The sequence below is a fragment of the Acetobacter okinawensis genome (assembly GCF_002153655.1).
Taxonomy (GTDB): Bacteria; Pseudomonadota; Alphaproteobacteria; order Acetobacterales; family Acetobacteraceae; genus Acetobacter; species Acetobacter okinawensis_A.
In genome coordinates this window covers 1-55,634 of record NZ_JOPJ01000016.1, presented here as the reverse complement: position 1 = coordinate 55,634, position 55,634 = coordinate 1, and the positions used below count along the sequence as shown (strand labels likewise).

54 protein-coding genes (1 of these 54 running past the window's edge) are annotated in these 55,634 nt (G+C 61.7%); 25 read left to right on the top strand and 29 right to left on the bottom strand.

What is annotated here, in order from left to right; genetic code table 11:
* Positions 1-627, top strand: the 3' portion of a protein-coding gene (locus tag HK26_RS08475; RefSeq protein WP_086639390.1) for a hemolysin family protein. 675 nt of this gene lie to the left of the window's left edge; only the last 627 of its 1,302 coding nucleotides appear in the window; the start codon falls outside the window, past its left edge; it ends in the stop codon at positions 625-627.
* Between the two features lie 221 nt (positions 628-848).
* On the opposite strand, the gene HK26_RS08470 is transcribed toward HK26_RS08475, so the two are convergent.
* On the bottom strand, positions 849-2,789 hold the full coding sequence (locus HK26_RS08470) for a transglycosylase SLT domain-containing protein (protein WP_086639378.1): 1,941 nt from the start codon (positions 2,787-2,789) through the stop codon (positions 849-851).
* 211 nt (positions 2,790-3,000) lie between these two features.
* Positions 3,001-3,870, bottom strand: coding sequence for a uracil-DNA glycosylase (locus HK26_RS08465; protein WP_257640931.1), 870 nt, complete (start codon positions 3,868-3,870; stop codon positions 3,001-3,003).
* Between the two features lie 199 nt (positions 3,871-4,069).
* Here HK26_RS08465 and HK26_RS08460 point away from each other — a divergent pair, with 199 nt between their 5' ends.
* The 3 genes from HK26_RS08460 (at position 4,070) to HK26_RS08450 (ending at position 8,792) form a co-directional block, all read left to right on the top strand.
* Positions 4,070-5,896, top strand: coding sequence for a tetratricopeptide repeat protein (locus tag HK26_RS08460; RefSeq protein WP_257640930.1), 1,827 nt, complete (start codon positions 4,070-4,072; stop codon positions 5,894-5,896).
* Positions 5,893-6,798, top strand: a complete 906-nt coding sequence (locus tag HK26_RS08455) for a 4-(cytidine 5'-diphospho)-2-C-methyl-D-erythritol kinase (RefSeq protein ID WP_086639375.1) — start codon at positions 5,893-5,895, stop codon at positions 6,796-6,798. Before HK26_RS08460 ends, HK26_RS08455 begins: the two co-directional genes overlap by 4 nt.
* A gap of 119 nt (positions 6,799-6,917) precedes the next feature.
* Entirely contained in the window at positions 6,918-8,792 is a 1,875-nt protein-coding gene (locus HK26_RS08450) for a Hint domain-containing protein (RefSeq protein ID WP_086639374.1), read from the top strand.
* A gap of 79 nt (positions 8,793-8,871) precedes the next feature.
* Here the strand turns inward: HK26_RS08450 and HK26_RS08445 are convergent, their stop codons facing one another.
* The 4 genes from HK26_RS08445 to HK26_RS08430 all read right to left on the bottom strand — a co-directional run bounded on the left by HK26_RS08445 (position 8,872) and on the right by HK26_RS08430 (position 12,331).
* Positions 8,872-9,879, bottom strand: coding sequence for an SDR family oxidoreductase (locus HK26_RS08445; RefSeq protein ID WP_086639373.1), 1,008 nt, complete (start codon positions 9,877-9,879; stop codon positions 8,872-8,874).
* Between the two features lie 168 nt (positions 9,880-10,047).
* The gene (locus tag HK26_RS08440) at positions 10,048-10,626 is read right to left on the bottom strand and encodes a YqaA family protein (RefSeq protein ID WP_025828432.1); all 579 of its coding nucleotides are present in this window, start codon (positions 10,624-10,626) and stop codon (positions 10,048-10,050) included.
* Between the two features lie 9 nt (positions 10,627-10,635).
* The gene (locus HK26_RS08435; protein WP_086639372.1) at positions 10,636-10,845 is read right to left on the bottom strand and encodes a hypothetical protein; all 210 of its coding nucleotides are present in this window, start codon (positions 10,843-10,845) and stop codon (positions 10,636-10,638) included.
* A gap of 22 nt (positions 10,846-10,867) precedes the next feature.
* The gene (locus tag HK26_RS08430) at positions 10,868-12,331 is read right to left on the bottom strand and encodes an MATE family efflux transporter (RefSeq protein ID WP_086639371.1); all 1,464 of its coding nucleotides are present in this window, start codon (positions 12,329-12,331) and stop codon (positions 10,868-10,870) included.
* A gap of 670 nt (positions 12,332-13,001) precedes the next feature.
* Here HK26_RS08430 and HK26_RS08420 point away from each other — a divergent pair.
* Complete coding sequence (locus tag HK26_RS08420) at positions 13,002-13,934, top strand: ribose-phosphate pyrophosphokinase (protein ID WP_025828429.1); 933 nt, start codon at positions 13,002-13,004, stop codon at positions 13,932-13,934.
* 7 nt (positions 13,935-13,941) lie between these two features.
* Positions 13,942-14,538 carry a histidine phosphatase family protein gene (locus tag HK26_RS08415; protein ID WP_086639369.1) on the top strand — a complete coding sequence of 199 codons (597 nt, stop codon included), beginning with the start codon at positions 13,942-13,944 and terminating at the stop codon, positions 14,536-14,538.
* 80 nt (positions 14,539-14,618) lie between these two features.
* Here the strand turns inward: HK26_RS08415 and HK26_RS08410 are convergent, their stop codons facing one another.
* Positions 14,619-15,017, bottom strand: a complete 399-nt coding sequence (locus HK26_RS08410) for a hypothetical protein (RefSeq protein WP_086639368.1) — start codon at positions 15,015-15,017, stop codon at positions 14,619-14,621.
* Positions 15,018-15,218: 201 nt separating this feature from the next.
* Here HK26_RS08410 and HK26_RS08405 point away from each other — a divergent pair, with 201 nt between their 5' ends.
* Together HK26_RS08405 and HK26_RS08395 are read left to right on the top strand one after the other, a co-directional pair.
* Positions 15,219-15,758 (top strand): DUF1269 domain-containing protein, encoded by a 540-nt coding sequence (locus HK26_RS08405; protein WP_086639367.1) that lies wholly within the window; start codon positions 15,219-15,221, stop codon positions 15,756-15,758.
* 202 nt (positions 15,759-15,960) lie between these two features.
* Positions 15,961-17,103 (top strand): MFS transporter, encoded by a 1,143-nt coding sequence (locus HK26_RS08395; protein ID WP_086639365.1) that lies wholly within the window; start codon positions 15,961-15,963, stop codon positions 17,101-17,103.
* A gap of 40 nt (positions 17,104-17,143) precedes the next feature.
* On the opposite strand, the gene HK26_RS08390 is transcribed toward HK26_RS08395, so the two are convergent.
* Positions 17,144-19,471, bottom strand: a complete 2,328-nt coding sequence (locus HK26_RS08390; RefSeq protein ID WP_180539448.1) for a TonB-dependent receptor — start codon at positions 19,469-19,471, stop codon at positions 17,144-17,146.
* A 238-nt stretch (positions 19,472-19,709) separates the two neighbouring features.
* Positions 19,710-20,483, bottom strand: a complete 774-nt coding sequence (locus tag HK26_RS08380) for an SDR family oxidoreductase (protein WP_086639364.1) — start codon at positions 20,481-20,483, stop codon at positions 19,710-19,712.
* A gap of 164 nt (positions 20,484-20,647) precedes the next feature.
* On the opposite strand from HK26_RS08380, the gene HK26_RS08375 reads away from it, so the two are divergent.
* Complete coding sequence (locus tag HK26_RS08375) at positions 20,648-21,559, top strand: LysR family transcriptional regulator (protein ID WP_086639363.1); 912 nt, start codon at positions 20,648-20,650, stop codon at positions 21,557-21,559.
* 25 nt (positions 21,560-21,584) lie between these two features.
* On the opposite strand, the gene HK26_RS08370 is transcribed toward HK26_RS08375, so the two are convergent.
* Positions 21,585-22,082, bottom strand: coding sequence for a hypothetical protein (locus HK26_RS08370; protein ID WP_086639362.1), 498 nt, complete (start codon positions 22,080-22,082; stop codon positions 21,585-21,587).
* Between the two features lie 494 nt (positions 22,083-22,576).
* On the opposite strand from HK26_RS08370, the gene HK26_RS08365 reads away from it, so the two are divergent.
* Positions 22,577-23,128 (top strand): DUF4142 domain-containing protein, encoded by a 552-nt coding sequence (locus tag HK26_RS08365; protein ID WP_086639361.1) that lies wholly within the window; start codon positions 22,577-22,579, stop codon positions 23,126-23,128.
* A gap of 112 nt (positions 23,129-23,240) precedes the next feature.
* Positions 23,241-24,938 (top strand): Na+/H+ antiporter, encoded by a 1,698-nt coding sequence (locus HK26_RS08360; protein ID WP_086639360.1) that lies wholly within the window; start codon positions 23,241-23,243, stop codon positions 24,936-24,938.
* Positions 24,939-24,992: 54 nt separating this feature from the next.
* On the opposite strand, the gene HK26_RS08355 is transcribed toward HK26_RS08360, so the two are convergent.
* The 4 genes from HK26_RS08355 to HK26_RS08340 are packed head-to-tail and all read right to left on the bottom strand — an operon-like array spanning position 24,993 to position 30,713.
* Positions 24,993-27,260 carry a beta-N-acetylhexosaminidase gene (locus tag HK26_RS08355; protein ID WP_257640929.1) on the bottom strand — a complete coding sequence of 756 codons (2,268 nt, stop codon included), beginning with the start codon at positions 27,258-27,260 and terminating at the stop codon, positions 24,993-24,995.
* A complete protein-coding gene (locus HK26_RS08350) occupies positions 27,257-28,249 on the bottom strand; it encodes an N-acetylglucosamine kinase (RefSeq protein WP_086639359.1) in 993 nt (330 codons plus the stop codon). Before HK26_RS08350 ends, HK26_RS08355 begins: the two co-directional genes overlap by 4 nt.
* Positions 28,249-29,220, bottom strand: coding sequence for an N-acetylmuramic acid 6-phosphate etherase (locus HK26_RS08345; protein ID WP_086639358.1), 972 nt, complete (start codon positions 29,218-29,220; stop codon positions 28,249-28,251). Before HK26_RS08345 ends, HK26_RS08350 begins: the two co-directional genes overlap by 1 nt.
* Positions 29,217-30,713, bottom strand: a complete 1,497-nt coding sequence (locus HK26_RS08340; RefSeq protein WP_086639388.1) for a sodium:solute symporter — start codon at positions 30,711-30,713, stop codon at positions 29,217-29,219. Before HK26_RS08340 ends, HK26_RS08345 begins: the two co-directional genes overlap by 4 nt.
* Before the next feature lie 354 nt (positions 30,714-31,067).
* Here HK26_RS08340 and msrB point away from each other — a divergent pair, with 354 nt between their 5' ends.
* Entirely contained in the window at positions 31,068-31,475 is a 408-nt protein-coding gene (gene msrB / locus HK26_RS08335; protein WP_086639387.1) for a peptide-methionine (R)-S-oxide reductase MsrB, read from the top strand.
* A gap of 90 nt (positions 31,476-31,565) precedes the next feature.
* On the opposite strand, the gene HK26_RS08330 is transcribed toward msrB, so the two are convergent.
* Positions 31,566-32,315: a TetR/AcrR family transcriptional regulator gene (locus HK26_RS08330; RefSeq protein ID WP_086639357.1), complete on the bottom strand. Its 750-nt coding sequence runs from the start codon at positions 32,313-32,315 to the stop codon at positions 31,566-31,568.
* Positions 32,316-32,557: 242 nt separating this feature from the next.
* On the opposite strand from HK26_RS08330, the gene HK26_RS08325 reads away from it, so the two are divergent.
* Both HK26_RS08325 and HK26_RS08320 read left to right on the top strand, forming a co-directional pair.
* The gene (locus tag HK26_RS08325; RefSeq protein WP_086639386.1) at positions 32,558-33,739 is read left to right on the top strand and encodes an AI-2E family transporter; all 1,182 of its coding nucleotides are present in this window, start codon (positions 32,558-32,560) and stop codon (positions 33,737-33,739) included.
* A 134-nt stretch (positions 33,740-33,873) separates the two neighbouring features.
* Positions 33,874-35,505: a bifunctional aspartate transaminase/aspartate 4-decarboxylase gene (locus tag HK26_RS08320; RefSeq protein WP_086639356.1), complete on the top strand. Its 1,632-nt coding sequence runs from the start codon at positions 33,874-33,876 to the stop codon at positions 35,503-35,505.
* Between the two features lie 81 nt (positions 35,506-35,586).
* Here HK26_RS08320 and HK26_RS08315 read toward each other — a convergent pair whose 3' ends face one another.
* The 3 genes from HK26_RS08315 to HK26_RS08305 form a co-directional block, all read right to left on the bottom strand.
* Positions 35,587-36,549, bottom strand: a complete 963-nt coding sequence (locus HK26_RS08315; protein ID WP_086639385.1) for an NAD(P)H-dependent glycerol-3-phosphate dehydrogenase — start codon at positions 36,547-36,549, stop codon at positions 35,587-35,589.
* A gap of 72 nt (positions 36,550-36,621) precedes the next feature.
* Entirely contained in the window at positions 36,622-36,858 is a 237-nt protein-coding gene (locus tag HK26_RS08310; RefSeq protein ID WP_025827717.1) for a (2Fe-2S)-binding protein, read from the bottom strand.
* 132 nt (positions 36,859-36,990) lie between these two features.
* A complete protein-coding gene (locus HK26_RS08305; RefSeq protein ID WP_086639355.1) occupies positions 36,991-37,503 on the bottom strand; it encodes a PACE efflux transporter in 513 nt (170 codons plus the stop codon).
* Between the two features lie 61 nt (positions 37,504-37,564).
* On the opposite strand from HK26_RS08305, the gene HK26_RS08300 reads away from it, so the two are divergent.
* The 10 genes from HK26_RS08300 to aldA all read left to right on the top strand — a co-directional run bounded on the left by HK26_RS08300 (position 37,565) and on the right by aldA (position 47,139).
* Positions 37,565-38,452, top strand: a complete 888-nt coding sequence (locus HK26_RS08300) for a LysR family transcriptional regulator (protein ID WP_086639354.1) — start codon at positions 37,565-37,567, stop codon at positions 38,450-38,452.
* 139 nt (positions 38,453-38,591) lie between these two features.
* Positions 38,592-39,791: an amine dehydrogenase large subunit gene (locus HK26_RS08295; RefSeq protein ID WP_086639353.1), complete on the top strand. Its 1,200-nt coding sequence runs from the start codon at positions 38,592-38,594 to the stop codon at positions 39,789-39,791.
* Entirely contained in the window at positions 39,788-40,372 is a 585-nt protein-coding gene (locus tag HK26_RS08290) for a MauE/DoxX family redox-associated membrane protein (RefSeq protein ID WP_086639352.1), read from the top strand. The genes HK26_RS08295 and HK26_RS08290 overlap by 4 nt, the downstream gene beginning before the upstream one ends.
* Positions 40,372-40,983 (top strand): thioredoxin domain-containing protein, encoded by a 612-nt coding sequence (locus HK26_RS08285; RefSeq protein WP_180539450.1) that lies wholly within the window; start codon positions 40,372-40,374, stop codon positions 40,981-40,983. The genes HK26_RS08290 and HK26_RS08285 overlap by 1 nt, the downstream gene beginning before the upstream one ends.
* Positions 40,970-41,566: a methylamine dehydrogenase (amicyanin) small subunit gene (mauA, locus tag HK26_RS08280; protein WP_086639350.1), complete on the top strand. Its 597-nt coding sequence runs from the start codon at positions 40,970-40,972 to the stop codon at positions 41,564-41,566. Before HK26_RS08285 ends, mauA begins: the two co-directional genes overlap by 14 nt.
* Positions 41,567-41,568: 2 nt before the next feature.
* Positions 41,569-42,108 (top strand): cytochrome c family protein, encoded by a 540-nt coding sequence (locus HK26_RS08275; protein WP_257640927.1) that lies wholly within the window; start codon positions 41,569-41,571, stop codon positions 42,106-42,108.
* A 175-nt stretch (positions 42,109-42,283) separates the two neighbouring features.
* The gene (locus tag HK26_RS08270; protein ID WP_086639349.1) at positions 42,284-43,645 is read left to right on the top strand and encodes an outer membrane beta-barrel protein; all 1,362 of its coding nucleotides are present in this window, start codon (positions 42,284-42,286) and stop codon (positions 43,643-43,645) included.
* Positions 43,646-43,690: 45 nt separating this feature from the next.
* Positions 43,691-44,290 (top strand): thioredoxin domain-containing protein, encoded by a 600-nt coding sequence (locus HK26_RS08265; RefSeq protein WP_086639383.1) that lies wholly within the window; start codon positions 43,691-43,693, stop codon positions 44,288-44,290.
* A gap of 175 nt (positions 44,291-44,465) precedes the next feature.
* On the top strand, positions 44,466-45,302 hold the full coding sequence (locus tag HK26_RS08260; protein ID WP_086639382.1) for an aldo/keto reductase: 837 nt from the start codon (positions 44,466-44,468) through the stop codon (positions 45,300-45,302).
* Positions 45,303-45,693: 391 nt separating this feature from the next.
* Complete coding sequence (aldA, locus tag HK26_RS08255) at positions 45,694-47,139, top strand: aldehyde dehydrogenase (protein WP_086639348.1); 1,446 nt, start codon at positions 45,694-45,696, stop codon at positions 47,137-47,139.
* 60 nt (positions 47,140-47,199) lie between these two features.
* Here the strand turns inward: aldA and HK26_RS08250 are convergent, their stop codons facing one another.
* From HK26_RS08250 to HK26_RS08240, 3 genes are read right to left on the bottom strand one after another with little or no spacing between them, the layout of a single operon-like run.
* Positions 47,200-48,492: a c-type cytochrome gene (locus tag HK26_RS08250; RefSeq protein WP_180539446.1), complete on the bottom strand. Its 1,293-nt coding sequence runs from the start codon at positions 48,490-48,492 to the stop codon at positions 47,200-47,202.
* On the bottom strand, positions 48,492-50,723 hold the full coding sequence (locus HK26_RS08245) for a xanthine dehydrogenase family protein molybdopterin-binding subunit (protein ID WP_086639347.1): 2,232 nt from the start codon (positions 50,721-50,723) through the stop codon (positions 48,492-48,494). The genes HK26_RS08250 and HK26_RS08245 overlap by 1 nt, the downstream gene beginning before the upstream one ends.
* The gene (locus HK26_RS08240) at positions 50,720-51,181 is read right to left on the bottom strand and encodes a (2Fe-2S)-binding protein (protein WP_086639346.1); all 462 of its coding nucleotides are present in this window, start codon (positions 51,179-51,181) and stop codon (positions 50,720-50,722) included. The genes HK26_RS08245 and HK26_RS08240 overlap by 4 nt, the downstream gene beginning before the upstream one ends.
* Before the next feature lie 150 nt (positions 51,182-51,331).
* Here HK26_RS08240 and HK26_RS13475 point away from each other — a divergent pair, with 150 nt between their 5' ends.
* A complete protein-coding gene (locus tag HK26_RS13475; protein WP_180539444.1) occupies positions 51,332-51,508 on the top strand; it encodes a hypothetical protein in 177 nt (58 codons plus the stop codon).
* A 203-nt stretch (positions 51,509-51,711) separates the two neighbouring features.
* Here the strand turns inward: HK26_RS13475 and HK26_RS08235 are convergent, their stop codons facing one another.
* The 8 genes from HK26_RS08235 to HK26_RS08205 all read right to left on the bottom strand — a co-directional run bounded on the left by HK26_RS08235 (position 51,712) and on the right by HK26_RS08205 (position 55,610).
* Entirely contained in the window at positions 51,712-52,137 is a 426-nt protein-coding gene (locus HK26_RS08235; protein ID WP_086639345.1) for a hypothetical protein, read from the bottom strand.
* A complete protein-coding gene (locus HK26_RS13875; protein WP_257640925.1) occupies positions 52,134-52,256 on the bottom strand; it encodes a hypothetical protein in 123 nt (40 codons plus the stop codon). Before HK26_RS13875 ends, HK26_RS08235 begins: the two co-directional genes overlap by 4 nt.
* Entirely contained in the window at positions 52,253-52,477 is a 225-nt protein-coding gene (locus HK26_RS08230) for a hypothetical protein (protein WP_086639344.1), read from the bottom strand. Before HK26_RS08230 ends, HK26_RS13875 begins: the two co-directional genes overlap by 4 nt.
* On the bottom strand, positions 52,474-53,229 hold the full coding sequence (locus tag HK26_RS13870) for a hypothetical protein (RefSeq protein ID WP_257640924.1): 756 nt from the start codon (positions 53,227-53,229) through the stop codon (positions 52,474-52,476). Before HK26_RS13870 ends, HK26_RS08230 begins: the two co-directional genes overlap by 4 nt.
* Before the next feature lie 52 nt (positions 53,230-53,281).
* The gene (locus tag HK26_RS08220; RefSeq protein WP_086639343.1) at positions 53,282-53,746 is read right to left on the bottom strand and encodes a lysozyme; all 465 of its coding nucleotides are present in this window, start codon (positions 53,744-53,746) and stop codon (positions 53,282-53,284) included.
* A gap of 91 nt (positions 53,747-53,837) precedes the next feature.
* Positions 53,838-54,122, bottom strand: coding sequence for a hypothetical protein (locus tag HK26_RS08215; RefSeq protein ID WP_086639342.1), 285 nt, complete (start codon positions 54,120-54,122; stop codon positions 53,838-53,840).
* A 70-nt stretch (positions 54,123-54,192) separates the two neighbouring features.
* Positions 54,193-54,516: a hypothetical protein gene (locus HK26_RS08210; RefSeq protein WP_086639341.1), complete on the bottom strand. Its 324-nt coding sequence runs from the start codon at positions 54,514-54,516 to the stop codon at positions 54,193-54,195.
* Positions 54,513-55,610 carry a hypothetical protein gene (locus tag HK26_RS08205; protein WP_086639340.1) on the bottom strand — a complete coding sequence of 366 codons (1,098 nt, stop codon included), beginning with the start codon at positions 55,608-55,610 and terminating at the stop codon, positions 54,513-54,515. Before HK26_RS08205 ends, HK26_RS08210 begins: the two co-directional genes overlap by 4 nt.
* Positions 55,611-55,634 lie beyond the last annotated feature (24 nt).

Sequence of the window (55,634 nt, the reverse complement as noted above, 5' to 3'; positions counted from 1 at the left end):
ATAGACCGCCACGCCGGGCGCGAGGCACTGGTGCAACTGCTCAAGCAGACCAGCTACGCCCGCATTGTGGTGTGCGAGGGCGGGGTGGACAACCCCGTGGGGGTTATTCTGGCCAAGGACATGCTGGACCGCGTGCTGGAGGGTATGCCCGTCTCCATAGAGGCAGGGATGCGCCCCATGGTGGTGGTGCCAGACAGTATTTCAGCACTCGATATGCTGGAGCGTATGCGCAGCATCAGTCTGGGCATGGCCTTTGTGCTGGATGAATACGGGGCGTTTGAAGGGGTGGTCACCCCTGCCGACCTGTTTGACGCCATTGTGGGGGAAACCTCGCACGAGCAGCCCCAGTCCAGCCACCATGCCGCCAACATTCCCGCCCCGGATGCGGTGATTGCTCTGGAAGGCACCGCATCGGTGGACGAGATCAAGGACATGCTGGGCCTGCGCTCCCTGCCGCAGGAGGGCAGTTACCATACGCTGGGGGGGCTGCTGCTGGCCCTGCTGCGGCGTGTTCCCGCTGTGGGGGACAAGGTCGCCTACGATGGCTGGCTGTTTGAGGTGCTGGAGGTAGAGGGCCGCCGCGTGGCCCGCGTGCGGGCCAGCCGTCAGGCACTGGCGGAGAACTGAGGCCACATTACCCTGCTGGCCCGTATGCCCGCGCAGCCGCAAGGTTGTGCGGCATTGCGGGGTGGCTGCCAGAGTAGTGGGGAGCATACGACAAAGGGGCGCTGGCATTGGCCGCGCCCCTTTGTCGTATGGGCTTGTCAGGTCGTCAGGCACCCCCGCCACATGATGGGTGTGGCGCCAGTGCCCCTATGGCCCCTGCGGGCCGGTGGTGGGGTGTGGGGTTAGTGCAGGGTACGGGCCAGTGCGGTTTCATCCGCAAAGTCGGGCCATGTGCCGTGTGCCAGAGCGCTCAGTGATGGGGCTGGCAGCTTCATTTTGGCAGCGTAGCGCCACAGGTAGGTCAGGGTCCGGTGGACGTAGTTCCGGGTTTCCTGATTAGGCAGCAGCTCCATGAACAGGAGCGGGTCGTCGGAGGAGGCGGCCATGTTTTCCCAGTGCGCCAGTGCATTGGGGCCTGCGTTGTAGCTGGCCAGCAGGCGGATCATGTCCCCGCCGCGTGCTTCGGTATGGTTGGCCTGCTGGGTGCGCTTGGCCAGATACTGCACGTAGCGCTGCCCGATTTCCAGATTAAGGCTGGGGTCATGCAGGGCGGAGGCGGCACGCTCAAAACGGTGGTTGGGCGTGGTGGCCGATGCGCTGGTTACAAAGTCGGCGGTAATGGGGCGGATCTGCATCAGCCCATGTGCGCCTGCGCCCGATACGGCGTGGGCGTCAAAGTTGGATTCCACCCGTGCCAGTGCGTAAACCAGTGCAGGGTCCATGGTAAAACCGTTGCGTGGGCGCAGCTGGGGCAGGGGGGCATCGTCCATGGTTTGCGCGTTGGTGGCCTGACTGTGCAGGGACTCCTCCATCTCACGCGCAAGGTCATGCAGCCCTGCGGCATCGGCCACAAGCTGGAAGGAGCGGGCCAGTGCGACGTCATGCAGGGCGGGCCATGCGCGACGCATGGCGTTTTCCGCTATGTCCTGCTCGCCAACCTGTAGCAGGGCAAACACGCGGTGGCCGACCTCGGTATTGCCCACGGCTTCAATATCAATTTCCGTCAGCACCGGGGCTGAGGCAGCGCTCTGGCTGGTGGTGGCCGCAGCACTTTCAAGCTGTGCAAAACTTGCCAGACCGTGGCGTTCGCTCAGTTTGTGGGGTGTGGCGGCATTGCGCAGCATGGTGCTGGCCAGCAGCCCGTAGAATGTGCGGGGGAAGGTTGCAGCATGCTGGAGCCATAGGTGCTGGCTGCGGGCATTGCTGGCTTTTTCATGCGTGCGGGCGGCCCAGAAGGCGGCTGCGGCGCGCATATCCGGCGTGGCCCGTGGCGCGTGGGAGGCGCGCTCAAAAAACGGCGTGGCCTCGGCGTAGGCGGCTTTTTGCCACAGGGCCAGCCCGGTCACATAGCCTGCCAGCGCATTACGCCCGTGGGAGACAGTGTTGGCCGTGCGGCTGATGTCCAGCGCAAGGTCGACCTCGCCCGAGGCCAGCATGGCCTGTGCCGTTTCTGCCTGAAGCTGGGCAGCGTAGGCGGGGGTCATGCCCGGTGTAATGCTGATCAGGTGCAGAGCGCTGTGCACACCTTTCAGCCCCGCGCTGGTCCGCTCACGCAAGGTGCGGTCAAGCAGGGGGTTACGGGTGAACTCCTGCAACGGCCCCGCAGCCAGTGCCGCATGGGCGGGTGCCAGATGCTCGGTGGACGGGGCCACAGGCATGGGGCCACCGCGCTCGGGCAGGGCCGCAAGGCGGGCCCATACAGCGGGTGCATCCGCGTAGGAGGTGTATTGCTTGAGCCAGTTGCGCAGCTCGGTCGCACTGGGGTGGTAGCTTGGGTTGAGGTAGCGGTTTGCCTCCACCTCGCCCAGCAGGACAGAGTCCGTCAGATGCGTGGTGCTGCTGATTGCCTCGGCAAACGCGCCCATGCGCTGAAGGCGGAAAACGGCGCGGATATTGGTCGCTACGTCCGGTGGAAGTGGTTTGGGCAGGGCAAGATCATCCCCTTCTGGAAAAGCCCGGCGTGGCAGAACCATCGCCAGCTCTTCGCTGTGCGGTTCCGCCCCGTGGTCCGGGGAGCTGGCATGGGCTCTCGTCGTGTTGACGGAAGCGCTGGCCAAAAGAGCGGCTCCAGCCAAAAAGGCTTTTGCCGCGATCTGATGAGGAATTTGACCTATCGCTCGCATGGCTGGCGGGGTCTAGGCGTTTTGTGCGCAAAAAGCAAGTTTACTCTGTGTAAACATTGGTGCGCGGGTTTTAGAAACCGTTGTGTGCTTTGGCGTAACGCGTTTGTTTCTGCTTATGAAGTTCTTTGTTTTTCAAAGGTATCTGGCGTTATTTCATGCTGTAATTCTTTGTGACGGACAAGGCGATATTACAGGCATGGTCATGGTTGCTTTAGGGGGTGTCACGCAGTGTTTTCATCACCATCATCAGCGTTTGCCATATCTCCCGCCGCGCGGTGGGGGAGGCGCGGAGCTGGAGCGGGTGGCGCATGGCAATTACGGGGATGGACCCGTGGCCGGGTAGCTCCAGCACTGCCCAGTCGCGCCGTGGGGGTGTGGTGCTTGCGCCAAGCAGCATGGTTGTGGGCAGGCGGCCACACAGCACAAGGCGGCGGGGGGCCAGCAGGGTCATTGCACGCTGGAGGAAGGGCAGGCAGATCCGCTGCTCTGCATCCGATGGGGGGCGGCCCCCCGGCGGACGCCACGGCAGGGCGGTGGCAAGGGCCAACTGGTCGCGCTCAAGCGGGAGGGGGGCCAGCAGGGTATCAAGCAGGGTGCCGCACAGGCCCGAAAAAACAAGGCCGCTCCGGTCCTCGTCCGCGTCCGGGGCTTCGCCAATCAGCATGAGCGGGGCGTTGGGCGGGCCGGAGGGGACAAGCGTGTGCATGGCGGTGCCGCGCAGGGAGCACGCCCCAAACTGTTCCATGGCATGGCGCAGGGCATCGAGCGTTGTGGCCTGTGCCGCGGCCTGCCGGGCAAGCTCTATGGACTCGCCCAGACTGGGCAGTGCCGCCCCATCCCCCTGTGTGGTGGGTGGTACTGGGGTGGGGGGTATGGGCGCACCCGTGCGGCCTGCTGCGGTGGAACCAGCGGCTCCTGCGGCTGTGCGGGCAGGCTGGGGCGCGGGGGTACGTGGTGCGTGTGCCGGAGGCAGACGGAAAGCCCCGGCCCCGCTCTGGCGGTGGTCCGTGGCGTGGTCGGTCACGGCGGTGTCCACCCCCCATTCGGTATAGAGGCGGAGGAGGGAGAGGGCGTCGTGCATTATTCTACCCCTAGCACAACCACGGGTCAGAGCAGAATATGGCGTGAACGGTTTGGTGGTTTGGCATGAGCGCGGTAGAGAAAAGCCAGCCGTTCATGTCGTTCCTCCTTGCCACGCTGGCAGGTGTGGGGCGGATGCTGCGGCAACCCGGTGCTGCCGCCTCAGCTTGAATAGGGTTCTTATGCTGTTTTGTCGCCTTATGCCTACGGTTTTCCTGCTCAGTGCTACAATGCTGGTATCCCCCGCATTGGCAGCCGTACCCGAACCCGGCCATGGCCCGCTCCATAAAGATGGGCCTGTGGAGCCGACCGGGAGCAGACATATCGATTCGGAAGCTTATCTGCGCGGCATTGTTGCCGTGCGGATGGGGGATGACACACAGGCCGCTCAGGCCTTCCGCACCGCCTTGCAGGCAGACCCCGCCAATACAGAGCTGTTGCGGCAGGCGTTTGTGCGCAACGTCATGGCGGGTGACCCGCAGGCTGTGGAACTGGCGCATCTGGTAGAAAAAACGCCACAGGACCGGAGCGTGGTCTCTGCCCTTGTTCTGGGCAATGACGCCGCAGTCCGTGGCGCATGGGCCGATGCCGCGCAGTATTATCGCCGTGCGGGCGAGGACCCCATGACCCACCTGATCCTGCCATTGCTGCTGGCCTGGTGCGAGCAGGCGCAGGGGCATGCCGATGCCGCGATAGAGAGCCTGTTACACCCGCAGACCTCCCTGCTGCTGCCGTTTTATACCCTGCATGCCGGGATTATCGCACAGGTGGCAGGGCAGTCCGAGCGGGCGGAAGCCCTGTTTGAACGGGCGCAGAAGATCATGCCGGGGGAGGACATGCTCCTTGCCCGCTCTCAGGCCGCATGGCTGTGGAACCATGGCCAGCAGGACAAGGCGCGCGCCCTTATCCGCAAGCTGGTGGGGGCGGATAGTATTCTGGGGCTGGCAGGTCCGGCGCTACAGGCCAATATTGGCCACTACCCGGTTACCTCCATGCGCGAGGGTATTGCCCACGCCTACGTGCTGAGCGCCTTTTTGCTCCGCCAGCAGGCGCGTGAGCAGGGGGCGGAGGGTGAGAGCGCGGCGCTTAACCTGTTCCAGATCAACGAGGCCGCACGCCTTATGTTGGGCTTTGCGCTGGGCATGGACCCCACGCTGGTGGATGCACGCCTGATGCTGGCCGAAATTCAGGATAACGAGCAGCATTTTACCGCCGCGCGGGAAACGCTGGCCCATGTGCCCCCGCAGGACCCGCTGGCCATTGTGGCCACGCTCCGCCTTGCGGTGCTGGAGACCACCAACGACCACCCTGAAGAGGCCATTCCCTTACTGCGCCATCTGTCCGAGCAGGCGCCGGGGCGGATTGTTATAGAGCGTGCGCTGGGTACCGCACTCAGCCAGACCAAAGACTGGAAAGGTGCCATAGCCGCCTATACCCGTGCGATTGATCTGGCCAACGCGCAAAAAATGCCGGACTGGACGCTCCTGTTCCTGCGCGGCATGGCCTACCACGAGGCGGGCGACTGGGCTGCGGCCAAGGCAGACACCCGCGCGGCTCTGGCGTACGCGCCTGATGAGCCGCTTTTGCTCAATTTTCTGGGCTACGGCATGGTTGAGCAGCATGAGGACCTGGCAGAGGCGGAAAAACTTCTGCGCAAGGCCCATGAGCTGGACGTGCATGATGCCGCCATAACAGACAGTCTGGGCTGGGTGCGCGTGGAGCGCGGCGACCTTGCAGGCGGTATTCCCCTGCTGGAAAAAGCAGCCGAGCAAACGCCCGAAGACCCCGAGGTCAATTACCATCTGGGCGAGGCCTATTGGCGCATGGGGCGCAAGGCCGAGGCCGTGGACCAGTGGAATGTGGCGCTGGGCCTGCACCCGAGTGCTGCGGATGAGGCCCTTATCCGCGCGGCGCTGCAAAAAGCAGGTGTGCCTGCTACCCCTGCGGGCGAACAGCCTGCGGCAGCACCAGCCTCTGCCCCGGCTTCCGCCCAACCCGTTCAGGAACAAGGAAAACACACGCCGTGACCGTAGCCGCACTGGATGTTTCCACCTTTGCTTTTACAGAGGCCGCTCCCGCCAAGGTCAACCTGTACCTGCATGTAACAGGCCGCCGGGCCGATGGGTACCATCTGCTGGACAGTCTGGTCGTGTTTGCTGGGGCGGGGGACGTGCTGCATTACCAGCCCGGCCCCGAACCCCTGCACCTGCACATTACCGGCCGCTTTGGCCGCGTGCTGGACGCATCGGCCGCGGGGGCTGACAACCTTGTCATCAGGGCGGCGCAGGCGCTGCAGGCACTGGGTGGCGCACAGGCCCATGTGCAGGGCGGCACGCTGGTGCTGGAAAAAAAACTGCCCGTGGCCTCGGGTATCGGGGGGGGCTCGGCAGATGCCGCCGCCGCCCTGCGTCTGCTGGACCGGGCATGGAACGTGCAGGCCAGCCGGGCAGACCTGCTGGCGCTGGCCCAGACTCTGGGGGCGGATGTGCCGGTCTGCCTGCTCAGCCAGACCATGCGGATGGAAGGAATCGGCGAGGAACTGACCCCCGCTCCCCATCTGCCCGAATGTGGGATGGTGCTGGTCAACTGCGGGCAGGCTGTCTCTACGCCAGAGGTGTTCCGCCGCAGGGCAGGCGCTTTTGCCCCACGCGCCACCATGCCGCAAAGCTGGGCGAACCTTGCAGACGTCATGGCGTTTATTGAGCAGCAGGGGAACAGTCTGGAGCAGGCTGCCTGCGAAGTCTGCCCCCCGGTTGCCCATGTGCTGGCCGATATTGGCGGGCAGGAAGGCTGCCTTATGGCGCGGATGAGCGGCTCAGGTGCTACCTGTTTTGGTCTGTTTGCCACACCACAGGCTGCGCGGCAGGCGGCAGACCGGCTGGAAGACGCCCATTCCGCATGGTGGGTCTGGGGTGGCGGGCTGGTATAGGTCGTTTTTGAGTTAATTTATCGTCAACGTGCATAAAGTGCGAAAAAACATTAACTGTTTTTTATAATTCGCTCACTAAGCCTTAATCCTCAACAGGTGTTTCAAGGGGAGGGCGGGCCATGGCGAATTATGTCAACACGCACGGTGTTACCTGCGCGGTTACCGACCATCAGGGTTTTTATGGGGTGCGCGACGGGTATAGCGTGACCATGACCGGCCCCGATGGGGTGCTGCTTTACGCCGGGGTTATTCACCCGGCCATTTTTGGCGGTCCAACCAACGGCAATGTGCTGCTTGGGCCGCAGGCGGCCCCTTGTGCCGCCCCTGCGGGCGGGACGTATATTGTGCCCCCCGGTGTTTACGCAACTTTTGGTATAGGCCCTGCCACGGGGCATGCGCCCTTGGGTGGCGCGTTCTATATTGGCGGTAATGCCCTGCTGCGGGTGGCGCTGGGCGCGCCCGCAGGCCTGTTGGTGCAGGTCATGGGGGGCTGCGCCATGTTTGCCCCCATGGAGCCGGGGGCCACGCTGGACGGCATGGAACTGGGCCTTGCCTATGGGGGGCTGTTTACCTGCGGTACGGCCCAGCCCGATGTGTTGTGCGGCGCCACGGTACGCTTTGGGCAGGGGGGCGGCACTCTGGTGCTGAACGCGGGCCACGCCCCCTTTGACCTGTCTGGCACGCGCTTTGTGGATTACAACCCCGCGCACGCCATGATCGAGGTCCACCAGAGCAGCCAGCCTGTTGTGGCGTACCATGTCAGTGCGGACAGGCAGAGCCGGAGCATTGTCCTGTATGGCCATAACCAGCAGGAGGTCGGGCGCTTTACGGTAGAACTGGCCAGAGGGGCCGTGCTGGAGGCGGGGGATTACTGCGTGGCGGATGCCGCACACCCGCTCCGCATCGCCACCGACCCGGCACAGGCCCGGACAGTGGCCTGTGTTATTGAGGGCACGCACATCCACACCGCCAGCACCATTACGGCGCAGGACATGCTCCACACAGGCAGTCTGGTGGATGTGTGGGGTACGGACGGCACAACCACGCAACGCCTGATGTGGGCCGAGCGGGGGCATGTGCAGGTGCGCCCAGATATGGATGAGGAGGAGGCAGGCTACCCCATCCGTGTTTTAAGGCACGCGCTGGGGCCAAACAGGCCAGAGCGTGACCTGCTGCTGACCCCCCACCACAGTGTGCTGTATAACGGGCAGTTCATAGCCGTGCGTATGCTGGTGAATGGGTGCAGTATTTTTTATGACCACAGTATTACGTCCTATGACTACACACGTATGCAAACCCAAACCCATGCTGTTCTTGTAGCAGAGGGCGTACCCACGGAGTTTTATCTGGCACGGGGGGCGGGGCATGGGCACATGTGCGGTGGCGCTGTGGTGCGGCTGGGCCAGACCAGCCCCCATGTGCGGGACAAGGCCGCGCTGCCCCAGCCGCTGCGCGCACGTGCGCAGCTTGCCGCCATTTTTGAGCAGTTGCGTGTGCGTGGGGCCAGCATACCGGGGAGCAGGCCGGTGGCCTGCGCACCAGAACTGGTGATGGACCCCAACCTGCTGCTGATTACGGATAAAGGGCAACGCATCCGCCTGCTGCGGCGTGATGGAGACAGGTGCTTTTTCATGCTGCCCGCAGGGGTGGAAAAAGTGTTTCTCGCCTCCCGCACCAGCCAGCCTTCGGTGGTGCTTGGCTCCTATATGGATGACCGGCGCACGCTAGGGGTTGCCGTTGGCGGGATTATCCTGTTCAGCGGTGGCCGCCATGTGGCGCAGACCCGCCACCTGCGGCCAGAAGGCGCCGGGTGGGCTGGCTGGCATGCGGTGGAGGCTGACGGTCTGAGCCGCTGGACATCGGGCCACGCGGAACTGCCGCTGTGCGGGATGCGGGAAGGGCAGATGGGGCTGTTGACCATTCAGGTCCGTGCGGCGGGACCTTTTGCCGTGGCCCCAACTGTGGAGGCTACCCCCCACAGGCTCCACGCCTGAGCGGTATGGGGCGGCCACCTCTCTGCCTTGGTTGAAAAGGGGCTGCCCGTTGGGGTGTGCGCTTTTAGCTCAGGCAGGGTCAGGTTCTGCGGCAGCGGCGGATGTGGTTGAGTGCTGCACTTACCCCCATGGCGGCCAGTGCGCCAAACAGGCTGGCCCGCAGGCCGGAGGAGATAAAAACCGTCAGCGGGCTGTTCAGCCTGCGGGCTTTGGCCTCAAACGGGCCTTCCGAGCCATAGGCACCGGGCACGGCGGTGTAGAGCGCATCCGGCTGGGGGCCTTCTGCCCAGTCATGGCTCATCTGGGCCTTGTAGCCGTGGCTTGCCAGCCGTGCTTCGCGGCAGCCGGGGCCTGCAAAGCGCCATAGGGCGGCAAAGCTGTTGGCCCAGCCAATGGAGATCGAGCGGCTGGTGGTAAAGGCTGCACGGCAGATAGCCTCTGCCGCGACCTCTGGCTCATACACCGGGCCAAAGGGTTTAAGCCGCTTGCCGGTCAGGTTGCGTGTCCAGCTATAATGCGGGGTGTTGATGGCGGGCAGGTCCACCATAACAATGCGAATATGGTCCGCATCATGCCGCAGTTCAGTACGCAGGCTGTTGCAGAAGCCGCGCAGCGCCGCGCGGGAGCCGTTTTCGGCTGCCTGTAGGGGCAGGTCCCGCAGGGTGGGGGCCAGATCAAGGTTGATGATCGCACCCTGTCCCCTGCGGCGCATGACGTTGAGTGCGGCCAGTGTGCCGTTAACGCTGCCAAGGTAGGTGACCTGCGTTGCGCGTGCGATGTCCTGCGCGTTCAAGGCGGCAACCTGCCCGACAACCGTTGCCCCCGCGCAGTTGGCCCAGACGGAAATGGGGCCAAGTGTGTTTTCAATCTGCTGGGCAGCGTCCTGCATGGCCTGTGCGTCGGTTACGTCCACACTGAGCACAAAAGTGCGTATGGCGTGCTGGGCCAGATTGTGCGCGGTGGCGTGCAGGCGCTCCTCATCCCGCCCAAGCAGGGCCACGTCAAACCCTGCGCGCCCCAGTGCCCGTGCTGCTGCCCGGCCAATGCCCGAGCCTGCTCCCGTAATGACCGCAATCTGAGTTGCCATAGCCTGTTGTGCCTCCCGCGTGGATGTCTGGTGGTGTGAGTGCGTGGTAAAAACTAAGCCTGCCCCTACCTGCGTGAGCAGGGGGTGGCGCGCAAGGCGGGGCTGTGCGGTAGCTGCCCTGTGCGCGCCGGTATGCTGTGTTATGGCCCTGCCTGCCCCATATGGCCGTTACAGGTAGCGCAGTGCCAGAAAGCCACCGAGCAGGAGCACCGCAAACACGCCTGTCACCAAAGGCAGCCGGTGCTCCAGAAAGTCCTGCACGGTTGCGCCAAAGCGGCGCAGCAGGCCCGCCACCAGCACAAAGCGCAGCCCACGTGTGACAAAGCTCGCGCAGAGGAAGGGGAGGATGGCAAAATGGGCCATGCCACTGGCAATGGTCACAAATTTGTAGGGGATGGGGGTCAGCCCCTTGAACAGGATGATCCATACCCCCCACTGGCGGAACTTGTCCTGCAAGGCGGCCAGTGTGTGTTCGGCATGGTAAAAATGTACAATGGGCTTTGCCACAGTATCCAGCAGCATGGCACCAATCAGCCAGCCCAGCAGGCCGCCTGCCACGCTGGCCACGGTGCAGATGGCCGCGTAGCGCCATGCCCTGTCCTTGTGGGCCAGTACCATGGGAACAAGCAGTGTTTCGGGCGGGAGAGGGAAGAAGCTGGCCTCTGCAAAGGCAAGTGCCGCCAGCCATAAGGGCGCGTGGGGGCTGGCGGCATGCCGTAGAACGCGGGCGTAGAGTTTATCGAGCATTCAGGTCCGTTACAGTCGTTCTTGGCGCAGCACGTCTTCGGCCTTGCGGTGGATCAGGTCGTATTCGGCCTGTGTCAGGTTGCCCCGATGCAACATTTCACTCGCGCGGGCAAGCGCGTCACGTGCATGGGTGGCGTCTGGTATGGGGTAGCGGCGGCCGGGCAGGGCAAAGGCGCTGTCTGGCAGGGCGTTGCGTTCGGCTGTGCTCAGTCTGGACATGTGCGTATTCCTGTTCCCTCGGTTAAAGGTCGGAGGCACTTTCCACCTCGTCCAGCTCCGCCATGGCGGCTTCTGCACTGGTGGTTGGCACGTCGGAAACCGGCGTGCTGCGCGGGTCGGGCATCGGAGGGTGCGACGCGGGACCAAAAGAGAGTTTTCGCGTGACGCGGAACGCAGTCAAGACTGCAAATGTACCAAACAGCACAGCCCCCATGGCCTGACCAAGCTGCACACCCTGCGGGCCATAGTGTTCGCCCAGCAGCACGAACGGGATGGTGCCCAAGGTGGCCCGCCCCCAGTTGAATGCGGTGGAATACAGCGGAAAACCAAGGTTGTTGAACGCGGCATTGGCCACAAACAGCATGCCAACAAACAGGTAGCTGCCAATAGTCCATGTGCAGAACAGGTGCAAAAGGGCGGCGGCGTTGCCCTGTGCATTATACATGGCAATAATCAGGTCCTGCGCAAAGTAGAGCAAAACCCACGTCAGCCCCACACTGAGCACAACCAGCTTGAGTGCTGCTGTCAGTGTCTCGCGCACACGGTCGGGGCGGCCTGCCCCCACGTTCTGCCCCATGATCGGGCCAACCGAGCCGGTCAGTGCGAACACGAGCGAGAACAGCACAGGCACCATCCGCTCGATGGAGGCCTGCCCCGCCACCGCCTCCAGCCCAAAGCCGGACATGGCGCGGGTGACGTACACACCCCCCGCGGGTGTAGCCAGGTTGGTCAGTATGGCGGGGAGCGATATGCCCGCCACACGGCGCGTATCGGGGATAATGCGGCGCAGGCAGGGGCGGGCCAGCATACTGTGGCGGAGTGCGCCGCGCAGCCCGGCACCCGCCACCACGAAGCGTGACAGGGTGGCACTTATGGCAGCCCCCATCAGCCCTTCATGCAGGCCAAAAATAAACAGCGGGTCCAGCACGGCGGCAACCACTGCGCCCATAAGGGTAATGTGCATGGAGCCCTTGGCGTCCCCCACCACGCGCATAAGAGCCGAGCAGCCCATACCAATGCAGATGAGGGGCAGCGCAACGCTGAGAATGCGCAGGTAGGCTACAGCCTCGGTCAGCGTTTGTCCCTGCGCGCCAAACAGGCTGAGTATGGGGGTGGCCCCTGCGGCTGTGGCAAGGCCCAGCACCCCGGTTACCCCGGTCATCACCAGCATGGAGGAGGCGGCAAGGCAGCGTGCCTCCTCATGCCGTCCGGCCCCGATCTCGCGCGCGGTGGCGGCACTTATGCCAATGGTCAGGCCGATGGAAATGGCGATCTGTAGCCCGATTACCGCGCTGGCAAAGCCAATGGCGGCGGTCATGGCGGTGTTGTTGAGGTGGCTGATATACACCATGTTGAGCATATCAACCGCAAATACGGCCATAAGCCCTATGGCCCCTGTTCCGGCCATGACCAGCACATGCCGCATGATGCTGCCTGTTGTAAAACAGGCTTTATGGCGGCTGCCGGGCGGGGGTGGCCGGGTCATGCGGGCTCCATTGGGGTTTGTCCGTGCGCGCAAAGGCAGGGACGAAAAAAGTGTAGAGCAGGGTAGTATGTCACGTCCTCGCGGCGCTGCGAATAACCTGTGGGTGGATTAAACCGCATGGCAAGGCTGATTTTTGGTGTGTGCCATCGCTTATCCGGCGCAGGCAGGCCCGGTGCAGTGGTGCGGCGGACATGGGGTGGCTCTGCTGGGGTGGGCGTGACCCCAGACCAAGTTATGCATTTTTATTTATATAGCAATGCACAGCACGCATGCGCTTGGGCGCGCATGCAGGGGCGCTCCGCAGTGGTGGAGCACTGGGGTGCCAGAGGGCACATGGAGCCGGGTATGCAGCCTCACCTGTGCAGTTTTGCGCCAAAAGGTGGGGGGGAGCCCAGACCCGCAGGCTACTGACAACGACCGCGCCAGTAAGGGGGGGAGGGTGAGCCTACGCTTGGCCCTAACGCCCCCATGTAGGGAAAAGGGCGGATTTGCGCAAGTTAAGGATGGTGCACCCCCAGCCCATGCGCGGCTTTTAGGACACGCCTGCCCACCAGACGCACCCGACAGGCGCAAGGATGGATGACAATGCGGCGCGTGGTTGCTAAACCCCCCCTCGCTGCAGTCTTCCTCCCCATTCGTGTAACAGTTGAGGCCGGGAACCGTCCTTGTCATGAAAATTGTCGCCTGTAATAGCAACCTGCCACTGGCCCAGGCCGTTGCCGCAGAGCTGAACCTGCCCCTGTGTAACGTAACCGTGCGCCGCTTTGCGGACATGGAAGTGTTTGTTGAAATTCATGAAAACGTGCGTGGCGAGGATGTGTTTGTCATCCAGAGCACCTGCACGCCCACGAATGACAACCTGATGGAACTGCTGATCATGCTGGACGCCCTGCGTCGCGGGTCAGCCAAGCGCATTACTGCGGTTATTCCATATTTTGGCTACGCCCGTCAGGACCGCAAGTCCGGGCCACGGACCCCCATCAGCGCCAAGCTGGTTGCCAACCTGCTGGTGGAAGCCGGAGCCAGCCGTGTGCTGACACTGGACCTGCACGCCATGCAGATTCAGGGCTTCTTTGATATTCCGGTGGACAATCTGTACGCAGCCCCCCTGTTTGTGCGCGACATCCGCGCCCAGTACGGGGACAGGGACCTGATGATTGTCTCCCCCGACGTGGGCGGCGTTGTGCGTGCCCGCCAGCTTGCCCAGCGGCTGAACACCGATCTGGCGATTATTGACAAACGGCGTGAACGCGCTGGCGTGTCCGAGGTCATGAACGTGATCGGGGATGTGAGCGGCCGCCACTGCCTGCTGGTGGATGATATTGTGGATAGCGGCGGCTCTCTGTGCAACGCGGCGCGTGCCATTGCCAATCAGGGTGCGGCCTCGGTTGGCGCGTATGTTACCCACGGTGTGCTGACCGGGCAGGCTGTGCCGCGTATTGCCGAGTCCCCGATTGAAATGCTGACATTAACAGACAGCATTCAGGCCACGGCCCCGGTCATGGCGGCAAGCAATATCCGCCAGATTTCCATCTCCGGTCTGCTGGCGCGCGCCATGCGTGCCGTGGCGGACGAAAGCTCCGTCTCGTCTTTGTTTGACTGAGCACGCCATGACCCAGCTTCTCACCCGCCCATACTGGTATCTGCGGCATGGTCAAACGGACTGGAACAGGGCTGGCCTGTCTCAGGGCCGTACGGATGTGCCCCTGAACGAGACCGGAATTGAACAGGCGGTAGAAGCTGGCAGGCTTATCGAGCAGGCCCTGCGTGGGGCGGGGCAGGGGGCTATCAGCCGTATTGTCTGCTCCCCGCTTGAGCGCGCCCACAGGACCGCCACCATTGTGCGTGACGAGCTGGTGGCCTACGGCCTGCCCATTCTGCCCCTGAGCGTGGACGAGGACCTGGCCGAAGTCTGCTTTGGCGAGCAGGAAGGCCAGCCGATTGCCGCATGGTATGATGACTGGATAGCAGGCCAGTACACCCCACCGGGTGCCGAGCCGTTTGCCGTGCTCAAAAGCCGCGCCACGCGCGCCCTCAACCGGGCCACAGCGGACGAAGGCTTACCCCTTGTGGTTGCACATGGTGCGCTGTTCCGGGCTTTGCGCGCGGTTATGGCGCTGCCTGCCAATGTACGCCTGCCCAACGCCATACCGCTCAGTGCGGTGCATGACGCGCAGGCTGGCTGGAACCTGACCGAACTAGCCTGAGCCGGCTCTTTACACTCATGCCGCTAGAACGGTGTGGCGTGGTTATGGGCCTGCCACACCGTGTGGCGCTCCTTGCCCCCTCATTCCCGATTGGTCGGTGGCTGCGGGAACAGGGATGGATCATGGATCGCGCGGAGCCGCACGCACTGCGGCAGCATTTTGCGGATCATCTTCATGGTCGCCAGATCGGACAGGCCCGTCTGTTCGGAAAACCAGTCCAGTTCTTCTTGTAAAAAGAACCCGCGTACTTCCGCCTCTGTTGCCGGTGGGCTGTGTGGCGCACTCTGCCAGCGGCGGATGGTGCTGATCATGCCCATGGCCTGTGCGCGTTTTTCCAGCTTGCTGGGCCGGTCTGGCCGGGGGATGGGGCCGAGTACCTCGTTCAGTGCGGTCATAAGGCCGGACTTGTCGGAGGTGGCTCCGGTAATAAAATCCCCCACATGGGTAATGGCATTGGTGACTGAGTTAAGGAATGTCATGGTAGCCCCCTGTTTTTGGAAAAGGAGATACCTTTGCAACGGCGCATGAGCCGGTAGGGTTGCCGTACGCCAGATTAAATAAAAAACATCTGGCAGCCCTGTGTGGCGCACTCTGGCAAAGGTGTGCGTGCCCCCCTACATTATGGGCGGTACACGCGCAGCCCCCTGTGTGGGGGCGGGCGCAACAGGTAAGGAAATACCATGTCTGATCTGATCGTTCTGGGCTTTGACCATATTGATGACGCAGCAAAGGTGCTGACGGAATGCCGCGCACTCCAGAAGGAATACCTGCTGGACATGGAAGACGCCGTTGTTGTCACGCGTGATGCCAATGGCAAGGCGCACCTGCACCAGAGCATCAATCTGGAAAAAGCCGGGGCGTCATGGGGGCTGTTCTCTGGCGGGCTCTGGGGCGCGCTTGTGGGGTTCTTGTGCCTTAACCCGCTGGCTGGTTTTGTCATTGGCAGTGCTGTGGGGGCCGGTGCGGGCGCTCTGGCGGGCAAGATGTCCGATTACGGGATAGATGACGGGTTTATTACCAAACTGAGCGACACCATTCCCCCCAACACGTCTGCCCTGTTTGTGCTGGTGCGCAAGTCCCAGCCGGACAAGGTTCTGGCCGACCTGCAACAGTTCAAGGGTCATGCCCGTATTCTGCAGACCTCCCTCTCCCCCGAGGCAGAGGCACGGCTCAAGGCTGCACTGGGTGATACATCTGCCCCTGCCCAGCCGGTCGCGTAAATCTGTTACAGCCAACATAAACGGCATAAGGGGCTGGCGGGCACAGGCACGCCAGCCCCTTTTTTTTGGCGCACGGGTCTGGGTGTTTGGGGCTGCACAGGCCCGGGCGGGCATGGGCTGGTGCGGCGCGTTATTGTGCGCGTGGGGCTGATAGAGTAGGGGCTTGGGGCCTTTTCCTTTTTTATATTCAGGTCATACATTCATGGTACGTCTTGTCATGCTCTCGGTCGGGGCGTTCATATGGCTCGTGACCGAAGTCATGCCGATTGGTCTGCTGACTGATATTGCTCAGGGCCTGCATGTCTCCCCTGCGCAGGTAGGTCTGCTGGTGACTGGCTATGCATGGCTGGTGGCGCTCAGTGCGATTCCCCTGACATTACTGACATCCGGCGTGGACCGGCGGACCCTTGTGGCGGGCCTGCTGCTGCTGGCAGGCAGCGTGGATGTGGCCTGCGCATTTGTGACCAATTACGCAGTTATGGCGGTGTTGCGTATTCTGCTGGCTCTGGGGCATGGCGTGTTCTGGTCCGTTATTGCCGGTGTTGCGGTGCGGCTGGCCCCGGACATACCCGTGGCCCGTGCAACAGGGTGGGCTTTTACCGGTGTTGCCGTGGGCTTTGCCGGGGGTATTCCCCTTGTTTCCGCCATTGGGCACTGGCTGGGCTGGCGTGTGGCTTTTGCCGTGTGCGGGGCGGGGGCGCTGGGCGTGTTTGCTGCCGCACTGGTGCTATTGCCCCCCATGCCCGCGCAGCGCAGGCACATGAACATCCGGCATCTGCTCCGCCAGCCGGTTCTGGTCTATATTGCGGTGCTGACAATGCTGGTCATTACCGCGCATTTTACAGCCTATACTTATATTATTCCGCTTTTGCAGGGTATTGCGCACAGTCCGGGGCAGCTTATTCCCGTTCTGCTGCTGGTGTATGGTGTGGTTGGTATTGGCGGTAACTGGGTGGGGGGGCGTCTGCCCTGCTCGGCTGGCCGCCTGATTGGCGTTGCAACGGCAGCCCTTGTGGCCAGCCATGCAGTTATGGCCGCAGCAGGGTGGCTGCCCGGCCTTGTCTGGGTGGATATGGTGGTGTGGGGGATTGTGAGCGCGCTTTTAAACCTTGCACCACAGAACTACGCCATGGAACTGGCCCCCCATGAGCGCGAGGCCGCCTGCTCCTTTAGCGTAACCGGCTTTAATGCGGGTATTGGGGCAGGGGCGTTGTGTGGGGGTGTTGTTCTGGGGGCGTCGGGTGCTTATGCGGTGCTGGCGTGGAGCGCGGGCCTTGCCATACTGGCGCTGGGCGTGCTGTGGGCTGGACGGTTTGTTGTAAGGCCCGCCCCACAGACCCGGTAGGCCTGGCAGGGGCTACGCCCCCCACCAGCCCGGTGGTTTGTTAAAACCCTTGCGAAATCCCGCACAGAATGGTCCGGCGCAGGCCATATTGTGGTGCGCCAACGCCAATGCCCGAGCCATCACGCAGCATGTAGGTGTGGTCGCCCAGATTCATCACATCCAGCCGGAGCTGCGTATCCCCCGGCCATGCCGAGCCAAAGGTGTTGTGGATGGTCTGCACGGCGGAAAAATTAACCGTGGCGTAAGGCGTTAACGCAAGCCCGTTGGGAATGCCGTTTGCGTCGTCATCCTTGCGCAGGCCGCTGCCATACACCATGGTGGCGGACAGGCGCAGCGGGGCGCGTGTTTTGCGGAAGAACGTGTAAGCGGCCCCGGCAGATGCGGTCCAGCGCTGGTCGTGGTCCAGATGCACCCAGTGGCTGCTTATTTTGCTCAGCTCAGTGGAGTCAAAGTTGAACTGCGCGCTGGTAATTTCCTTACCGATTGCGCGTGACCACGCAAAATTGCCGTAAAGGGAGAGCGGCCCACGGTCATAGGATGTGCTGACCTCATACCCGTTGACCTGCCCGTGGCGGTAGTTAAAGCCGCTCATAATAATGGGGGCGCCAAACTGCCCTTCGTCAATCAGGTTCTTGGCCAGTTTGTAATAGGCATCGAACGAGACATGCCAGCCGGGCAGAATGGTCTGGTCAAAGCCTGCATCAAAATAATGGTCGCGTTCAGCACGTACTTTGCTGCTGTCGGTGCTGTTGGCCTGTCCACTGGTGTTGTTCAGGCTGTAAAGGGAGTTCCCGCTGACAACCTCAAACGGTGGGGGCGTAAAGTAGCGCGAATAGCCAGCATGCAGCGTGCCGCCACGCCACGGCTTCCAGACCACGTTGACACGGGGGCTGACCTGATGCTCGGATGTATATTCGCTCACACCATCAAAGCGCAGCCCGTAGTTTATGGTCAGGTTGCGCAGGGGTTGCCATTCGTCCTGTGCATACAGGCCGTAAACCATGCCGGTTTTGCCGCTGCCATCATACTTTGTGGCCGTTTGTGAATCGTATATGGGGTTGTCCTCACTATCCGTTCCAATCTGGTTGGAAAAAACAGTGGATGTTGTTTTGGAAACATTGCGTTCCACAAAAAGCTGAAAACCAAAACGTACGGTGTGCTGCGGTGCCGCACGCCATGTGACGTCATGCTGCGTGCCGGTGGAAAAAACGGAGCGTGCCGCCTGCTGCGCATTGCCAAGGTAGAGCAGATCACCCGCAAGGTCGGGGGAATAGCGCAGGGAGCTGTAACGGGTAAAAACGGAATCCTGTAGGCTGAACGCCCCAATTTCCTTTTGCAGGGCAAGGACGGCAAAATCCGTGATCTGCTTTTGGTGTTCGTTCAGGCTGGCACTGTTGGCGGTGGTGCCTGCGGGGGGATTGTAGTTGCTGTTCCAGTCCTGCCCCGGATTATTGGGCAGTTGGTATTCCGCGTTGGAAATACCCGCAATCAGGCTGATACGCGTGTCCTCGTCCACGGTGTAACGGGCGTGGCCTAAAAAGTGGTACTGGTTGCTCAGGTCATGCGGGGCATTGAATGAGCCTGTGGTGTTTTCTATCCCCACCCGGTCATGCACAAAGTCTGCCGTGGCAAAGAAGTCCCACTTCCCTTTGTGAAAACCATATTGCAGGGAAGGGAAAAAGTAATCCCGCGCCCCACCGTAAAAGGACAGATTGCCGCCCGGATTGGTGGTGCCGTTCTTGGTGGTAATATCCACCACCGCCGCTTGCAGGAACCCGAACTGGCTGGGCAGCGCCCCTGTGGTCAGGGACATGTTGTCTGCAAAGCGGGTCATCAGTGCCTGCCCGAACACGTTCAGCCCTTCTGGCAATTGCACGCCATCAAGGCGGAACTGCACCTCGTTATGGTCCCCACGGACATGGATCTGCCCGTAACTGTCCTGCGCCACACCGGGGGCTTGCAAAAGAACCTGATTAAGCGGGGCATTATCCCCACCGGGAATGTTCTCCAGCGCCTGACGGCTGAAGCGGTACACACTGGCCCCCGTGGTGGGCGAAAGCTCGGAGCGGGCGCGGTCCAGATGCGCGGTGACAATAACCTGCTCCGCATCATGCTCGGTGTTGCGGGGGATAAGCTGCACGCTCTCACTCCCCTTGCGTACGGGGCTTTTTGTGCTGGCCTTGGTGCTGGTGCTGGTGCTGGTGCTGGTGCTGGTGCTGGTGCTGGTGCTGGTGCTGGTGCTGGTGCTGGTAGCCGTAACCTGCTGCGCGGTGCTGGTGTTTGTCTGTGCTGCTGCCGTATGGCCCGTTACCAGCAGGCTGCTCAAAAAAGAGGAGCAAAGGAGAAGGCCGGATGGTCGGTAGGTCATGGGGGAGGTGCTGCCTGAGTTGGAATGAGCCGAGGCCGCATAGCTATTAGTTATAATATAACATAACAATCGAATTCTGGATGCGTAGCCCATGAGGCAAAAGCGCTGTGGCATTTGTGCAACGCATGGCACGTCTGCCCCAGATGGGGGCGTGCTGCGGTATTCCCTTATACAAAAACACCTCCCCCACGCGGCGGGCATGGGGGAGGTGTTTGTGAAAATGCTTTGTAAAACAGGACTATTTTGTTGTGTAACCCCCGTTGACCAGTATGGTCTGCCCCGTCATCCACCAGCCGTCAGACACCATAAAACGCACATGGGGGACAATGTCCTCCACCTCGGTCAGGCCTGTGTGGCTGAAGGGGGAAAGTGCAGCAGCGCTCTTATGGTAGGCCACGGCTTGGGGCTCCTCCTGCCCATAAAAGAACGGCGTATCCATAGGGCCGGGACCAATGGCGTTGACCGAAATACCCCGCCCCCCCAACTCCTTGGAGGCCGCACGGGTAAAGTGCTCCACAGCCGCCTTGGCACCGGCATAGGTGCTATAGAACGGGGTGTAGGCCCCGAGCAGGGAGGTCACAATGCTGAGCAGCTTGCCATTGTTGTTCAGGTGCTTGCCTGCCTCGCGGATAAACTGGAACGCCACTTTGGTGTTGATGGCGAACATGGCATCGTATTCATCATCTGTAGTGTCGGCTATGGGTTTTTTAAGCACCTTGCCAACGGTGTTGATGGCGATGTCCAGCCCCCCGGTGGCCTGCAGGGTTTTGTCAAACACTGTGGCCACGGCTCCGGGTTGCGTCAGATCGGCCTGAAAAGCAAAGGCCTGCGCACCTGCCTGCTGCACGGCCTGCACGGTGGCGCGTGCAGCCGCTTCGCTCTCGGCGCTGTGGTAGTGGATGACAAGTGTTCTGGCACCATGCTGCGCCAGATCGCGTGCGATCAGCCCGCCAAGGTTTTTGGCTCCCCCCGCGATCAGAACAGTTTTGCCGGTAATGCTGTGCTTGGTCATGTGTGTGGCCTTGCTGGTGCAAACAGGCCTGTGCCCGTTTTTCTGTCTGCCACAGTAAGGGGCAGAAAAATGCAAATAAAGCGCTCAGATATGATAAGACCTGTCAGCTTTTACGAACAATCCAGCCGAACACAGGAGCAGGCCAAACCGATGGAGCGCAGGGAATGGACCGCATAGAGCAGTGCCGTATATTTGCGCGGGTGGTGGAGACGGGCAGCTTTACCCGTGCGGCAGAAACGCTGGGCCAGCCGCGTTCCACCGTGTCCACCGCCGTGCAGGCGCTGGAGGCACGGGTGGGGGCAAGGCTTCTGGTCCGCACCACCCGCTCGGTCACCCCCACACCGGATGGGCATGCGTTTTATGAGCACTGTGTTCGGCTGGTGGCGGATATGGACGAGGCGGAAGACCTGTTTCGCCGCGAGCGTGGTCATGTGCAGGGTGTGCTGCGCGTCAGCCTGCCCGCGCGCATTGGGCGGTTGATTGTCGCCCCCGCATTGCCGGACTTTGTGGCGGCCCACCCGGGTATCCGGCTGGAACTCGGGGTTACGGACAGGCCGGTCAATCTGGTAGAGGAGGGGCTGGACTGTGTGCTGCGTGTGGGCAGCCTGCATGATTCGGGGCTGGTTGCGCGGCGTATGGGGTGGATGACGCTGCTCAACGTGGCCAGCCCCGCCTACCTTGCCCGCCACGGCACCCCGCATACTCCGGCCGATCTTGTGCGGGACGGGCATGTGGCGGTGCGTTACATGTCCCCCGCCAACGGGCGGGTGGAGGCATGGGAGTGGGAGGAGGCAGGCCAGCTCCATGTGCTGGACCTGCCCGGCCCGGTGACGGTCAACAGCTCGGAAACACAGATTGCCTGCTGTCTGGCCGGTCTGGGGCTTATTCAGGTCCCCGCGTATGATGTGCGCGGTCTTGTGCAGAGCGGGCAGTTGTGCCCGGTGCTGCCGCAATGGTGTGCGCCCGCCATGCCGGTGGCACTTCTGTACCCGCACAGGCGGCACCTCTCCTCCCGCCTTCAGGCGTTTGCACACTGGCTTGGGGGGCTTATGGCCGAGCATCTGGCGCAGGAGTAACCTGCCCACAGCGCGGGTGTGCGGTTTAGGGCAGGCGGGGGATAATGGCCGGGTCGGTCGAGTTGGGGTTGGGGTTGAGTTCCACCTTGTCTGCCTGTGGGGAGTAGGTGGCGCTGGAGGACTGGTTAGGCCCCTTGGGCTGACGGAAGGCGGAAACAGGGCCAAACAGCAGGCTGCCGGTGTTCCGGTTCATTGTGCTCTCAGGCTGGCGGGAGCAGCCGCGGGTAATAATGGAGCAGATCCCGTCCGTGCCGATCAGCTCATCATTATTGCCAATGTAGTGCACATCTGCCACCCGGTCGTGGTCAAGGCGGATAACGGCCGAGCAGGTTGTGCCAGCACCCCCGCCAAGCTGGGAGATGGCGGTCATGACATCCCCGATGGGAATAAGCGTGGACCCGGCATAGGTCGGCTGTGGCTGCGTGCCGGTGTAGATGAAAATCTGTGTGGTGTCGTTGACCTGCTTGCTTGCAGCAGGCAGCCCGGCACAGGCCTGAAGGTCGTAAGATGTCATGCCGATCATGGTGATCTGGGCCTTGTGGGCTGCGCGCGAGTCAAAATACCCGCATCCGCTCAAGCCTATGCACAGTGAAGATGCGGCAAGTAAATTTAAAAACCTGAAGCTCATATAACGGACGATCCCAACAGACAGAACTGGCGCATGCCCCCGCACGGCGCACGCCTGCCACGACTTTACTGTGTTCTGCCCGCACGATGCAAGGCGGAAGCTAAAGTGTAAAATAGGTGTGGGGCAGTAAAATATCATATTACGGTCATTATAGATAAGGTCTTGTCCGGCGCGGGGTCTGTGCCTTTGCAGCAAACGGTGCTTTAGGCTCAGTCTTGCCTTCCGTGTTATATGCTTTCATCATAAGGTATGTGGCGGTATGGGGTGCTCTGTTTTTTTGGTGGATATAACAGGTGCCTCAAGCGTGTTTGTCTGTTGTAAACATTACTTTCAGTATTGGGTGCGCCCCGAGCTCCGTGTCCGGGTTTTGCAAGGGAGAACTGCCGGTTATGTCGTTTGTGTTCCGCCATAGGGTGCGCGTGTTTTCTCCTCTTCTGCTCGTGTTGTCCGGGCTTGGCGGGTGTGCGTATGTTACCCCCGAGCAGCCCCGTGCTCCGGCTCTGCCCGTGCTGGCAAAGCCCCCCCCGTTTACCGCAGCGGATGCGGAGTTTGTGCAGACCCTCAACACCATGGACCTGGCACAGATTGCTCTGGCCAAAAGTGCGACAACTCAGGCCGGGCGGAGCGATATTGCACTGCTTGGCGCAACCATAGCCAAGGACCTTGGCGCCGTGCAGGCCCGTCTGGCCAAGGTTGCCACAGCCCATACCCTGAGCCTGACAGACAAGCCCGCCCCTGCGGAGCAAAAGCGGATTGCATGGGTGCAGAGCGCGCACGGCGCTGTGTTTGACAGGCGCTACATCCGGTATTTTGCCAGTGCGTATGCGCGGATAAAACCGGCCCTTGCGCGGCAGGTTGCGACCGGCACAGACCCCACGGTGGTGGCCATTGCGCGTGACGTGCAGACCAGACTGGCCGATTATCAGGCTGCAATGCGTTAGGCGTGGCGCAGTCTGCCGTGCATGGCGCGCCGGTACGCGGCTGGCTTTTCATGCCGAGGCAGGTTGATAAGAGCTTGCACAAAAACACGAAGCCCCGCAAAGGGCATGCATCATGCTGACAATCGAATTCATTCTGCTGCTCCTGTTGCTAACCGCTGTGAGCAGCCTGCTGACCCTGCGGTTCCACCAGAAGGTGCCCCAGCCCGTTATTCTTATTGCGCTGGGCGTGGGGGCGGGGCTTGCGGGCATGCATGTACGCCTGCACCCCGAACTGTTCATGTTCGTTTTTCTGCCGCCCCTTCTGTTCGCAGATGCATTTCGCATGCCTTTGCGCGAATTTGGGGAGCTGCGCGGGCCAATCCTGTTCATGGCCTTTGGGCTGGTGGTGCTCAGCACCCTGCTGTGCGGCTATGCCATTCACTGGATTTTGCCGGTTTTAAGCCTGCCGGTCTGCTTTACGCTGGCGGCGGCTCTGTCCCCCACAGATACGGTGGCGGTCTCCAGCCTTATCAAGGGCAGGCGTGTGCCTTCGCGGCTGTTGCAGCTCCTCTCGGGCGAGGCTCTGTTTAACGATGCATCCGGCCTTGTCTGCTTCCGTTTTGCCATGGCGGATGCGCTTACGGGCGAGTTCTCCTACCAGCAGGCGTTTGGCACGTTTTTGCTGGTAGCCTGCGGGGGGCTGGCTATTGGCTGCGCCGTGGCATGGGTGGCCGCCAAGCTGAACAAGATGCTCACCCGCTCAGGGTATGACGAGACACAGTCCCAGATCATACTGGTCCTGCTGCTGCCGTTCCTGATGTATGCACTGGCCGAATCCGCTGGCTGCTCGGGTATTCTGGCGGCGGTGGCAGGCTGCATGGTGGTCAAGCTCTCAGGCATTATCGAGGATGCCTCCACCAGCACACGTCTGCAATCGACCACGGTGTGGACCATGGTCAGCTATGTGTTCAATGCGCTTATCTTCCTGTTTCTGGGGCTGCAACTGCCCAATCTGCTGCAAAGTGCGCACTCTCTGGTGCTGGCCCAGCATGTGGGTATGTGGCGGCTTGGCCTGCTGGTGGTGGAAATTTACGGCATTATGCTGGTCATGCGCTTTGCGGGAATCTGGCTGTCTATCGCCTGCCGCTGGATTTCTGCGCGGATCAACCATATGCCGTTTGAGGCTACGGGCTTTGCTGCCAGCCTCCTGCTGACATTTGCTGGCGTGCGCGGTGCGGTTACGCTGGCGGCGGTGCTGTCGCTACCCACGGGGGAGGATGGCACCATGTCCTTCCCTGCGCGGGAGGCTGTGGTGGTCATTGCTGCGGGGGTTATTGTGCTCTCCCTGCTGGCGGCAAGTGTGATTATTCCGCTGTGCCTGAAGTTTATTCCAGCCGAGTTGGTGGATAAAAGTGCGCAGGAAGAGAACATGGCCCGCCAGAAGCTGCTGCGCGCAGCCCTTGACCTGCTGCACAAGGCACAGGCGGTGCCCGCTATAGACAACCCGCCCGAAACCGAGGAGGACAGGGCAGCACTCGAGGTCGCCCGTCTGGAGGTAATCGACCGCCTGACCAAGCTCTACCAGAGCCGTCTGGAGCAGGAGGACGCAACACCGCGCATTACGCAGGCCGACCGGCGCAACGCCATAAGGCATGCCCGTATGGAGCTGGCGCTGCGCCTGCAAATCCTGCGTGCCGAGCGCCAGACCATGCGCGAACTGGTCGCCCAGCAGGAGATTAATGACCAGACGGAGTGGAAACTCCAGCAAGAACTTGATTACGAGGAAGAAGTCATTCAGGCGCTGGCCCACCGCCTCCCGCGTGAAGCATAGGCGCATACTGCACCAACTCCGTACGCGGGCAGGCCAGCAAGCAGGTTGCCCGCGCTACGGGATGGATTGGTCAAGCAGTACCTCCACACCCGGTACAATGCGCTGGATTAAATCCCCCGGCGGCTGTGGGGTGTTGGTCACCACGTGAATACTGGCCGAGGCTGCAATATCCTTTTTGGCAGCGAGTAGAGCCGTACGTGCGTTCTCGCGCCAGTTGAGGGTATGCCCGCTCCCCAGTGCGGCCAGCCCCGCACGGGCCAGTTCCGCCAGTTGGGCAGAGGCAGGCAGGGCCGGGGTCAGGGCCGCGTTATGGGCGGCAGCGCGTGTGAATGCACTGTCATTATTAACCCATAGGTTCAGCCTGTGTTCCAGGTCATGGCGGAGCTCGGTATGGCCGCTGATAAAGGCTTTGGCTTCGGCATTAAAACTTTCGGCATCAAAGCTGTCGGGGCTGGCTATGTCTGCTGGTGTGTCCAGCGCCTGCTCGGTGGCGGTCTGCTTGTGCCTGATCTGCAAAAACTCGTGGTTATGCGCGTAATTGCGTACGGGGGAGACGGCACCAAGCAGCACCTCGGCGGCTTCTGTTTCGCCCGGTGCCATGCGTTCGAGCATCCGGGTGGTGTTGGTGCGCGCCTGCAGGCCCAGCAGGTTCAGCCGGTCCTCCATAATGGCCAGTCGGGGGTACAGGGTTGTGGCATCGCACACAGCCGCAGGTGACCAGAACCGCTCGGCCACCGCCGCTGCACGTGGCCACAGGCGGGCATCCAGCATGTCGGGGGAGACAACCTCGGTCCACAGGGCGGTTTCTGCCCCGAGCAGATGGGCCTTTTGCGCGTCTGACAGGGGCGGGGTGGGGGCGTCCTCCGCCTTGTTTGCGCTTGGGAGCGTGGTGGGGGTTGGGGCATCGGGCGGGTTGGGGCCTGTGGTCTGCGCCGCTGCCTGTTCCTCCGCCGCGTCCTTGCGCATGTCCAGCGGGTCGGTGGTGTAATAAGCACTCGCGGGGAGCAGGCGGTCCAGATAATAGGGGCCGGAAATAACAGTGGCATGGCCTGCCGCCGTGGCCTGTGCGGTGTGGGCGGGGCCGCGCCAGCTTTCTATAATGGTGTCGGAGGGGATGTCTGCGTCCTGCACCTCGTCCCAGCCCATTACGGTTTTGCCGCGCAGGCGCAGGGCGTGGGCGACCTGCCGGGTGTAGTCTGCCTGCAAGGCCGCGACCGAGGCTATGTTGTGCTGCTTCATATACGCCGCAATATGGGGGGATTGCGCCCATTGCCGCGCCACCACCTCGTCCCCGCCAATATGGAAGACCGGGTCGGGGAACAGGGTCGCCATTTCGGCATACACAGCGTTTACAAAGCTTAGGGTGGCGGGGTTTGTGGGGTCTAGGGCTGCGCGGTTGATTTCTGCCCGGTCAGTGGTGTTGAGCGGGAGGTTGGCGGCATAGCGCGGGTAGGCCAGCAGCATGGCGTAGCTGTGGCCGGGCGTGTCAAACTCGGGCACCACACGTATGCCCCGGTCCGTTGCCGCGCGCACCAGCTGGCGGATCTGCTCCTGTGTGTAATACGCATTGTGGCCACCAATGGTGTGCAGGCGGGGGAAGGCTTTGCTCTCTACCCTAAAGGCCGCACCATCGCTGAGGTGGAGGTGCAATACGTTCAGCTTGACCATTTCCATGGCGTCAAGCTGGCGCAGTACATCGGGCAGCGGCATAAAGTGCCTGCTGGTGTCCAGCATAAGTCCGCGCCATGCAAAGCGTGGTGTGTCCTCAATATGTGCCTGTGCCAGCACGGGGCCGTCCAGTTCCTGCCTTACAAGCTGGGTCAGGCTGGTCAGGCCGTGCATCACGCCTGCGGGGCCCTGTGCGTTCAGGGTTATGCCGGTCGGGGCGACGTCCAGCACATAGGATTCGCGCATGGCGGGGCCGGGGAAGGCGGCATCTTTTTCCATGTGGATGCGCAGTTCCAGCCCGCCCTGTGTGGCGGGGGCGTCTGTTACAGGGATCGTGCGGTCGGCAAGAACACCAAGGCGCGTACTCAGGCGTTCCACCGCGCGTAGCAGCAGTGGGGTTGGCGGGCTGCTCCAGCGCAGGGTCAGGCTCTGGGGCATGGCAAAGGCAGCACCTGTTGTTTGCAGCACGGCCGGGGCAGGCATAACCAGCGGTGCGCGCACCTGATCGCGCACAAAGGCGGGGGACTGCTCGGCTGTGTGCAGGAGGTCTGGCGCAGTCTGGGCAACAGCCGCACCGGGTATGGCGCAGGTCAGGGCAAGGCTGCACAGGAGCAGGGTTCTGGCGGGCAGACATTTTGCGAACATAGGGGTCATGATAGCGCGTTTTGCAGGCTTTGGGGGGAGAGTGTCTGGCGCAGCCTGTTCACCCATGCGGCATCCACCTCCCAACCAGCCAGATGGGCTGCATGCAGGGCTGCCCCACCCAGTGGGGGTAGGGCGGGGGCAACAGCCGGTTGCCCCAGTATGGTGGCAACATGCCCCCGTATGAGCGGGCTGTGCAGAACACTGCCGCCGTAGCTCCACGGCATGTCCGGGGCAGCCTGCCCGGTGGCCAGAGCCTTGCAGGCCGTGCGTGCCAGTGCGGCAAGGTGCGTACCCGCAGCGTGCAGCAGGGCTGCGGCGTGGGGGTCCTGCGCATGGGCTAGCGCAAGAACCGTGGGGGCGACATTGCCCACGGCGGAGCGGGGGTGGGGGCGGGTGCGCAGCCATTCGCGCAGGGCATCCGGGGCATGGCTGCCTTGGGTGGGCAGGTCCAGCGCATGCAGCACGGCGCGGGCAAAGGGCGCGCAGGCAACGCCGGGGTCGTCCAGAAAGCTGGCGGCATGGTTCAGGGCGCGGCAGCCTATCCAGTACCCTCCCCCTTCATCGCCAAACAGCCAGCCCCAGCCCCCCGCGCGGGCGGAGCGTCCGTCCTGCGTGCTGGCCTGTGCGACCGAGCCTGTGCCTGCGAGCACAAACACACCCGCGCTCCCGGCAAAGGCTGCACGGTGGGCGGTCTGCACGTCGTTTTCCAGTGCGAGCGCGCAGTCTGGCCCAAGGGCTGCGCGGGCGACCTCCTTTTGCGCCAGCGAGGAGGGGCGTGCACCGTCATACCCCGCCATGCCCAGCACTGCGGCACGCAGCCCGGTATGGGGGACTGTGCAGAGCAGGGTCCGCAGGTTGTCGGCCCATTCGGGCCGGTCATAGGGGTTGCAGCCGGGGCCGCTGGCATGGGCCAGCACGTGTGCATCACGCGCAATCAGGGCAATGCGGGTGTGTGTGCCTCCGCCATCAAGGGCAAGAATGCTCTGCGTGTGGGGCATTAGACTGTGGTGTGGTCGTGCTGGTTCTGCACCGCGGGACCAACGCCGCGTGCGGCCTGCACGGCCAGCAGTTCCAGCGCCCTGCGCAAATGTCCGTCACACAGGCGCAGCAGCATGCGGCCCTGTGCGGGTTCCAGCCCGTGGCGGAGCAATATGGCCAGCTTGATGGACCCATCCGCCTTGAGCAGTGCCGCCTGTGCCTGCGCGTCAGAGCAGTCGGTCAGTTTTGTAATCATGCGCAATGCGCGGTGCACCAGCTTGGTGTTGACAATGCGCATGTCCACCATATGCCCCCGCCACGTGTGGCCCAGTCGGATCATGAGTGTGGTGGAGAGCAGGTTGAGGCTGATTTTCTGCGCTGTTCCCGCCTTCATGCGGGTGGAGCCAGCGACAACCTCGGGCCCGGTTTCGGTCAGGATGCCAATGTCCGTCTCGGCCAGCAGGCGTGCATTGGGGGTGCAGGACAGGCCAATGGTCAGGCTGCCGCAAAAGCGCGCGCTGGCAAGGGCAGCGCAGGTGTATGGGGTGTTCCCGCTTGCGGCAATGCCGATGACCACATCATCTGGCGTGGGTGTGTAGCGGGTTATGGCGCGCTGGGCTTCCTCCTCATCATCCTCCGCACCTTCCACGGGGCTGAACAGGGCGGCCTCCCCCCCTGCCAGCAGCAGGACCAGCCGCTCGGATGGCCAGCCATAGGTGGGAATAAGCTCCACCCCGTCCTGCATGCCAATCCGCCCCGATGTACCTGCCCCGACGTAAAACAGCCGCCCGCCTCGCTCCAGCCGGGGGGTGGCCTGTGCCACGGCGTCCTCCATGTCTGCCAGTGCGGTTTTGACTGCGGCTGTCGCGGCAAGCTGGCTCTCCAGCAGGCTTTCCAGCACCGTGCTGGTGGGCCATGTGTCCAGCCCGTCGTAGCGGGGGTCCTGCATTTCCGTGCGGGGGGGCTGGTGGGGGCTGTGCTGTGCGGTCATGGGTGGGGCCTCCGGTTACGGTGATGCAGGGCGTTGTGGCTAAAGTGCATGATATGGAACAGCCCCGCCAGCCCGAACAGTGCGACAATGCCCAGTACAATCAGCCATGCAAAGGCCAGTGGCTGGCCATTGGGGCGCCAGGCCAGCATGGCCCATACCAGCAGGGGCACGCTGAGCGCAAAGGCAGGGGCCAGTGTGCGGGCGGTCGCGCGGGGGATGGCCATACCCGCAACAAACGTACCCAGCATGGGGCCATACCCGCATGCGGCAATGGACAGGCCAAGCATGATGGCGGACTGGCTGGCATGGGCAAAAAGCCCCGCACCGGCGACCAGCGCACAGGCCCAGCCCACGCTGACCAGCCGGGCAAACCCGAGTGCCGAGCAGCCAAGTGCGCGGGTGGCGCGCGCGCACAACGGGGCAAAGTCGCCCACGCTGGCCGCTGTCATGGCCGACAGTGTGGCCGAGAGCGAACCCATGGTCGCGGCCAGAATACCCGCCAGCATAAGCCCGCGCAGCCCCGGTGGCAGGTCGTGCACAATATAGGCGGGGAAAAGTGCATCCGGGCTGGCAAAACCTGCCTGCGCCAGTGTCTGCCCGCCATTGCGCGCCCAGAGCAGCACGCCGCTCAGGCTGAGCAGGGCAAACAGCGCACCAACCCCCAAAACGCTCCCCATCAGCGCCAGTCGCGCATCCCGCAGGCTGCGTGCGGCCAGTATGCGCTGGACCATAAGCTGGTCGGTGCCGTGGGATGCAACACACAGCAAGGCCCCCCCACCCAGAGCGGCAAGGGGGGTAAAAGGGCTGTTCAGCACAGGGGCATTGTGGGCGAACAGGTGCAGCCGCCCGGCCTGTTGCAAAGCATGCCACGTGCCGGAGGGTGCGCCATGCCACAGCAATGCCGCACAGGCCGAGGCACCGAACAGATACAGCCCAAACTGCATGCTGTCCGACCAGACCACCGCGCGCAGGCCACCGCAGACGGTATAGAACAGGGTTAGCAGCATGATCGCGCCCAGTAGTATGGGCTGGGGTACGTGCCAGTGCATGGCGGCAAGCATGGTGGCAAGGGGGAGCATGCCTGCAAACAGGCGCACGGCCTCGGCCAGCAGGCGCGTGAGCAGGAAGGTGGCGGAGGCCAGCCGCTGCATGGATGTGCCAAACCGCTGGCCAAGCCAGTCATACGCGCTGAGCATGCGCCCCTGCTGGTACAGCGGCACAAACCACCACGCCACAATGCCCCGCCCCAGCAGATAGCCCAGTGCAAGCCCGATAAAAACCATGCCCGACCCATAGGCTATGCCCGGAACGCTGATAACGGTCAGGGTGGAGGTTTCGGTCGCTACGAGCGAGAGGGAAAGCGCCCACCACGGCAGGTCCGCATGCCCTTCCAGATAGGTCTGGGGGGAGGACTGGCGGCCTGCCAACATAAGGGCTGCAACCGGCATACCCGCCAGATAGGCCAGCATGACCAGCAGGTCGGTAAGGCTCATGGCGCGGTCCTGTTCATGCCGGGTGTGGGGCGTGGCTGGGGGGCAGCACATGGGCGCAGGGTGGGAGCAGGCTCCCCCCGCGTGGGCCTGTACGGGCTGGCCGGGGCAAGGGCAGAAGTGTAGGAACAGCGCGGCTACGCATCAAGCCTGTATCTGCGTGTGCGCGCACGTGCAGGCGTGTTCTGCCACAGGCCATGTGTGTGCCGCGTTGATGGATACCGCGGGGTGAGGGAGCGGCTCGCCCGAGTGTGAAAACAGGGTGCTTGGCGTTGTGCCGGAGTGGGCGCTAACCTGCCAGACAAGACCACAGCCACCCCGCTCCCCCATGGCGTGAGTGCGGGTAAGGAGAGTGTTATGAGCCTGAGTTGCAGTTCTGCCGGGTGTGGCCCCCGAGCCCCCCTGACCGCCGAGCAGGAGCAGATTCTGCTTGGCCATGGCACGGAATACCCCGGCTCCAGCCCGCTTAATGCGGAAAAACGGCCCGGTGAATACCATTGTGCCGCCTGTGGTGCGGTGCTGTTCAACGCCTCGACCAAATATGAGAGCGGGAGCGGCTGGCCCTCTTTCTGGGCGGCTGAACCCGGTGGCGTTGCCACCCGGCGTGATACAAGCCACGGCATGGTCCGGCAGGAAGCCCATTGCGCACAGTGCGAGGGCCATCTGGGCCATGTGTTTGACGATGGACCACCCCCCACAGGGCTGCGCTACTGCATGAACGGGCTTGCCCTCGACTTTAGACCCGAGGAGCCGGGCCCGACCTGATTGCCACGCCGGTAGAATAAGGCTGGCGCGCGGCTTACGGCCCGAGCAGTGCGCTCAGGCTCAGGCTCAGGCTCAGGCTCAGGCTCAGGCTCAGGCTGGCTGTGCGGTAGGCTGCTTGCCCCCCACGGCGTTGAGGAAGAAGGACCATGCCTCGCTAAAAAAGGCCTCCCTTTCCACCTCACATTGCAAGGGGGCCTGACCGAACAGGCTGTCCTCCATGGGCCAGCCGGTGACCATGCCCGTCAGCAGGCGGGCGGTGGTGTCCGTGGCGTAGCCGGGGTTGATCTGCCCCTTCTGCTCCGCCGCTTTGAGCAGGCGGACAAAATTGTTGTGGAATGGCTGGCCAATGGCGGCAACGGCCTGCTTTTGCAAGGAAGGGTGGCGGTGCCCGTCGGCTATGAGAATGCGGTAGGTGCCCAGCGCATCGGGCCGCAGGGTCAGGTCCAGCATCAGGCGGCTGATGTGGCGCAGCTCCTCCAGCGGGTTGGTCAGGGGGGTCTGCTCCATGGCCCGCAGTACAGAGCCGGTCAGGTTGGTGACAACGGCAATGAACAGCGCCTCCTTGGACGGGTAGCGCCGGTACAGCGTCTGCTTGCTGGCGCAGGCCTTGCGGGCGATCTGGTCTATGGAGGTGCCAGCATATCCATGCTGCACAAACAGCCCTGCCGCTATTTCCAACAGATACTGGTCAAGGTCCTCGGTCACGTCTGTTGTCGGGCGGCCACAGCGCCGCTTGCGCCCCTGTAAACACGGGTTCGCCATGTCCAGCGGACGGGTGGCAAGGGTAAGGGCCTTGCTCAGGTAACCTTTTGGCGAACGGGGGGCAGGGGGTTCAGACAACGATGTTTCGCTTTGTGTGAGCAGGAAAGGGACGGGATATAAACGTATGCACAGGGCAATATGGCCGTTTTATATCTGTGTCCTGCTTTTATTTCGAGGTTTTTCCGCGCGGCGCAAGAATGCAGCGCAAGAATGTGTTGCAAGAAAAAGGGGGTGTTGTGGCGGGTTTTTTCCGTCACACACACAACACGCATCCCATATGGCGCGCGACCTTGTCAGGAATTACTCCAGTGGAACAGCAGATGTTTGAGGGCAGAACGGACAATACGGTGCAGCAGGCACCCCCCGGCACCCGCCCCGCCCCGCCTGACGGGCCAGTGCCCGCCAGTGCGGAGCAGATTGCCACTCTGGCCCAAGCCGCCCAGAAGCTGGAGCGCATTGCCCGGCGCTTTTACCAGCTTGCTCTGGCCGTGGTGGCAGCCCTGTGTGTGGGACTGTTCATTTACGCTGGTGGCGCCGTGGTTATGGTGGTGTTTGCCGCAGCTCTTGTGGCGGTGGTGCTCCATGGCGCGGCCCGGTTGATCTGCCGTGTGCTGCCGGTGCGCCAGTGGGTGGCGGTGGTGCTGTTCCTTGCGGGTTTTGTGGGTAGCGTGTCGCTGGTGGTGCATGTCTCCGGCCCCGAGCTGGTCACTCAGCTCTCCCACCTTTATGCAGCCCTGACCCATGAGCGCGACGCCCTGCACGCGACACTGGACAAAAACCCGGTTGGCCATTCCGTGCTCAACCATATCCCCCGTTTTTTTGGTGGCAACCAGACATCCGGCCCATTGGGGGCGGAAGGGGCAGGGGGCGGCATGGACTTTGCAGGGTCCATGACCAATGTGCTGACCTCCACCTTTGGTTCGGCTGGCACGCTGGTGGTGATTATTATTGCGGGCGTGTATTTTGCGCTCTCCCCCCATCTGTACGCCAATGGCCTGCTGCGGCTGGTGCCCACACGCTACCGTGGTTCCGCGCGGGAGCTGATCCGCACCACGGCGCATGTCCTGTCCGCCTGGGTTGCGGGGCAGATGCTGGATATGACCGTGGTGGGGGTGCTGACATGGGTTGGCCTGTCCCTGCTGGGTATGCCGCTGGCTTTTCCACTGGGGCTGGTTGCGGGTATGGCCAATTTTATCCCCTATCTGGGCACGTTTATCGGGGCGGTGCCTGCGTTGCTTATTGCCCTGTCCATCAGCCCGCGTGAGGCGCTTATGGTGGCGGGGCTTTATGCTTTTATTCAGGCGTTTGAGGGGTATGTCATGTCCCCCTTCATTCAGAAAAGGGCGGTTAGCATGCCGCCTGCCCTGACTATTTTGTCCCAGACCATTTTTGGTGCTTTTCTGGGCATGTGGGGGTTTGCCTTTGCCTCGCCCATCACGGCTGTGCTGCTCGCGGTGATCGACCACCTGAGCACCCCCCTGCCCGAGGACGAGCAGGTCTGAGAGCGCATGAATTATCGGTAAAAAGGCTCAAAATTGGTCAAAACAGACGTGAATGGCGTTTTTGGGGGTGGTTTTCCCTTCAGTGTCCATGCACATTCCTTTCAATAAGAATATCCGCTTGAAGGAAGCACGGGATGTCCAGCCCAGCCGATGATTTTCAGCAATACCGGCACCTCAGTCCGTTTGAACTCAAGGACCAGTTGATCCGTCTGGCATCGGGGCGCGCGCAGCGGGCCATGCTGGATGCGGGGCGGGGCAACCCCAACTTTCTGGCGACATTGCCCCGGCAGGGCTTTTTTCAGCTTGGCATGTTTGCCGCAGCCGATTCCGCACTGACATTCTCCTACATGGCCGAAGGTGTCGGGGGTCTGCCCCGGCGTGAGGGGATAGAGGCACGGTTTGAGGCTTTTCTGGTCGCCAACAAGGATGTTCCCGGTGTGGCCTTCCTGCGCCGCGCCCTGTCCTACGTGCGGGACCAGATGGGGTTGCAGGCCGATGCGTTTCTGCTTGAGCTGACATCGGGCATTCTGGGTTGTGACTATCCAACGCCCCCGCGCATGCTGCGCTATGCCGAAAAAGTGGTGCGCCATTACCTGCTGCACGAGATGGCAGGCGGCACCATGCCCGAAAGCACAACAGACCTGTTTGCGCTTGAAGGGGGGACGGCGGCCATCAGCTATATTTTTGCCTCCCTGCGCGAGAACGGGCTGATCCGGCCGGGGGACAAGGCGGCCATTGGCATGCCGGTCTTTACCCCTTACGTGGAAATTCCCGAGCTGCGGGACTACCAGCTTCAGGAGGTGGCCATTAACGCCGACCCCGAGGCAGGCTGGCAGTACCCGCCCGAGGAGCTGGACAAGCTGCTGGACCCCGCAGTCAAGATTTTTCTGGTGGTCAACCCCAGCAACCCGCCCTCTGTGCGGATGAGTGACGCCGGTCTGGCCCATATTGCCGAAATTGTTAAAAAACGCCCCGACCTGATTATTGTGACCGATGATGTGTACGGCACCTTTGCCGATGACTTCCGCTCCATTTACGCCATCTGCCCGCACAATACGGTGCTGGTCTATTCCTTCTCCAAGTATTTTGGCTCTACGGGCTGGCGGCTCGGGGTTGTGGCCACGCACCAGAACAACGTGCTGGACCGCGCACTGGCCGCCCTGCCCGAGCCTGAAAAGCAGGAGCTGGACAAACGCTACGCCTCCCTCACCCCCGATGTGCGGGGTCTCAAGTTCATTGACCGGCTGGTAGCCGACAGCCGCACCGTGGCGCTAAACCACACGGCGGGCCTGTCCACCCCCCAGCAGGTGCAGATGGTGCTGTTCGCCCTGTTTGCCCTTATGGATGGGCGCGATGCGTATAAAACCGCACTCAAGCGCCTTTTGCACCGGCGCGAACTGGCCCTGTACCGTGATCTGGGCGTAAAAGCCCCGGAGGACGAGGGCAGCACCCACTATTATACCCTGATCGATCTGGCTAATGTGGTGACCCAGCTTTATGGCCGCCGCTTTGCCCGCTGGCTGATGACCAAGGTGGACTACCAGACCATTCTGTTCCGCATTGCGGAGGAAACAGGGGTGGTGCTGCTGCCGGGGGATGGGTTTGCCGTCAAGCGGCCATCGGCCCGCGCCTCGCTCGCCAATCTGAACGAATATCAGTACGCCGCCATTGGTACGGCCCTGCGGCGCATGGCCGAGGAATATTACGCACGCTACTGCGCGGAAAAAGGGATCAAGGCGGAAGCCCCGCTCTCCGTCCCACACTAGGCCGGGGTGGGAGCACCTGCAGGGGTGTTCCCGGCCCTCCCCACCGGCGGTTTACGGGGGAGGGCTGGCGGGTTTGGGTGCCTAGACTTCGCTCCTGAGCGGGCGGCTGAGCAGGCTGTGCGTGGCCTGCGCAAGAGTGATGCGCCCTTCCATAAAGGCTGCAATACAGTCGGTAATCGGTGTTTCCACACCATGTGTGCGGGCAAGGGCCTGTAGGGCGGCAGCGGTTGTAACCCCCTCGGCCACACCGGGCAGGCTGCCTAGTGCGGTGTGTGTGCTCATGCCCTGCCCCAGTGCAAGCCCCATCTGGTAATTGCGCGAGGAGGCACCCGTGCAGGTCAGCAGCAGGTCGCCTAACCCTGCAAGGCCCGCCAGTGTTGCAGGCTGGCCGCCAAGGGCTGTGGCCAGCCTTGTTATCTCGGCCAGTCCGCGGGTAATCAGGGCTGCCCGCGCGTTTTCGCCCAAGCCTGCGCCAATGGTCACGCCGGAGGCAACGGCAATTACATTTTTAGCGGCCGCCCCAAGCTGCACGCCTGCACAATCCGTGCTGGCGTAAAGGCGGAACAGGGGGGTGGAGAGCAGGTGGCTCAGTGCCTGCACGCGGGCAGTGTCCGGCGCTGCCAGCACCGCTGCGGCAGGCAGACCTGCTGCAATCTCACGCGCAAAGTTGGGGCCGCACAGCACGGCGCCGGGTACGTCCCTGCGCTCACGTGCCAGAATATCGAGCGGAAAAGCGAGTGTCTGGCGTTCAATACCCTTGCAGCACAGGATGGCGGGCACGCCTGCGGGCAGCATGGGCAGGACCGAGGCCAGATGCTGCGTGGGCACGGCCACCAGCACACAGGCGGGCACTACGCGCGGCAGGGTAGCGCAGACCTGCACACCTGCGGGGAGCGGGTATTCCGGCAGGCGGGGCATGGCCCCGTTGGGCAGGGTCTGGGCGGTGCGTGCCCACAGGTACACCTGTGCGCCGGTGCGGCTGGCATGCAGGGCCAGTGCGGTGCCCCAGGCACCCCCGCCCAATACAAAAACAGGATCGGTCATACCCGCATCGGTGCCAGAAGCGTCATTACTGCGCAAGCGGGGGGAGGGGCTGGTGTGGGGCGTGTTTGTGGTTCAGGCAGAAGCGGCAAGTGCTACGCCGTGCTGGCGGGCGGCATGGGCTGCCAGTTCGGCCTGCTGCATGTGGCGCAGTTTGGCCTCACGCAGAAGGCACACAACGCCTTTTACGCAGTTGCCGCACTGGGCCTTGCAGCCGCGTGCCGCATAAATCTCACGCGGGTGGTTTGCACCACCGGCCACGGCGGCCTCAACGTCCTTATGGGTCAGCAGGTTGCAGGAGCAGACAACCATGAGCTTTGCACCTCAATATTGCGAGTCTCATCCTACTCAACCATAAATGAGAATTAGTCGCAATACTTTCTGTGCAAAGGCGCATGTGCTGCTCCCAAAAAGTGATCGGGGGCAGCCTGCCTGCCGCAAGGCCTAGCTCTTGTGGGGGAGAGGGAAGGCCCGGTCATAAGCCATGTTGAACACGAAGGCGTAGACCAGATAGAACAGGGCCAGAGAGAGCGAGAGCGGCAGTGTCCCCACCATGGACGTATGGGTGTACAGCGCAATTCCGGGGACAAGGACAAGCTGGAGCCCCGCCTCGAACACGATGGTGTGCACGACCCGCACCCGCATGCTCTTGTGTGTGGTGCGGTAGAGGCGGACCATCAGCCGGTCAAAGGCAAGGTTGTACAGGTAATTCCACACCATGGCGGTTATGGCGCTGCCAATGCCAATAACGCCCATGGCGGATTCGTGCAGGCCAAACAGGGCGCTGCCAGCGGGAATTGTGGTGGCCAGCGCAAACAGTTCAAACAGCACAACATGGCGCAGCCGGTCCATGCGCGAGCGCGTGGGAACACTGCCTTGCACGGCAGAAGCAGCGGAAGGGGCCGCAGGCCCGGTAGCCCCCAGAGCCGGGGTATGCGTAGGTACGTAAGTTGACATGGCGGCAATCTATCTGGCCTTCTGGGAAAGGAAAGATAGAACCTATCAGAAAAACAGATGGATGAACGTTTCACTCGAACAGCTTGAGGCCTTTGTGGCCACGGTGGATGCGGGGTCTTTTTCCGCAGCAGCCCGCGCTCTGGGACGGGCGCAGTCGGCCATAAGCACGCATGTTGCCAATCTGGAGGTGGATCTGGGGGTGGTCCTGTTCGTGCGCACAGGGCGCACCCCGGTGCTGAGCGCTGAAGGGGAGCGCCTGCTGCGTGAGGCCCGCGTGGTGCTGGACCGGCGCGAACACCTGATAGGCGTTGCCCGCTCGCTGGAAAGCGGGGTGGAGAACAGGCTGGTTGTTGCCATAGACGAACTTTACCCCGAGCACGCGCTTGGCCCGGTATTTGCCGAGTTTGCGCAGGTCTTCCCCCATGTGGAAATGGAAATCCTGTTCCCGCTCATGGAGGATGTGGGTCAGCTTGTGCGTGATGGCGCGGCCCAGCTTGGGCTGATGTGGCAGCAGCACCGTATTCCGCCCGAGCTTGCGTTCCGCACCATCGGGCGGGTGCCGCTCAAGCTGGTGTGCGGGCGCAACCACCCGCTGGCGCAGGGTGGCCCCGTTGCGCGTGAGGACCTTAAGCGCCATCGCCAGATTCTGGTGGCCGCGCGTGAGCGTGAGCGCGAGCGGCATTACCTGCGGGTTGCGGGGGAGGTCTGGTGGGTGGAAAGTCACTGGGTCATACTTGAGCTGGTGCGCCACGGCATAGGCTGGGCCTTTGTTTCGGACCATGTTCTGGCGGCGTCCCCCGCCGCGCCGGATATTGTTGTGCTGGAGCAACAATTTGATGCGGGGGACCGGCTGGCCCCCCTTGCGGTGGTCTGGCACGCCAAGGGTTCGCACGGGGTTGCAGCACGCTGGCTTTTGCAACGTTTCTTCAAAAAAGAAGGCAGTTTTTAAAGCGGGAAGTGCGGTTTCTTGCCGTATTTTTACGGTTTTATCAGGAAACGCCACTGTGTGGTTATATTTGTGTTGAAAATGCAACAGTAACGGCTATGATACGAAAATCCTGAAGGAAACGAGAGAAAAACAGGTCCGTATGTCCGTTCTTTGTCCACGTAAATTCTGGGTTGGCCTGCTTCTTGGCAGCGCGGCCTTTTTTTCATCCGTAGCGCCAGTTCTGGCCGCCGAGCCTGTTCTACAGACCGAGCAGAGCGACGTGGTGACCCTTAAACCCTACAGCCCGCACACCGTTTTGGTGGAAGACGCGGTTTACACCCATAACAAGGATGGCCGTGTAAACGTGGTGGACGCCGACAAGGGCGTGCTGCTGGGTATGGTGCAGGCGGCTTACAACCCCAATGTTGTGCTCGCCCCCGATGCCAGCCGCTTTTATGTGGGGGAAACCACATGGGAGCGCGGCAACCGTGGCGCACGCAATGACCTGCTGGCCGAATACGACGCCCTGACCCTGAAGCTGATGGTGGATGAAAAACTGCCCTCACGCGCGCTGGTTACGCCCAAACGCAATAATCTGGCCATCAGTGCCGATGGTGCGCGGGTCTATGTGTACCAGATGAGCCCCGCCAACGCGGTGGAAGTGGTGGACACCAAAGACCACAAGGTCACCCATACGGTGGAAGTTCCCGGCTGTGCACTGGCCTACGCATGGGGCAATGCCGGTTTTTCTTCCCTGTGTGGTGATGGCTCTTTGAGCAATGTCAGCCTGGAAGCAGATGGCAAGGCCAGCGTAACCCATACTGCCCCGTTCTTTGAGCCGGACAAGGATGGTATTTTTGAGCAGAGCCCGAGTGTGGCCAAAGACGGCTCAACGTATTTCATCAGTTATAGCGGCAAGGTTTACCCGACCATCCTGTCTGCCAATTCCACGGTGCAGCCTGCATGGTCCTTGCAGGTCGGGGCTGGCCTCAAGCCTGCATCCGATGCCTCTGCTCCGTTTGAGGTAACATGGCGTCCGGGTGGGTGGCAGATGTCCGCCCTGCACAAAGCCACGCATGAACTGTATGTGCTCATGCACCGTGGCACCTTCTGGACCCATAAGGACGCGGGGACAGAAGTGTGGGTGTATAATACAGAGACCCACCAGCGTATCCGCCGCATGCCGCTCAAGGTTGCCAGCACCATGGTGGGCATCACGCAGGATGAGGCGCCCCTGATGTTCACAACGGATGAGGAAGGCAACTTCTTTATCTCCGATGCGCGCACCGGCAAGCTGCTGCGGACGATGAAAGTGCTCGGCACATCCTTGATCTTTACGGTTGCGCCGGGTGAAGGATGAGCCTTCAGGCTTGGGTTTTTTCCGTGCCGACATGGTGTGTGCAGGCAGGGCAACTGCTTGCAGCCCTGTGCGCGGGCGGCATTGGTGCCCTGTTTTTGGTAGCAGGGGTTGCCAAGCTGCGTGCGCATGACGCGTTCCTGGGCACATTGGCATCGTACCGTCTGCTCCCCGAATGGCTGTATGAAAGTGCAGCCTGGGCGCTGGCCATAACCGAAACAGGGTTGGCTCTTCTCCTGTTTTCGGGGCGTGGCGCTTTTGTGGGCAGCGTTGCAGCCGCTGCTTTGCTGGTTGTGTTTGCCTGCGCCATGGGGGTGAACGTCCTGCGTGGGCGCACGGACTTGTCCTGTGGGTGCACACCCGGTGTTGCGGGGCAGAAGCTCTCGTGGGCAGTGGTGCTGCGTACTCTGGTGTGTGCGCTGTGCGCCCTTGTGCCCTGTGTGGGGCTTGCCCTTGTGGGCGGGCTTTCTCCTGCCGTGTGGGTCTGCGGTGTTGCCGGTGGTGTTTGCGTGTATCTGCTGTGGCAGGCCATGCAGGTGCTACCACCTGTGCGCGTGCCCGGTTCGGGGGAGTACGGAGCATGATGGTGCTGCTTTACGTCTGGCAGGCGGCCCTTGTGCTGGCCGTGCTGCTGCTGGCGGTTGTGCTGGTTGCTCTGGCGCGCCAGATTGGCGTGCTGCATGAGCGTCTGGCCCCCTTGGGCGATCAGGAGGCCAAACCCGGGCTGGATGTAGGGCAGGTGCTCCCGCGCCTGATCCTGCACACACTGGATGGCAGGCCCTTTACCGTGGGGGACGTTCTGCCCGCAGGCCAGCGGCAGCTTTTGCTGTTTGTGGCGGCGGAGTGCCCCGTGTGCAAGCGGGTCTCCCCCATTGCCCGCCAGATTGCGGCCGAGCGTGGGTTGGAGCTTGTGTTTGTGGGTGATGGCCCCGAACCCGAACTCCGCGCCATGCAGCAGGCACGACCGGAAATGCAGGGCGTTCCACTTATTACCGGGGTTGAGCTTGCCCTGGTGTTGCAGATCAACCGTATGCCATCGCTGGTGCTGCTTGATGAGCGCGGCACCATACTGGTCAAAGACCTAGTAAATACCCGACGTCAGATTGAAGGGGCGCTGGACGGCGTAAGTGCTGCCCGCCCCGCATTGCCAGACCCTATGAAAGAGACAGGAGCGAATGCCCATGTTGCCTTCTGAACACACAAAAAAAACGGAACAGGGCGCATCCCTGTTTGACCGACTGACCGAAACCGCACTGCGCCGCTTTGCCGGGCGCACATCCCGCCGTGGCGTGGTGGCCCGTCTGGGTGGGCTGGCCGCTGCTGTGCCGCTGTTCCCGCTGCTGCCGGTCAGCCGTGCCTCTGCTGCCACACCTGCTGCCAGTGCGGGCAAGGGTGTAGCCAAAGCCGCCACGCCTTTTGGTGCCAAGGCTCAGGCCAAAGACCCCAACGCCTGCGATTACTGGCGTTACTGCGCCATTGACGGCAACCTCTGCACGTCCTGCGGTGGTGGTGTGCATAGCTGCCCGCCCGGCACGGCCCCGTCCCCCACATCGTGGATCGGGAGCTGCTATAACCCGCAGGATGGGAACTCTTACATGATTGCCTACCGCGACTGCTGTGGGCAGGATTCGTGTAACGAGGTCACATGCCTTGGCACCGATGGGGACCAGCCCTCCTACCGCCCCATGGCCAATAACGACATTATCTGGTGCTTTGGCACGGGTACATCGGAAATGTACAACTGCTCCACTGCCGCTGTGATCGGCAAAGCATCCTGATTATGCGAGCAGCGTTGTTGCGTTGCCTTCTGCCTGCCTGTGCTGTGGTGGGCGTGCTTCTGGCAGGTGCCGTGCGCACCCATGCCGCTGTAGGCACGCCCCAGCCGCCCCCCGTGGCTTTGCACACTGTGCCCGATGCGGTGGCGGGTGCGACGACCCTGAGCCACACGCAGTCGGTTTACGTGTCGCACTGTGGGGGGTGCCACGGGATTGAGGGCATATCCGGCCCGACCTTTGTGCCTACGCTGCGTAACAGCGTGGGCAGCTTTGCCTGCACGCCGGAGGGGCGCGCCTATCTGGTGCGTGTGCCCGGTGTTTCCATGTCCCTTATCCGTGATGACCAGACTCTGGCTGATGTCATGAACTTTGTGCTCATCACGCTGGGGGGGAGCAGCACGCCCCCTGACTTTAAGCCCTATACCGCAGCCGAGGTGCATACATGGCGGGCACACCCGCTTTCCGGCCCGGATTTTATGGTCACGCGCGCGCATGTGCTGGAGCGGGCTCTTGCCGCCTGTGCGCATGGTCAGGGTGCTGGCTGAGTGCTGAGCACGCGCCTGTGGCGGTTTTGCCGCAGGTGCGTTGCAAAAACACTACTATGACATGAAACCGTAAAATGACTTTTGCTCGCGCGTCCTCCAGCCTGTAGCAAACATAAGCTGTACCAAACCGGTTTGTCCGTTTTTTTCCGTATCTGATGTGTGGAGCAAACAAAGAATGCTTTTTCGCCGCCCTTTACCCGTGGGGATGTGCCTGAGCCTGCAACTGGCAGCGCTGCCCGCGCTGGCGCAGGAAAAAATAATGCCCGGTGATACAGCACGCCCGTTGGTGCTGGAGGAAACCCCGGCAGAAAAAGCACAGGCGGCAAAGGAGGAGGTCAACCTAAAACCGACAGCAAACCACACATGGTTTGATGACCTTGAAGGCCATCTGGTGGTCGAGGCCGGTGTAAACGGCAACCCGTGGACACACACAGGCCGCAACTGGGCGCAGTCCTACGTGGACCGTGCCAATACCGCGACCCTTAACCAGATAACCGGCACGCTCTCCCACCCCACGACCGATATTGGCGGCGGGTATGGCATAGGGTTTGTGTTTGAGGTGCTGTACGGCTCGGATGCGCGCTTTAACCCGACCATTGGCATGGGGGATGGCAGCCTGACGGGCATTTACCAGTGGGCGCCCACACAGGCCCATATTGACGCGCATCTGCCGTGGCTGAGCAAGGGGGGCATCGACCTCCAGATAGGTCAGCAGTACGGGATTCAGGGGTTTGAGGGTACGGACGCGCTGGAACGCCCCTTTTATTCCTATAACTATTCATCCGATTACATTGTGCCGTTTGAAACCGTGGGCGTGCTGGCCACATGGCACATGACCGACACGGTTGCGTGGGTCATGGGGGTGAATGCAGGGAACTCCACCACATTTGGTGGCGCCAAAAACAACACGCGCCCCAAAGGCTATTTTGGCGTGCAACTGAGCGGCCTTGCCGATGGCAAGCTCGATGTGGCCGCCATTGCCTATGTCGGCCCCCAGCAGAGCGTGTACGCCATTGGGAACGAAGCCAACCACCAGATGGAATATATTGGCGACTTTCTGGCGACCTATAAGCTGAACGATACAAGCTCCATTACGCTCAATGGCACCTACTACCACGACGACTATTATCAGGACGACGTGTACGGTGTGACGACCTATTTCTCGCATGATTTCTCGCCCTCGCTCACCTTCAATGCGCGTGGCGAAATCTTCCGTGACAATAACGGCAGCGTGGTGGGGAACAACACATCCCCCATGTCCTATGTCAACGAGCTGCGCGGGCGCCCCTATTCGTATGACTCAGCCCCCGGCACGACCTATGGTGAGCTGACCGTGGGCGTGACCTACCGGCCGCAGTTCCTCAAACTGCCGCGTGGCAGCTTTTCCATCCGCCCAGAAGTGCGGCTGGACAAGGCGCTTAATGGCACCCGTCCGTTCAACCGTGTTTCCCCCACCGATGACCCGACGGTCAATTATGCCGATAATGGCACCAACAACATGTTCTGGTTCAGCTGCGATGCCATCTGGTCGTACTAAGCGGCCCGCAGCCGGGCGCGGGGGAGAGGCATGACGCAGGCCAGTCTGCAAACACTTGTGCTGGTCAATGCCATGCTCAGCGTTCTGCTGTGCGCTGCGTTCTGTGTGGCGTGGCGCATGTTGCTCCGCCTGCGCAGGCTTTTTCAGGAAATTGCACCCGTGGGGGCGTTGACCAACGCGCGTGGTCCCCAGCCGGGGGATGTATGCCCCGGTGGTGCGTTTGCAACACTGGATGGGCAGAGCATGGCGCTGGCTGGTGGGGCCATGCCGCGCCTGCTGCTGTTTGTGTCTGCTACATGCCCGATCTCTCGCAAGGTTATTCCCATTGCCCGCAGCTTCTGTGCGCAGGAACGGCTGGACCTTGTGCTGGCGGGGGATGATACAGCGGCAGTGCAGGAACACTTTGCCCACCAGACCGGCACAGAGCCTGCGCTGTTCATTAACGACCCTGCCCTTGGGCGGGCGCTGGAGGTGGACAAGCTGCCAGCAGCCTTTTTGCTGGACCAGAACGGGGTGCTGATCGCCCGTGGGCTGGTCAACAATCGCGAACATCTGGAAAGCCTGCTTAATGCGTGGGAGAGCGGGTTTGGTACGGTGCAGGCCTATATTGCCCATAACCGCAAGGCCGGGCGCGCCGCCGTTTAGGTCTGGCCCCGTGGGGTGGGTAAGCCTGCCCCCGCCATGGCGCTACGCACCATGCGTACCCTACCTGCCTGCTCTGGCCTTGTGGGGGGTGGAACCTTCATGCACACATAGGTGTTAAGGGTAATCCGTGTGGGGGTTTACACGGGGTCCATCCATAATCAAGGAGAATGCAGGCGTGACTATTCCTGAACTAACCCTGAATGATGGCCGGAGCTTTCCACTTATAGCTTTTGGTACATACAAACTGAACGGCGCTGCTGGTGTGCAGGGCATGCTCAGCGCGCTTGAGGTCGGTTACCGCGCGCTCGACAGCGCTTTTAATTACGAGAACGAAGGGGCCGTGGGGCAGGCCGTGCGCCAGAGCGGGCGCCCGCGTGAGGCATTGAGCATTGCCTCCAAACTGCCCGGACGCCACCACAAGTATGATGAGGCCCTGAGCTGCATTGAGGAATCCCTCTACCGCGCCGGGCTGGATTATTACGACCTGTATTTTATCCACTGGCCCAACCCCAAGCAGGGGTTGTACGTGGAGGCATGGCAGGCCCTGATTGAGGCGCAAAAGCGCGGTTATGTGCGTTCCATTGCCGTATGTAACTTTCTGGCTGATCATCTGGACAAGCTCAAGGCCGAGACCGGCGTGCTGCCGACCATCAACCAGATCGAGCTTTCGCCCTACTTCCCGCAGGACGATATGCGGGCGTATCATCAAAAGCACGGTATTGTGACCGAGGGCTGGAGCCCGATCGGGCGTGGCGGCAAAATTCTGTCTGATGACCTGATTGCACGTATTGCCAAACGGCTTGGCAAAACTCCGGCACAGGTGGTGTTGCGCTGGCATGTGCAGGTCGGCTCCGTACCCATACCCAAAGCAGCCCACCGTGAACGCCAGATTGAGAACATGTCCGTGTTTGACTTTGAACTGACTGATCAGGACATGCGTGACATTGCCACACTGGCCCGCCCGGACGGGCGCTCCTTTGAACAGGACCCCGCAACGTATGAGGAATTCTGAACAAACCGCAGCCAGAGGTGCAGGGGGGATGAACGCCCCCAAATGCGCATAATACTGGGTTTTTACGCGGTTTTTCATATCCTTCTCTCCCACCACCCTGTGCCTGTTCCTCTTGGGTGGTGGTGGGGCTGCCCATAAGCATTTGCCCGCACTTATGCCTGAACAGGCCCAGAAACAGGCCTGGAAACAGCCCAGACCCATGCTGTGCATTGTCCACGCGGGGCTCTGGCACAGTGCTGCGGGCCCCACGCCATGACATGCGCCATCTGCAATGCCGGTGCGGGTTATGGCCAATGGGTAAAATAGGCAGCCAGAACCTGCATGTTTTACCACATATCCACGCACAGGCTCCCTTGTCATCACAACTGCAACGGTAAGGATCATATTGGAAATGTCTTTGAAAAAACACGAGCTTTTCATCAATGGCCAATGGGTCAAGCCTGAATCTGGCGCGTATGTCACCATTACAAACCCAGCCAACGGGGTGGATGTGGCAGCAGCAGCCAAAGGGAGCGAGCAGGATGTGGACAGGGCGGTCGCTGCTGCGCGCAAGGCTTTTGGGTCATGGAGTGCAAAAACAGCTTCTGCACGGGCGGATTATCTGTACGCGCTGGAGCGTGCGGTTGTGCGTGAGCGCGAAAAACTGGCCACCACCATTACGTCGGAAATGGGCAAACCCATTACAGAAGCGCGGATGGAGGTGGATTTTGCCGCAGGGCTTTTACGCTTTGCAGCCGAAAACACACGCCGCCTGCAAGGCGAGATTATTCCGGCCGAGCGCGAGGGAGAAAAAATTCTCATCGACCGCGTCCCTCATGGCGTTGTGGGGGCCATTGCTGCGTGGAACTTCCCGCTTGCCCTGTGCGCGCGCAAAATTGGCCCGGCTCTGGCTGCGGGCAACACCATTGTTGTCAAACCGCACGAGCTAAGCCCGCTTAGCGCACTGGCGCTGGCGGCGCTGGCGCAGGAGGTCGGCCTGCCCGAAGGGGTGCTGAACATTGTAACCGGTGATGGCCCGGATGTGGGCGTGCCGCTGGTGGCCCACGCGGATGTGCCGCTGATCACCATGACCGGCTCCACCCCTGCGGGTAAAAAAATCATGGCTGCCGCCGCCGAACATCTAAAGGAGGTGCGGCTTGAGCTAGGGGGCAAGGCGCCGTTTATTGTTATGGAAGATGCGGACATAGACGCAGCGGTGGAGGCTGCGGTCAGTGCACGCTTTTTTAACTGCGGTCAGGTCTGTACCGCCAACGAGCGCACCTATGTGCACGAGGCGGTGTACGACCGTTTTGCCAAAAGCCTGCGCGCACGTATGGAAAAACTCAAAGTGGGTGATCCGCTGCATGAGAGCACGGACATGGGGCCAAAGGTCAGCCTGACTGAGTTGGAAAAAGTGGACGCCATGGTGCAAAAGGCCGTTGCGCAGGGGGCTACACTTGAACTGGGTGGGCACCGGCTGCAAGGTGGCGCGTATGATCGCGGCACCTATTACGCCCCCACACTGCTGAGCAACGTCCGCCACGGTATGGACATTGTGCGCGACGAGGTGTTTGGCCCCGTTTTATCCCTGCTCAAGGTGCGGGATTTTGATGAGGCCCTTAAACTGGCGAACGAGAGCCAGTATGGCCTGTCGGCCTACCTGTTTACCAAAGATCTGGGCCGGGTGCTGCGCATGACGCGCGAACTGGAGTTTGGCGAGGTGTACGTCAACCGCGGTGCGGGCGAGGAGCCACAGGGCTTCCACCATGGCTACAAAAACAGCGGTCTGGGTGGGGAGGACGGGCAGCACGGGCTGGAAGCCTACGTGCGAACCAAGACCATTTACCTCAACGCCTGATAGACCCCCGGCGTGAAGTTCTGCCGCCTCCGCTAGGGTGCAGGAGGCGGCAGGTGCGGGCTAGTTGGCACGCTTTGCGTCCTGTACAGCCTGCTCCATGTTATGGGGCGTGGCGGTGGTAAAATGGGTCATGACAAAACTGGCAATATCCGCCAGATCCCTATCACTCAGCCCCCCGCCGACAAAATGCGGCATGATCTGCACACCCGTTGCAGTTTGCATGCCGCTGCCCTGCACCAGCACCTGCACAAGGTTACGCCCGTTATCCGCCCCCAGTGAGCGCGCGCCCGTTATGGTGGCAAAGCTGGACTGGCGGCCCGTGCCATCAGCCATGTGGCAGCCTGCACAGGTGGAGGCATACAGGCGGGCACCGCGTGTGTTCTGCGGGAGTGCGGCATCACCCGCAGGGGGTGTTGTGCCCTCCAGCATATCTTCCGCCGTGTGCAGGGGGGGGATGCTGCGCAGATAAACCACCATGGCGTGAATGTCCTGCGCACTCAGGTAGCGCAGGCTATGGCCCACCACATCGGCCATGTCCCCCGTTGCCGTGCCATGCCCATCGGCATGGCCGGTGGAGAGGTACTGGGCCAGTTCCGCATCACTCCATGCGCCCAGCCCGCTCTGGCGGTCAGATGTCAGGTTATAGGCACGCCAGCCGTTGATGATATTGCCACCCAGTGCCCGGCTGCTGTCCAGCCCGAAGGTGCGGGTGCGTGGGGTATGGCAATCTCCACAATGGCCCGGCCCTTCCACCAGATACCGCCCCCGGTTCCATTCCGCCGACTGGGCGGGGTCATCCGCATAGCTGGCGGCGGGGCCGTTGAGCATGTTCCAGAACACCATGAGCGAGCGGATGGAGAACGGAAAATGAATGGTGTTTGCAGGTGTTTTCTGGCTCGATGGGGGCAGGGTCGCCAGATAGGCGCGTATGTCCCTGACGTCTTTATCGCTCATACGGGCGTAGGCAGGGTAGGGCATGGCGGGGTAAAGGCGCTTGCCATGGGGGGACACGCCTTTGCGCACCGCGCTGACAAACTGCTCGTCAGTCCATGCGCCAATGCCTGCGGTTTTGTCCGGTGTGATGTTGGGCGCATACATGACCCCAATCCCCGGCAGGCTGAAGGCCCGCCCGCCTGCGTAAGGGGTTCCCCCTTCGGCTGTGTGGCAGACCTCGCAGTCTGCGGCGCGTGTCAGGTAGCGCCCGTTTTCCACATTGGGGGGGAGCGGGGTGGCGTGGGCATGGGGTGCGGGCACAAACATGGTGGCAGCACCAATAACGCCGCCAACGAGCGCACCGCACAGAGCACGCGGCATGCCGGACAAAAAAGAAGATATGTGCATAAGGTTACGCATCAGCCCTGCTCCTTGCCAGCCGCCGCATTGCGCGCAGAGAGCAGGGGCAGTGTGCGGTAGCGCCGCCCCTGTGCCGCGGCCATGGCGTTGGCCAGCACGGGGGCTGCTGCTGCGGTGCCAACCTCGCCAATGCCGCCGGGGTCTTCCGTGCTGGGTATAAGAAAGACGTCAATTTTGCGCGGGGCCTCGTTCATGCGCATGACGCGCCATGTGTTGAAGTTGGTCTGCTGCACCCGTCCGTCTTCAAGCGTAATCTCGTTATAAAGAGCGGCGCTAAAGCCAAAGATCAGCCCCCCTTCAATCTGCGAGATAACCTGATCGGGGTTGATAACGCGCCCGCAATCGACCGCAGCGCACACGCGGTGGATAATCACGTTGTCCGGGTCGGGCATTTCCACCTCTGCAATGCTGGCCATGTAGGAGCCAAAGGCAAACTGCACGGCCACACCACGTGCGCGGCCCGGCGGCAGGGGCGTGTTCCAGCCTGCCTCCTGTGCAACCCGGTCCAGCACGGCAAGGGCGCGGGGGTTCTGGGCCAGCATGGCGCGGCGGTAGGCTACGGGGTCTGCCCCTGCGCGCTGGGCCAACTCATCTATAAAGCCTTCCACCACAAACAGCCCGCGTGTGCCGCCAACACCGCGCCACCATGCGGTGACAATGCCGGGGGCTTCGCGCCGGGCAAATTCCAGCCGGTAGGCGGGGTAGCTGTAAGGGGTTATGACCGTGGCGACAGAAAGGTCCTCGTCATACCCATCCTTGGTCAGTTCTGGCGGGTCCCAGCGGGCAACAACCGCGGGGCCGACAATGCGGTGGGTCAGTGCGGTTATAAAGCCTTTGTCATCGAGTGCCGCACTCATCTGGTCCACATAGGCGGGGCGGTAGCGGTCGCGCGTCAGGTCTTCCTCACGGCTCCAGATGATTTTGAGCGGGTAGGGAACCTGCCGGGCAAAATCCACGCACTGGGTAACATATTCATGCTCCAGCCTGCGGCCAAACCCCCCGCCAATATACTGGCAGTGCACCATAACCTTGTCTTTGGGCAGGCCTGTCAGTTCCACTGCCGTGTCCCGCGCGCGGTCGGCAATCTGGGTGCCGGTCCATATGTCGCATCCATCGGGGCGCACATGGGCGGTGCAGTTTATGGGTTCCATAGGGGCATGGGCCAGCAGGGGCTGCTGGTACGTGGCGGTGTACGTGGCATGGGCATGGGCGATAATGGCCGGGGCATCGCCTTTTGTGTTGGCCACAATGGCGGGGCCGCTCAGCCCGTCGTGCAACTGCTCGTAAATGGTCTGGGTGTTGATGTGGGCATTTGGGCCGTCATGCCAGTGCAGCTTGAGTGCGCGCAGGCCTTTGCGGGCTGCCCAGTAATGGTCCGCCACAACGCAGACGGTGTTGTTCTGCGCATTGACCAGCACGGCCTGCACACCACGGATGGCAAGGGCTGCCGCCTTGTTCATGCCCCCCAGTGTGCCGCCTTCTACCGGGCAGGCGGCCACGGTGCCGATTTTTTGCCCCGGCACCTGAATATCCATGCCAAACACCGCGCGCCCCTGCACCTTTGCCACACTGTCCACACGGTGTTGGGCGTGGCCGACAAGTGTGTAGGTGCTCGGGTCCTTGAGCGTGGGTTTTTGCGGCACGGGCAGGGTAGCCGCCTGTGCCGCAACTGCGCCAAAGCTCAGGCTGCGGCCAGTGGGTGTGTGGATGATGGTGGCAGAGCGTGTGGTGCACTCGGCCGGGTTGGCCTGCCAGCGGGTGGCTGCGGCCTGCACCAGCATGCTGCGTGCCGCAGCCCCGGCCTGACGCAGGGGGAGCCACTCGGTCATGACCGAGGTGGAGCCTCCGGTAATTTCGGCCCCACCACCCGGGGGTGCGGCCTCAATGGCGACCTGCGCCATATCCACGCCCAGTTCCTCGGCAAGGAGCATGACGGAGCCGGTGTAAATGCCCTGTCCCATTTCCACATTGGGGAGGATCAGGGTGATGCGGTTGTCTGCGGCAATGCGGATATAGGCATTGGGGGCAAAGGCTGCTGGGGTGTTTTCAACCAGCAGCCCCTGCTCGGGGTGTGGGGCGGGTTGCGCCCGCCCGCTACGGGGTGTGGGCCAGAGTGTTGCCAGCAGGAGCGCTCCCCCGGCCCCAAGGACCTGCCTGCGGCTGGCTTGTGCCGCAGTGTGAGCGGGGGCATGTGCAGGTGCCGGTGTGCCTGTGGTGGCGCGCGTGGTCATGCCAGTGCTCCCGCAGCGTGGTGGACAGCCGCACGGATGCGCATATAGGTTCCGCAACGGCACAGATTGGCGGACAGGGCGCTGTCTATCTGCTCATCTGTTGGGTGGGGGGCGGTGCGCAGCAGGGCAATGGCGGCCATAATCTGCCCGGGCTGGCAATAGCCGCACTGCACCACGTCCAGCGCGATCCATGCCGCCTGCACGGCTTTGACCACCGGGTCGGTCGGGTCCACCCCCTCCAGCGTGCTGATGGGCTGCTCCCCGATCAGGCCCACTGGCAGGTTGCATGCCCGCACGGCCCGCCCGTTCATATGCACGGTGCAAGCACCGCATTGGGCGATGCCGCAGCCGAACTTGGTGGCGTTCATGCCCAGAACATCGCGCAGAACCCAGAGCAGGGGGGTGTCCGGGTCCACGTCCACCTGGTGGGGTTGTCCGTTTATGTTCAGGCTTAGCATGGGGGCTCCTTGGGGGTGGTGGGGGTATGAATGTAGTGGAACTGATTTGTTTCCGAAATGGCAATTTGGGAGAATACGTCCGGTTTTTTTTGAAAAATTATCTGTATATTCAAGAATATGTTCGTATGCCGCGCAGCCCGCAGGCGGTGTATGTTCGCTCTACCGTGCGCTGAATATCGTATCGGGTTTACGGTAAGGCGAGGCGTTCCAGAATACGCTGGCAGGCAGGGGCGAGGGGGGAGTGATGCGCGTGTAAGCCTGAGCCTTGCCCTGACAAGCCCCCCCAACTGCTGGGGTGTAAAAACGGGTATGGCCCGCCCCCCGTAACCGGGTGTCATGGCGTTTGGCTGAGGCACCACGCCGGAGTGGCCGTGGTGTAAACCCGTGGGGTGAGGGTTTACAAAACCCGCGATTTCTTCAAGGAAAAAAGCAACATAACAAGGCGGTTGGTGGAGCTGAGGGGAATAAATTTATTGTTATTTTATAATGGTTTACATTGTAAATAATGCCATAATTGGCGCGTCCTGTCTCTATAGATTTCCTTGCATTTGTAAACTTTCTTTCCTCCAGTTTTCGCACGCCTGAACCATTGGCGCACAAGCTGCATACCGCCCCAGCAGGGTATCGCTGGGGCCGGTATATTCGATCTGAGCAACTCGATCATTCCTTACCCGAGCCACAAAATGGCAGGTGCCATGCCCAGACAGGTCCAGCTCCAGGCTAAACGGCCCCTTGAGTGTGAGCGGCCCCTGCACCTGCTGATCCTGCCGCCATTGCAGCACCTCACCATCGGGCAGGGCAGCCACGTTGTCCGGCACGCCAGCACAGGCAATCAGGTCTGATCTGGGCATCCCGATCAGGTCATGCTTGGCCCGCAGGGGCAGGCCAGAGCAGGCGGATGTCAACAGGAAAAGCCCCAAACAGGCCGTTTTGCGCAGATGTGTAAACCGGATCATAGATCATCCTCCCTATCTGCACGGGTTCTGATCCAGCGCACGGTTGCGGCAAACAGGACAAAGGCGAGACCAACGGCCCCGCCTCCCAAGATCAGAAAGAACTCGTTATCGGGCGTCATGCGCTCTGGATCGCGGCGTTATCGGCCACACACTTGGCAATGATCGCCTGAATATCCGCATCGGTCGGGCCGGTGCCGGATTTGCTCTGCTCAATCGCAGCAATGATGGTGGTGTAGATCTCCGGCCCGTATTTTTCGGCCAGTTCCACCACTTCCCCCACAACGCCCAGAATGGCGCCAGAGGCTGCGGCAATGCCTTCAATGGTTTCGGCTGTACTCATTTGCTGGTGTCTCCTGTCTTGCAGGCATCCGGAATGGTGCCCGCCTTTACACCTGCCCAGCAGGTCTGGAACGAAAGCAGCGCCGACTGGAGGCCGGAAACACTGGTCTGGGTCAGGGTGCTGTTATTCTGGATGGCGGTTTCCAGCACCGTCAGCTCGTTCACCACGGTCTGGCTGGATTTTTTGACCAGAGTTTTCTGTTCATCGCTCAGATGCACCCCCGGAACCTTGCCTGCCATCACGTCAGGCATAGGGGTTGCGGCCACATGGTACGCACTGGACACGTCAAACACTGTCTGGCGAAGCTTGGCCTGTGGCGTATCTCCGCAGGCGGTCAGACCGAAGCCCAGAATGCCCACCAGCAGGACCGGCACAACATTGGAGCTGCTGCTTTTACTCGTATCGGTCGGAGCTGGTGCGGCCACAGTGTTCAGGGCTGATGCCGTTGCCCCGAACAGGGAGCCCGCAGGCAGGGCATCGGCAATGATCTTAACTGCCGCAGGACCAATATCCTTATGGCTGGCGACCGCCTGCATGGCTTTGGCAAGATCGTCCCGCTGGCCCGTCAGGGCGGTAAGCAGCCCGCTGTTGTCGCTCGCCAGCAGGGGCAACACGGCAACCAGCAGGGCTGCGCTGGCATCGGATGTGATGACGTGGAACCACGTTGCCACCAGTGTGCCCAGGAGCAGGCCGAGGGCAAACAGGGTGGTGGGCTGCCGCAGGTATGCGACAACCTTATTGGAAGAAGACATGGAGCCTCTTTTCAGTTGGAAGGAATCCATTTTCCTGACATCAGGAAAATGATCAGGCAGCGCCGACCCAAAGGTGCCATTCGGCCTGCCGTCTGCGTGTCAGCCCCGGCACGGTGATGAGCTGGCCGTTCTTGTGCATGTGGTCCCACAGCAGAAGCTGCTCGCCGGACTGCATGTCGTGGCCAGCATTGAGCAGTTTGAGCAGCGTGGACCCAGCCAGTGCCGACAACCCAAGGTTGAAAGCAAAGTCCAGCAACGCCGCTTCCTTGCCGGGGAGCAGCGGCACGCGCACGAGCTGGTGCAGTTCGGGCTGGATGCGCCGGAGCGTGAGCAGCAGCAGATCGTCTGCCTGCTCCGCCGTAATGGGCGCTGTTCTGGCCGTCACGGCGGCCCCGTTGGCCAGAAAGCGGCTACCGTAGCCAATGGACCAGTAACCGGCTGGGCAAAGGTAGGGGGCAAGACGCAGCCCCTCGAACTGGCGGCACAGATCTGCCGCCATGTTGATGGGGTCATTCATTCGGTTGTCCAGATATGAAAAACCCACTGTCGCTATAAGCGATAGTGGGCTTGTTTGCGGAAAATAACGGAAGACTGGAAATGGACGAAAATCAGGGCGCGCTGCCAAACCCGAAATAGTGGCATATGCCCTGGAACACGCCCCAGCCTACGCCGATGCCGCCGGTCAGGAGGAACTGTCGCCAGCCACGCATGGTTTTCAGCTCTCCCTTGATGTCATTCAGACCCGCCTTGATCCCGTCCAGATCGGTCTGGGCTGTGGCTTGCCGGACATTGGCAATGGCCATGTCCTTTTCGATTTGCTTCACGTCTTCGCGGATAGCGAGAAATTCAGGCCGGGTGACATACTGGTCAGGCGGCATCGGCAGATCAGGCATCTGATCCCTTTCAGGCATAAAAAAACCGCCTCACAGGGCGGTCAGGGTGACTCTATCGGAAAGAGAAAAGCTAAGATGCCGCACTGGTTGTCGTCGTTGCGGTGGAGGTCGCAGTCGTTTCCTCTCCAGTTGTGCTGGCAGTAGGAGCAACGTAGGTCTGCACTGCACCGTCCTTGATGATCTGATCGACCATTCCGCGCTCCTGCCATTGGCCTGCTGTTAAGGCGATCATGTCGGATGCGATGGGCAGCCAAGTAGGCAACGCCTCAAACATGGCCACATCAACATACCCCGGAGTGGGGTAGCCACCCAGAAGATACTCCTTGTTGGCATAGGCATAATAGCGAGAAGGGTAATTTACGCTCCACCACTGCGTTTTATTACTTGCGGTCATTCTGATACAATACCTTCAACATAAACAGATATTGGGAAACTTCCTGATGCTACAACCATCGCCGTAAACCCGGTCGCATCAACACTAGAGCTTCCCAGATCAACGTCTCGATTGAGCGCCATACTTAACTGCGGGGGTGCAGGAGGGGAGGAATATGCAAGAGGGAATGATACGCGACCAGTATCAGATACAGTAACCTCAAACATCTGCGTTAACAGAAAACCACCCCCGGATATGGGTATTTTTTTATAATACCCTCCCGTAATTGTCCCCGCTGTGGGGATCTGGGAGGTAAACGCCACATCTCCCTTGACTGTAGAAAATATGCGTCCTGTATCGCCTACAGTCGTATAACACGGCGCATCATCTGTGCCCGTTTCTATGACAAGATCATTGGAAGATAGACCACCACCTTGCCAGTCAGTATAGAGTGAGCATTGTCCTCCGGTTGGATTTATGAGCACAAGCCGCCTGCCAACGACATGTACATTGCCATTTACTACCTGGTCACCTGACAATGTATTGCCACCAGATAAGCGTACATACCGTCCGTCCGCATCAGACGCGCCAATGGCCTGTTTCTGGGTGTAGTCCGTAGGCGTTGCAACCATGGTTATGCCAGAGAACGTGACGGGCCCGGTTACCTCCTGCACCGCAGCATTGGCACGCTGGAGAACCTTTCCCATTGCCCCATACCGCCCATCAGCCACTTTGGCGCTTAACGCCACGTCACGGGTAAAGTCTGGATTGCCAGAGACCGGCAACATGCCCGCATCATCCAGAGATTGCGTGCGCTGTGCCGGAATTTCTGACCATACGGTGATGCTGGCTGTAAAATTCAGGGCATTCTTGGAGCCGAACAGGTTCCCCAGCACAGTTGTACGGGCCAGTGTATTCGGGCTGCCCAGCGTTAGCGTGCCAATGCCCCATTCTGTCTGCGTACCGTCCGAGGCATAGTAATAGACCTCTCCACCAGCAGGGAAGGCATCCGCAAAGGTCTGTCGGCCATCGGGGGCACCGCCAAGGATAAATGCGCCAGTGCCCGGTGCATTGGCGCTCTCCAGCACCAGGTCTGCAACTTGGGGTATGCCCATTTACAAGCTCTCCAGTAATGTCAG

What these genes read in the sequence shown, in the direction of transcription:
- HK26_RS08470 (WP_086639378.1), bottom strand. Translation starts at nt 2,789, where the DNA reads ATGCGAGCGATAGGTCAAATTCCTCATCAGATCGCGGCAAAAGCCTTT.
- HK26_RS08465 (WP_257640931.1), bottom strand. Translation starts at nt 3,870, where the DNA reads ATGCACGACGCCCTCTCCCTCCTCCGCCTCTATACCGAATGGGGGGTG.
- HK26_RS08460 (WP_257640930.1), top strand. Translation starts at nt 4,070, where the DNA reads ATGCCTACGGTTTTCCTGCTCAGTGCTACAATGCTGGTATCCCCCGCA.
- HK26_RS08450 (WP_086639374.1), top strand. Translation starts at nt 6,918, where the DNA reads ATGGCGAATTATGTCAACACGCACGGTGTTACCTGCGCGGTTACCGAC.
- HK26_RS08445 (WP_086639373.1), bottom strand. Translation starts at nt 9,879, where the DNA reads ATGGCAACTCAGATTGCGGTCATTACGGGAGCAGGCTCGGGCATTGGC.
- HK26_RS08440 (WP_025828432.1), bottom strand. Translation starts at nt 10,626, where the DNA reads ATGCTCGATAAACTCTACGCCCGCGTTCTACGGCATGCCGCCAGCCCC.
- HK26_RS08435 (WP_086639372.1), bottom strand. Translation starts at nt 10,845, where the DNA reads ATGTCCAGACTGAGCACAGCCGAACGCAACGCCCTGCCAGACAGCGCC.
- HK26_RS08430 (WP_086639371.1), bottom strand. Translation starts at nt 12,331, where the DNA reads ATGACCCGGCCACCCCCGCCCGGCAGCCGCCATAAAGCCTGTTTTACA.
- HK26_RS08420 (WP_025828429.1), top strand. Translation starts at nt 13,002, where the DNA reads ATGAAAATTGTCGCCTGTAATAGCAACCTGCCACTGGCCCAGGCCGTT.
- HK26_RS08415 (WP_086639369.1), top strand. Translation starts at nt 13,942, where the DNA reads ATGACCCAGCTTCTCACCCGCCCATACTGGTATCTGCGGCATGGTCAA.
- HK26_RS08410 (WP_086639368.1), bottom strand. Translation starts at nt 15,017, where the DNA reads ATGACATTCCTTAACTCAGTCACCAATGCCATTACCCATGTGGGGGAT.
- HK26_RS08405 (WP_086639367.1), top strand. Translation starts at nt 15,219, where the DNA reads ATGTCTGATCTGATCGTTCTGGGCTTTGACCATATTGATGACGCAGCA.
- HK26_RS08395 (WP_086639365.1), top strand. Translation starts at nt 15,961, where the DNA reads ATGGTACGTCTTGTCATGCTCTCGGTCGGGGCGTTCATATGGCTCGTG.
- HK26_RS08390 (WP_180539448.1), bottom strand. Translation starts at nt 19,471, where the DNA reads ATGACCTACCGACCATCCGGCCTTCTCCTTTGCTCCTCTTTTTTGAGC.
- HK26_RS08380 (WP_086639364.1), bottom strand. Translation starts at nt 20,483, where the DNA reads ATGACCAAGCACAGCATTACCGGCAAAACTGTTCTGATCGCGGGGGGA.
- HK26_RS08375 (WP_086639363.1), top strand. Translation starts at nt 20,648, where the DNA reads ATGGACCGCATAGAGCAGTGCCGTATATTTGCGCGGGTGGTGGAGACG.
- HK26_RS08370 (WP_086639362.1), bottom strand. Translation starts at nt 22,082, where the DNA reads ATGATCGGCATGACATCTTACGACCTTCAGGCCTGTGCCGGGCTGCCT.
- HK26_RS08365 (WP_086639361.1), top strand. Translation starts at nt 22,577, where the DNA reads ATGTCGTTTGTGTTCCGCCATAGGGTGCGCGTGTTTTCTCCTCTTCTG.
- HK26_RS08360 (WP_086639360.1), top strand. Translation starts at nt 23,241, where the DNA reads ATGCTGACAATCGAATTCATTCTGCTGCTCCTGTTGCTAACCGCTGTG.
- HK26_RS08355 (WP_257640929.1), bottom strand. Translation starts at nt 27,260, where the DNA reads ATGACCCCTATGTTCGCAAAATGTCTGCCCGCCAGAACCCTGCTCCTG.
- HK26_RS08350 (WP_086639359.1), bottom strand. Translation starts at nt 28,249, where the DNA reads ATGCCCCACACGCAGAGCATTCTTGCCCTTGATGGCGGAGGCACACAC.
- HK26_RS08345 (WP_086639358.1), bottom strand. Translation starts at nt 29,220, where the DNA reads ATGACCGCACAGCACAGCCCCCACCAGCCCCCCCGCACGGAAATGCAG.
- HK26_RS08340 (WP_086639388.1), bottom strand. Translation starts at nt 30,713, where the DNA reads ATGAGCCTTACCGACCTGCTGGTCATGCTGGCCTATCTGGCGGGTATG.
- msrB (WP_086639387.1), top strand. Translation starts at nt 31,068, where the DNA reads ATGAGCCTGAGTTGCAGTTCTGCCGGGTGTGGCCCCCGAGCCCCCCTG.
- HK26_RS08325 (WP_086639386.1), top strand. Translation starts at nt 32,558, where the DNA reads ATGTTTGAGGGCAGAACGGACAATACGGTGCAGCAGGCACCCCCCGGC.
- HK26_RS08320 (WP_086639356.1), top strand. Translation starts at nt 33,874, where the DNA reads ATGTCCAGCCCAGCCGATGATTTTCAGCAATACCGGCACCTCAGTCCG.
- HK26_RS08315 (WP_086639385.1), bottom strand. Translation starts at nt 36,549, where the DNA reads ATGACCGATCCTGTTTTTGTATTGGGCGGGGGTGCCTGGGGCACCGCA.
- HK26_RS08310 (WP_025827717.1), bottom strand. Translation starts at nt 36,858, where the DNA reads ATGGTTGTCTGCTCCTGCAACCTGCTGACCCATAAGGACGTTGAGGCC.
- HK26_RS08305 (WP_086639355.1), bottom strand. Translation starts at nt 37,503, where the DNA reads ATGTCAACTTACGTACCTACGCATACCCCGGCTCTGGGGGCTACCGGG.
- HK26_RS08300 (WP_086639354.1), top strand. Translation starts at nt 37,565, where the DNA reads ATGAACGTTTCACTCGAACAGCTTGAGGCCTTTGTGGCCACGGTGGAT.
- HK26_RS08295 (WP_086639353.1), top strand. Translation starts at nt 38,592, where the DNA reads ATGTCCGTTCTTTGTCCACGTAAATTCTGGGTTGGCCTGCTTCTTGGC.
- HK26_RS08290 (WP_086639352.1), top strand. Translation starts at nt 39,788, where the DNA reads ATGAGCCTTCAGGCTTGGGTTTTTTCCGTGCCGACATGGTGTGTGCAG.
- HK26_RS08285 (WP_180539450.1), top strand. Translation starts at nt 40,372, where the DNA reads ATGGTGCTGCTTTACGTCTGGCAGGCGGCCCTTGTGCTGGCCGTGCTG.
- mauA (WP_086639350.1), top strand. Translation starts at nt 40,970, where the DNA reads ATGTTGCCTTCTGAACACACAAAAAAAACGGAACAGGGCGCATCCCTG.
- HK26_RS08275 (WP_257640927.1), top strand. Translation starts at nt 41,569, where the DNA reads ATGCGAGCAGCGTTGTTGCGTTGCCTTCTGCCTGCCTGTGCTGTGGTG.
- HK26_RS08270 (WP_086639349.1), top strand. Translation starts at nt 42,284, where the DNA reads ATGCTTTTTCGCCGCCCTTTACCCGTGGGGATGTGCCTGAGCCTGCAA.
- aldA (WP_086639348.1), top strand. Translation starts at nt 45,694, where the DNA reads ATGTCTTTGAAAAAACACGAGCTTTTCATCAATGGCCAATGGGTCAAG.
- HK26_RS08250 (WP_180539446.1), bottom strand. Translation starts at nt 48,492, where the DNA reads ATGCGTAACCTTATGCACATATCTTCTTTTTTGTCCGGCATGCCGCGT.
- HK26_RS08245 (WP_086639347.1), bottom strand. Translation starts at nt 50,723, where the DNA reads ATGACCACGCGCGCCACCACAGGCACACCGGCACCTGCACATGCCCCC.
- HK26_RS08240 (WP_086639346.1), bottom strand. Translation starts at nt 51,181, where the DNA reads ATGCTAAGCCTGAACATAAACGGACAACCCCACCAGGTGGACGTGGAC.
- HK26_RS13475 (WP_180539444.1), top strand. Translation starts at nt 51,332, where the DNA reads ATGTTCGCTCTACCGTGCGCTGAATATCGTATCGGGTTTACGGTAAGG.
- HK26_RS08235 (WP_086639345.1), bottom strand. Translation starts at nt 52,137, where the DNA reads ATGATCCGGTTTACACATCTGCGCAAAACGGCCTGTTTGGGGCTTTTC.
- HK26_RS13875 (WP_257640925.1), bottom strand. Translation starts at nt 52,256, where the DNA reads ATGACGCCCGATAACGAGTTCTTTCTGATCTTGGGAGGCGGGGCCGTT.
- HK26_RS08230 (WP_086639344.1), bottom strand. Translation starts at nt 52,477, where the DNA reads ATGAGTACAGCCGAAACCATTGAAGGCATTGCCGCAGCCTCTGGCGCC.
- HK26_RS13870 (WP_257640924.1), bottom strand. Translation starts at nt 53,229, where the DNA reads ATGTCTTCTTCCAATAAGGTTGTCGCATACCTGCGGCAGCCCACCACC.
- HK26_RS08220 (WP_086639343.1), bottom strand. Translation starts at nt 53,746, where the DNA reads ATGAATGACCCCATCAACATGGCGGCAGATCTGTGCCGCCAGTTCGAG.
- HK26_RS08215 (WP_086639342.1), bottom strand. Translation starts at nt 54,122, where the DNA reads ATGCCTGATCTGCCGATGCCGCCTGACCAGTATGTCACCCGGCCTGAA.
- HK26_RS08210 (WP_086639341.1), bottom strand. Translation starts at nt 54,516, where the DNA reads ATGACCGCAAGTAATAAAACGCAGTGGTGGAGCGTAAATTACCCTTCT.
- HK26_RS08205 (WP_086639340.1), bottom strand. Translation starts at nt 55,610, where the DNA reads ATGGGCATACCCCAAGTTGCAGACCTGGTGCTGGAGAGCGCCAATGCA.